Source organism: Marinobacter sp. (assembly GCF_048259445.1).
GTDB lineage: Bacteria > Pseudomonadota > Gammaproteobacteria > Pseudomonadales > Oleiphilaceae > Marinobacter.
This window is the reverse complement of the sequence record NZ_JBLXHQ010000019.1, coordinates 1-56,434: the sequence shown is the minus strand read 5'-3', so window position 1 is coordinate 56,434 and position 56,434 is coordinate 1. Positions and strand designations below refer to the sequence as shown.

The 56,434-nt window shown below is 53.4% G+C and carries 54 protein-coding genes, 1 tRNA gene and 1 pseudogene; 37 read left to right on the top strand and 19 right to left on the bottom strand.

Annotated features, from left to right (window positions below; all coding sequences use genetic code 11):
* Window positions 1-123: 123 nt before the first annotated feature.
* Genes ACN0RL_RS14000 through ACN0RL_RS13990 form a run of 3 tightly spaced genes read right to left on the bottom strand, consistent with a single transcriptional unit; the run spans window position 124 to window position 2,103 of the window.
* Window positions 124-996, bottom strand: a complete 873-nt coding sequence (locus ACN0RL_RS14000; protein WP_417517814.1) for a polyprenyl synthetase family protein — start codon at window positions 994-996, stop codon at window positions 124-126.
* Between the two features lie 23 nt (window positions 997-1,019).
* Window positions 1,020-1,274, bottom strand: coding sequence for an exodeoxyribonuclease VII small subunit (locus ACN0RL_RS13995; protein ID WP_417517812.1), 255 nt, complete (start codon window positions 1,272-1,274; stop codon window positions 1,020-1,022).
* Between the two features lie 55 nt (window positions 1,275-1,329).
* Window positions 1,330-2,103, bottom strand: coding sequence for an NRDE family protein (locus ACN0RL_RS13990; protein ID WP_417517810.1), 774 nt, complete (start codon window positions 2,101-2,103; stop codon window positions 1,330-1,332).
* Between the two features lie 104 nt (window positions 2,104-2,207).
* Here ACN0RL_RS13990 and ACN0RL_RS13985 point away from each other — a divergent pair, with 104 nt between their 5' ends.
* The 4 genes from ACN0RL_RS13985 (at window position 2,208) to ACN0RL_RS13970 (ending at window position 5,334) form a co-directional block, all read left to right on the top strand.
* Window positions 2,208-3,005 carry a sulfite exporter TauE/SafE family protein gene (locus ACN0RL_RS13985; RefSeq protein ID WP_417517808.1) on the top strand — a complete coding sequence of 266 codons (798 nt, stop codon included), beginning with the start codon at window positions 2,208-2,210 and terminating at the stop codon, window positions 3,003-3,005.
* Between the two features lie 10 nt (window positions 3,006-3,015).
* Window positions 3,016-3,804, top strand: coding sequence for a prolipoprotein diacylglyceryl transferase (gene lgt, locus ACN0RL_RS13980; RefSeq protein WP_417517806.1), 789 nt, complete (start codon window positions 3,016-3,018; stop codon window positions 3,802-3,804).
* On the top strand, window positions 3,801-4,640 hold the full coding sequence (locus ACN0RL_RS13975; RefSeq protein WP_417517804.1) for a thymidylate synthase: 840 nt from the start codon (window positions 3,801-3,803) through the stop codon (window positions 4,638-4,640). Before lgt ends, ACN0RL_RS13975 begins: the two co-directional genes overlap by 4 nt.
* 178 nt (window positions 4,641-4,818) lie before the next feature.
* Entirely contained in the window at window positions 4,819-5,334 is a 516-nt protein-coding gene (locus ACN0RL_RS13970; protein WP_417517802.1) for a dihydrofolate reductase, read from the top strand.
* Here ACN0RL_RS13970 and ACN0RL_RS13965 read toward each other — a convergent pair.
* A complete protein-coding gene (locus ACN0RL_RS13965; protein ID WP_417517800.1) occupies window positions 5,313-6,842 on the bottom strand; it encodes a DEAD/DEAH box helicase in 1,530 nt (509 codons plus the stop codon). The two genes, ACN0RL_RS13970 and ACN0RL_RS13965, sit on opposite strands and share 22 nt — an antisense overlap.
* A gap of 197 nt (window positions 6,843-7,039) precedes the next feature.
* Here ACN0RL_RS13965 and ACN0RL_RS13960 point away from each other — a divergent pair, with 197 nt between their 5' ends.
* Complete coding sequence (locus ACN0RL_RS13960) at window positions 7,040-7,828, top strand: acyl-CoA thioesterase (protein ID WP_417517798.1); 789 nt, start codon at window positions 7,040-7,042, stop codon at window positions 7,826-7,828.
* Between the two features lie 38 nt (window positions 7,829-7,866).
* Here the strand turns inward: ACN0RL_RS13960 and ACN0RL_RS13955 are convergent, their stop codons facing one another.
* Together ACN0RL_RS13955 and ACN0RL_RS13950 are read right to left on the bottom strand one after the other, a co-directional pair.
* Window positions 7,867-8,766: a haloalkane dehalogenase gene (locus ACN0RL_RS13955; RefSeq protein ID WP_417517796.1), complete on the bottom strand. Its 900-nt coding sequence runs from the start codon at window positions 8,764-8,766 to the stop codon at window positions 7,867-7,869.
* A gap of 97 nt (window positions 8,767-8,863) precedes the next feature.
* Window positions 8,864-9,217 carry a hypothetical protein gene (locus ACN0RL_RS13950; protein ID WP_417517794.1) on the bottom strand — a complete coding sequence of 118 codons (354 nt, stop codon included), beginning with the start codon at window positions 9,215-9,217 and terminating at the stop codon, window positions 8,864-8,866.
* A 114-nt stretch (window positions 9,218-9,331) separates the two neighbouring features.
* Between ACN0RL_RS13950 and ACN0RL_RS13945 the strand changes: the two genes are divergently transcribed.
* Window positions 9,332-10,411 (top strand): AI-2E family transporter, encoded by a 1,080-nt coding sequence (locus ACN0RL_RS13945; RefSeq protein ID WP_417517792.1) that lies wholly within the window; start codon window positions 9,332-9,334, stop codon window positions 10,409-10,411.
* Window positions 10,412-10,524: 113 nt separating this feature from the next.
* A complete protein-coding gene (locus tag ACN0RL_RS13940) occupies window positions 10,525-10,929 on the top strand; it encodes a peptidoglycan-binding domain-containing protein (RefSeq protein ID WP_417517790.1) in 405 nt (134 codons plus the stop codon).
* Between the two features lie 65 nt (window positions 10,930-10,994).
* Here ACN0RL_RS13940 and ilvD read toward each other — a convergent pair whose 3' ends face one another.
* A complete protein-coding gene (ilvD, locus tag ACN0RL_RS13935) occupies window positions 10,995-12,830 on the bottom strand; it encodes a dihydroxy-acid dehydratase (protein ID WP_417517788.1) in 1,836 nt (611 codons plus the stop codon).
* A 166-nt stretch (window positions 12,831-12,996) separates the two neighbouring features.
* On the opposite strand from ilvD, the gene ACN0RL_RS13930 reads away from it, so the two are divergent.
* Window positions 12,997-14,253 carry an HDOD domain-containing protein gene (locus tag ACN0RL_RS13930; RefSeq protein WP_417517786.1) on the top strand — a complete coding sequence of 419 codons (1,257 nt, stop codon included), beginning with the start codon at window positions 12,997-12,999 and terminating at the stop codon, window positions 14,251-14,253.
* The gene (locus ACN0RL_RS13925) at window positions 14,250-14,828 is read left to right on the top strand and encodes an LON peptidase substrate-binding domain-containing protein (protein ID WP_417517784.1); all 579 of its coding nucleotides are present in this window, start codon (window positions 14,250-14,252) and stop codon (window positions 14,826-14,828) included. Before ACN0RL_RS13930 ends, ACN0RL_RS13925 begins: the two co-directional genes overlap by 4 nt.
* 5 nt (window positions 14,829-14,833) lie before the next feature.
* Here the strand turns inward: ACN0RL_RS13925 and ACN0RL_RS13920 are convergent, their stop codons facing one another.
* The 3 genes from ACN0RL_RS13920 to ACN0RL_RS13910 are packed head-to-tail and all read right to left on the bottom strand — an operon-like array spanning window position 14,834 to window position 18,287.
* A complete protein-coding gene (locus ACN0RL_RS13920; protein WP_417517782.1) occupies window positions 14,834-16,285 on the bottom strand; it encodes a bifunctional DedA family/phosphatase PAP2 family protein in 1,452 nt (483 codons plus the stop codon).
* Window positions 16,282-17,280, bottom strand: a complete 999-nt coding sequence (locus ACN0RL_RS13915; RefSeq protein ID WP_417517780.1) for a GGDEF domain-containing protein — start codon at window positions 17,278-17,280, stop codon at window positions 16,282-16,284. The genes ACN0RL_RS13920 and ACN0RL_RS13915 overlap by 4 nt, the downstream gene beginning before the upstream one ends.
* Window positions 17,277-18,287 carry a GGDEF domain-containing protein gene (locus ACN0RL_RS13910; protein ID WP_417517778.1) on the bottom strand — a complete coding sequence of 337 codons (1,011 nt, stop codon included), beginning with the start codon at window positions 18,285-18,287 and terminating at the stop codon, window positions 17,277-17,279. The genes ACN0RL_RS13915 and ACN0RL_RS13910 overlap by 4 nt, the downstream gene beginning before the upstream one ends.
* Window positions 18,288-18,420: 133 nt before the next feature.
* On the opposite strand from ACN0RL_RS13910, the gene ACN0RL_RS13905 reads away from it, so the two are divergent.
* The 11 genes from ACN0RL_RS13905 to ACN0RL_RS13855 all read left to right on the top strand — a co-directional run bounded on the left by ACN0RL_RS13905 (window position 18,421) and on the right by ACN0RL_RS13855 (window position 29,107).
* Window positions 18,421-19,677, top strand: coding sequence for a glutamate-5-semialdehyde dehydrogenase (locus ACN0RL_RS13905; protein WP_417517776.1), 1,257 nt, complete (start codon window positions 18,421-18,423; stop codon window positions 19,675-19,677).
* Window positions 19,678-19,682: 5 nt separating this feature from the next.
* On the top strand, window positions 19,683-20,345 hold the full coding sequence (gene nadD, locus ACN0RL_RS13900; RefSeq protein WP_417517774.1) for a nicotinate-nucleotide adenylyltransferase: 663 nt from the start codon (window positions 19,683-19,685) through the stop codon (window positions 20,343-20,345).
* Window positions 20,346-20,415: 70 nt separating this feature from the next.
* Window positions 20,416-20,766 (top strand): ribosome silencing factor, encoded by a 351-nt coding sequence (rsfS, locus tag ACN0RL_RS13895; RefSeq protein ID WP_417517772.1) that lies wholly within the window; start codon window positions 20,416-20,418, stop codon window positions 20,764-20,766.
* Between the two features lie 2 nt (window positions 20,767-20,768).
* Window positions 20,769-21,239 (top strand): 23S rRNA (pseudouridine(1915)-N(3))-methyltransferase RlmH, encoded by a 471-nt coding sequence (gene rlmH, locus ACN0RL_RS13890; RefSeq protein ID WP_417517770.1) that lies wholly within the window; start codon window positions 20,769-20,771, stop codon window positions 21,237-21,239.
* Between the two features lie 9 nt (window positions 21,240-21,248).
* The gene (gene mrdA / locus ACN0RL_RS13885; RefSeq protein WP_417517768.1) at window positions 21,249-23,147 is read left to right on the top strand and encodes a penicillin-binding protein 2; all 1,899 of its coding nucleotides are present in this window, start codon (window positions 21,249-21,251) and stop codon (window positions 23,145-23,147) included.
* Window positions 23,147-24,289 carry a rod shape-determining protein RodA gene (gene rodA / locus ACN0RL_RS13880; RefSeq protein ID WP_417517766.1) on the top strand — a complete coding sequence of 381 codons (1,143 nt, stop codon included), beginning with the start codon at window positions 23,147-23,149 and terminating at the stop codon, window positions 24,287-24,289. Before mrdA ends, rodA begins: the two co-directional genes overlap by 1 nt.
* A 106-nt stretch (window positions 24,290-24,395) precedes the next feature.
* The gene (locus tag ACN0RL_RS13875; protein WP_417517870.1) at window positions 24,396-25,307 is read left to right on the top strand and encodes a septal ring lytic transglycosylase RlpA family protein; all 912 of its coding nucleotides are present in this window, start codon (window positions 24,396-24,398) and stop codon (window positions 25,305-25,307) included.
* Window positions 25,308-25,354: 47 nt separating this feature from the next.
* The gene (locus tag ACN0RL_RS13870; protein WP_417517764.1) at window positions 25,355-26,533 is read left to right on the top strand and encodes a D-alanyl-D-alanine carboxypeptidase family protein; all 1,179 of its coding nucleotides are present in this window, start codon (window positions 25,355-25,357) and stop codon (window positions 26,531-26,533) included.
* A gap of 32 nt (window positions 26,534-26,565) precedes the next feature.
* Window positions 26,566-26,835 (top strand): YbeD family protein, encoded by a 270-nt coding sequence (locus tag ACN0RL_RS13865; RefSeq protein WP_417517762.1) that lies wholly within the window; start codon window positions 26,566-26,568, stop codon window positions 26,833-26,835.
* 5 nt (window positions 26,836-26,840) lie between these two features.
* Complete coding sequence (gene lipB, locus ACN0RL_RS13860) at window positions 26,841-27,497, top strand: lipoyl(octanoyl) transferase LipB (protein WP_417517760.1); 657 nt, start codon at window positions 26,841-26,843, stop codon at window positions 27,495-27,497.
* A gap of 164 nt (window positions 27,498-27,661) precedes the next feature.
* A complete protein-coding gene (locus ACN0RL_RS13855) occupies window positions 27,662-29,107 on the top strand; it encodes an ABC1 kinase family protein (RefSeq protein WP_417517758.1) in 1,446 nt (481 codons plus the stop codon).
* Here the strand turns inward: ACN0RL_RS13855 and ACN0RL_RS13850 are convergent.
* A complete protein-coding gene (locus ACN0RL_RS13850) occupies window positions 29,047-29,490 on the bottom strand; it encodes a YqaA family protein (protein ID WP_417517756.1) in 444 nt (147 codons plus the stop codon). The genes ACN0RL_RS13855 and ACN0RL_RS13850 overlap by 61 nt on opposite strands.
* A gap of 198 nt (window positions 29,491-29,688) precedes the next feature.
* Between ACN0RL_RS13850 and ACN0RL_RS13845 the strand changes: the two genes are divergently transcribed.
* Window positions 29,689-29,943 carry a GrxA family glutaredoxin gene (locus ACN0RL_RS13845; RefSeq protein ID WP_417517754.1) on the top strand — a complete coding sequence of 85 codons (255 nt, stop codon included), beginning with the start codon at window positions 29,689-29,691 and terminating at the stop codon, window positions 29,941-29,943.
* A 90-nt stretch (window positions 29,944-30,033) separates the two neighbouring features.
* On the opposite strand, the gene ACN0RL_RS13840 is transcribed toward ACN0RL_RS13845, so the two are convergent.
* The gene (locus ACN0RL_RS13840) at window positions 30,034-31,296 is read right to left on the bottom strand and encodes a 6-phosphofructokinase (protein WP_417517752.1); all 1,263 of its coding nucleotides are present in this window, start codon (window positions 31,294-31,296) and stop codon (window positions 30,034-30,036) included.
* A gap of 155 nt (window positions 31,297-31,451) precedes the next feature.
* Here ACN0RL_RS13840 and mpl point away from each other — a divergent pair, with 155 nt between their 5' ends.
* The 9 genes from mpl (at window position 31,452) to ACN0RL_RS13795 (ending at window position 42,064) form a co-directional block, all read left to right on the top strand.
* Window positions 31,452-32,846, top strand: coding sequence for a UDP-N-acetylmuramate:L-alanyl-gamma-D-glutamyl-meso-diaminopimelate ligase (gene mpl / locus ACN0RL_RS13835; protein ID WP_417517750.1), 1,395 nt, complete (start codon window positions 31,452-31,454; stop codon window positions 32,844-32,846).
* Window positions 32,847-32,882: 36 nt separating this feature from the next.
* Entirely contained in the window at window positions 32,883-33,554 is a 672-nt protein-coding gene (locus ACN0RL_RS13830; protein WP_417517748.1) for a flavin prenyltransferase UbiX, read from the top strand.
* A gap of 85 nt (window positions 33,555-33,639) precedes the next feature.
* The gene (locus ACN0RL_RS13825; RefSeq protein ID WP_417517746.1) at window positions 33,640-34,779 is read left to right on the top strand and encodes an acyl-CoA dehydrogenase family protein; all 1,140 of its coding nucleotides are present in this window, start codon (window positions 33,640-33,642) and stop codon (window positions 34,777-34,779) included.
* 142 nt (window positions 34,780-34,921) lie between these two features.
* Window positions 34,922-36,787: a hypothetical protein gene (locus tag ACN0RL_RS13820; RefSeq protein ID WP_417517744.1), complete on the top strand. Its 1,866-nt coding sequence runs from the start codon at window positions 34,922-34,924 to the stop codon at window positions 36,785-36,787.
* 168 nt (window positions 36,788-36,955) lie between these two features.
* Window positions 36,956-37,642, top strand: coding sequence for a hypothetical protein (locus tag ACN0RL_RS13815; protein WP_417517742.1), 687 nt, complete (start codon window positions 36,956-36,958; stop codon window positions 37,640-37,642).
* Window positions 37,643-38,035: 393 nt separating this feature from the next.
* On the top strand, window positions 38,036-38,401 hold the full coding sequence (locus tag ACN0RL_RS13810) for a hypothetical protein (RefSeq protein WP_417517740.1): 366 nt from the start codon (window positions 38,036-38,038) through the stop codon (window positions 38,399-38,401).
* Between the two features lie 26 nt (window positions 38,402-38,427).
* A complete protein-coding gene (locus ACN0RL_RS13805; protein WP_417517738.1) occupies window positions 38,428-39,894 on the top strand; it encodes a hypothetical protein in 1,467 nt (488 codons plus the stop codon).
* A 127-nt stretch (window positions 39,895-40,021) separates the two neighbouring features.
* The gene (locus tag ACN0RL_RS13800) at window positions 40,022-41,239 is read left to right on the top strand and encodes a tetratricopeptide repeat protein (RefSeq protein WP_417517736.1); all 1,218 of its coding nucleotides are present in this window, start codon (window positions 40,022-40,024) and stop codon (window positions 41,237-41,239) included.
* Between the two features lie 450 nt (window positions 41,240-41,689).
* Window positions 41,690-42,064 carry a hypothetical protein gene (locus ACN0RL_RS13795; protein ID WP_417517734.1) on the top strand — a complete coding sequence of 125 codons (375 nt, stop codon included), beginning with the start codon at window positions 41,690-41,692 and terminating at the stop codon, window positions 42,062-42,064.
* A 204-nt stretch (window positions 42,065-42,268) separates the two neighbouring features.
* On the opposite strand, the gene ACN0RL_RS13790 is transcribed toward ACN0RL_RS13795, so the two are convergent.
* Together ACN0RL_RS13790 and ACN0RL_RS13785 are read right to left on the bottom strand one after the other, a co-directional pair.
* Window positions 42,269-42,553, bottom strand: a complete 285-nt coding sequence (locus tag ACN0RL_RS13790) for a hypothetical protein (protein WP_417517732.1) — start codon at window positions 42,551-42,553, stop codon at window positions 42,269-42,271.
* A gap of 286 nt (window positions 42,554-42,839) precedes the next feature.
* The gene (locus ACN0RL_RS13785) at window positions 42,840-43,685 is read right to left on the bottom strand and encodes a hypothetical protein (protein WP_417517730.1); all 846 of its coding nucleotides are present in this window, start codon (window positions 43,683-43,685) and stop codon (window positions 42,840-42,842) included.
* On the opposite strand from ACN0RL_RS13785, the gene ACN0RL_RS13780 reads away from it, so the two are divergent.
* On the top strand, window positions 43,673-44,389 hold the full coding sequence (locus tag ACN0RL_RS13780; RefSeq protein WP_417517728.1) for a response regulator transcription factor: 717 nt from the start codon (window positions 43,673-43,675) through the stop codon (window positions 44,387-44,389). The two genes, ACN0RL_RS13785 and ACN0RL_RS13780, sit on opposite strands and share 13 nt — an antisense overlap.
* Before the next feature lie 57 nt (window positions 44,390-44,446).
* Window positions 44,447-45,772 (top strand): sensor histidine kinase, encoded by a 1,326-nt coding sequence (locus ACN0RL_RS13775; protein ID WP_417517726.1) that lies wholly within the window; start codon window positions 44,447-44,449, stop codon window positions 45,770-45,772.
* On the opposite strand, the gene ACN0RL_RS13770 is transcribed toward ACN0RL_RS13775, so the two are convergent.
* From ACN0RL_RS13770 to ACN0RL_RS13755, 4 genes are read right to left on the bottom strand one after another with little or no spacing between them, the layout of a single operon-like run.
* Complete coding sequence (locus ACN0RL_RS13770; RefSeq protein WP_417517724.1) at window positions 45,728-47,035, bottom strand: WD40 repeat domain-containing protein; 1,308 nt, start codon at window positions 47,033-47,035, stop codon at window positions 45,728-45,730. The genes ACN0RL_RS13775 and ACN0RL_RS13770 overlap by 45 nt on opposite strands.
* A 30-nt stretch (window positions 47,036-47,065) precedes the next feature.
* The gene (locus ACN0RL_RS13765; protein WP_417517722.1) at window positions 47,066-47,461 is read right to left on the bottom strand and encodes a hypothetical protein; all 396 of its coding nucleotides are present in this window, start codon (window positions 47,459-47,461) and stop codon (window positions 47,066-47,068) included.
* Window positions 47,462-47,480: 19 nt separating this feature from the next.
* Complete coding sequence (locus ACN0RL_RS13760) at window positions 47,481-48,341, bottom strand: HD domain-containing protein (protein ID WP_417517720.1); 861 nt, start codon at window positions 48,339-48,341, stop codon at window positions 47,481-47,483.
* Between the two features lie 3 nt (window positions 48,342-48,344).
* The gene (locus tag ACN0RL_RS13755) at window positions 48,345-49,901 is read right to left on the bottom strand and encodes a hypothetical protein (RefSeq protein ID WP_417517718.1); all 1,557 of its coding nucleotides are present in this window, start codon (window positions 49,899-49,901) and stop codon (window positions 48,345-48,347) included.
* 375 nt (window positions 49,902-50,276) lie between these two features.
* Between ACN0RL_RS13755 and ACN0RL_RS13750 the strand changes: the two genes are divergently transcribed.
* Complete coding sequence (locus ACN0RL_RS13750) at window positions 50,277-51,770, top strand: hypothetical protein (RefSeq protein ID WP_417517716.1); 1,494 nt, start codon at window positions 50,277-50,279, stop codon at window positions 51,768-51,770.
* A gap of 265 nt (window positions 51,771-52,035) precedes the next feature.
* Here ACN0RL_RS13750 and ACN0RL_RS13745 read toward each other — a convergent pair.
* Window positions 52,036-52,122: transfer RNA gene (locus ACN0RL_RS13745), tRNA-Leu, on the bottom strand.
* A 256-nt stretch (window positions 52,123-52,378) separates the two neighbouring features.
* On the opposite strand from ACN0RL_RS13745, the gene rnr reads away from it, so the two are divergent.
* The 4 genes and pseudogenes from rnr to rpsR form a co-directional block, all read left to right on the top strand.
* Window positions 52,379-54,910 carry a ribonuclease R gene (gene rnr / locus ACN0RL_RS13740; protein WP_417517714.1) on the top strand — a complete coding sequence of 844 codons (2,532 nt, stop codon included), beginning with the start codon at window positions 52,379-52,381 and terminating at the stop codon, window positions 54,908-54,910.
* A gap of 15 nt (window positions 54,911-54,925) precedes the next feature.
* Window positions 54,926-55,663, top strand: coding sequence for a 23S rRNA (guanosine(2251)-2'-O)-methyltransferase RlmB (gene rlmB / locus ACN0RL_RS13735; protein WP_417517712.1), 738 nt, complete (start codon window positions 54,926-54,928; stop codon window positions 55,661-55,663).
* 228 nt (window positions 55,664-55,891) lie between these two features.
* A complete protein-coding gene (gene rpsF, locus ACN0RL_RS13730) occupies window positions 55,892-56,323 on the top strand; it encodes a 30S ribosomal protein S6 (RefSeq protein ID WP_417517710.1) in 432 nt (143 codons plus the stop codon).
* A 25-nt stretch (window positions 56,324-56,348) separates the two neighbouring features.
* A pseudogene (gene rpsR, locus ACN0RL_RS13725) lies at window positions 56,349-56,434 on the top strand (30S ribosomal protein S18); the annotation flags it as partial.

The following is a 56,434-nucleotide window of genomic DNA, read 5'->3' as shown; positions in this document are numbered from 1 at the left end:
GTTCGGTAACTGGCTACCATTATAGGGGAACAGGGGTACCTGTTTCACACATGTCGGGCCATATGTTACGAAATTGTACTTGCTCAGTGTGCGCTTTTGCGGCGCCTGATTTCAATGAAAGGCTCAATGAGTTCTTGCCACTACATAATCTGCCATGGCTCTCAGCGGGTCGGCTTCCGGGCCGAAATCCTGCAGGCTCTCAAGAGCCTTGCTGAGCAGCGAGGCGAGATGCTCCCGCGCTCCGGTAAGCCCCAGCAGGGCAGGGTAAGTTGGCTTGGCGCGGGCAATATCGGAGCCCTGGGGCTTGCCGATGATTTCTGTGTCCCCCTCAATGTCGAGGAGATCATCCTGAACCTGAAATGCCAGCCCGAGCGCTTTGGCGTAGCGCGTCAGATTATTCAGTGAGTGTTCGCGGATGCCTGGTACAGTCAATGCCCCGATTCGCACGCTGGCTTCAATCAGCGCCCCGGTTTTATGCCGGTGCATGGTTTCGAGCTGTGCCAGTGTCAGGTTTTTGCCCACAGATTCCAGATCAATCGCCTGGCCGCCTACCATGCCGCTATGCCCGCTTGCGCGAGCCAGTTCCTGGATCATGGCGAGCCGTGCTGATATCTCAATGCCAGGAGCGTCTGCCAGCCACTCAAATGCCAGCGCCTGAAGGGCGTCGCCAGCCAGGATTGCCGTAGCTTCATCAAAGGCAATGTGTGCGGTCGGCCGGCCACGGCGCAGCTCATCGTTGTCCATCGCCGGGAGATCGTCGTGTACAAGCGAATAGGCATGGACCAGTTCTACCGCACAGGCTGGAACCAGCGCTGCATCAAGGCCCTGGCCGAGGGCACTCGCGGCCGCAATGGTCAATGCCGGGCGGATGCGTTTACCCCCGCCAAGCACACTGTAACGCATCGCTGCCTGCAACTGCTCAGAGACAGAGCCCGCTGTGATGCGGCGATCGAGTTCTGCGTCCACGCGGCCTCGGCAGGTTTCCAGAAAATCCATGATCGACGAGCTCCCGTTGTGCATCAGTCTGCATCATCCGGCGAAAACGGGCGGGTTTCCAGAGTGCCATCGCCGTTTTGCACCAGTTGCTCAACCCGTTGTTCCGCGCTTTTGAGCGCCTGCTGGCAGGCGCGGGTCAGCTTTACGCCCCGCTCAAAGGCTGAAAGCGATTGCTCGAGGGACAGCTCTCCCTGTTCCAGATTACGTACCAGCGTTTCCAGCTCATCAAGAGACTTCTCAAAGTCGGCAATAGATGTGGCGTCTTGTTGGCCGGCCATCGGCGGTCCTCCGATCGGGTGAACAAATTTCGCGGATTATATCAGAGGCTGAGCGCTATCGCTGCCAGTGGAACTCCCGGTATTCTTCCGGACGACCTGCAGGTCCCCAGCTCTGCTCGGTAACGCAGACTTCACCGGTATGGGAGATGCTGACCACGGTGGTGGCCCGGGTGCCGTATTCAGCACCGGTTATAAAGGGCGATGAAAGAAAGCGTTCGGTATCAAGATTTATGCCGGTATCAGGCAGCATGTTATCCGGCGCTGGCGTTGTGTCCTGCAATAGCCGGGCAAGATCTTTGTGCAGGTCCCCGGCATGGATCCCTGCCGACTTCACAGTTCGGCCTACGGCTTCTCTGAGGCGTAGTAGCTTCGGCCAGGGTGTTTGCAGCAGGTGATTGCTCAGACCATAGATTCCGCGGTGAATGGTACGACCAGGGTGCGCATCACGATTGCTGAAATACCAGCCGCTTGTATCACCGAGACTTACAAGGTTGAATCCGGCGTACCGGGCAGCCGTTTTCTCCAGACTTTCCTGCAATTGTGATTCGGATTCAGCGAGAGCCCGCAGAGGCAATTCGCCACGGCTTGCCTGGCCGGCCTCTGGCGTGCCTTCGCGAACGTTGGTTACTGCGGCCACTCGGCCTTCCGGAGAAACTGCCAACCATGTTCCACCAGACTGGAGGTCCTTGCCGGAGAGCACCCGGTCGCCGGATTCGGTTACCCACCAGTCGAGCGGCGCTGTAGGTCTGCGGAAAAATTCATCCCGGTTGGCGGCAACCACCAGGGGGAAACGGGCGCTTTGGCCAAGGGAAAAGGCGATCAGGCACATGCGACTTTATTCTCCGGGGCTGATGGGGCGTATTCCTGAGTGGTGAAGTTGCCACTGCCGGTGTGTATCATACCAGCCTTGTTTTCCCGGATGTGTGAGCAACTATGTCCCTGTTGTCCGTATTTGCCATTTATATGGTGCTTGGAGCCTTTGCTGGCACTCTTGCTGGCCTGTTTGGCATTGGTGGCGGCCTCATTATTGTACCGGTACTGATTTTCAGTTTCGGGGCGCAGGGCTTCGGCCCTGAGATTGCGGCCCATATGGCCGTGGGTACCTCACTGGCAACCATCGTATTTACGTCCATCAGCTCTATCCGCTCGCACCAGAAACACAGTGCAATCCGTTGGGACATCTTTCGCCCGATGACCTTCGGTATAGTGCTTGGCGCCCTAGTGGGAGCCTGGACAGCCTCACTACTGAGCGGCCCAGCTCTGGAACTGATCATCGGCGTGTTTGTCATTCTTGTGGGCTGCAAAATGCTGCTCGACGTAAATCCCGCTCCGGGCAGAGACGTGCCGGGGAGTCCGGGCCTTGGCGCCGCCGGTGCGGGAATCGGCTGGGCCTCCGCTATTTTCGGAATAGGCGGCGGCACACTGACCGTTCCCTACCTGAGCTGGTGCAATGTTCGGATGCAGCACGCTGTGGGCACCTCAGCCGCGTGCGGGTTGCCGATTGCAATTGCCGGTGCTCTCGGGAATGCCTGGACAGGGTGGAGTGAGCCTGCGATCCCGGAATACAGCCTGGGTTTTATCTATTTGCCGGCCCTGATCGGTATTATTCTTACCAGCGTTCTGTTCGCGCGTGTCGGGGCAAATCTGGCACATCGACTGAATGCCAAAGTGCTGAAGCGGGTGTTTGCCATCATGCTTTTGCTGGTTGGCCTACGTTTTCTTCTGAGCTGAGAGGTTATTGATGCTTCAGCATCCACAGATAGACCCGGTAGCTATCGCTATCGGGCCATTAAAGATTCACTGGTACGGACTGACTTACCTGGTGGGTTTTGTCGCCGGTTGGTGGTTAGGCCGCCTGCGCGCCCGCAAACCCGGCTCCCCGATTACAGAAGAACAAATGGGTGACCTCCTGTTCTATCTGGCGCTCGGCGTTATTCTGGGCGGGCGTTTCGGCTACGTCATCTTCTACAATTTTGATGTTTTTCTGGCGGACCCGCTGTGGCTCTTGCGGGTATGGGAAGGCGGGATGTCCTTCCATGGCGGGCTGCTGGGTGTCATGTTTGCGATGTGGTGGTATGGACGCAAGATCGGAACTGGATTCTGGCGCCTTGCGGATTTCGTCGCACCTCTGGTGCCGGTAGGTCTGGGGGCCGGGCGGATTGGTAACTTTATCAACGGAGAACTCTGGGGCAAGCCTACGGACCTGCCCTGGGGCATGGTGTTCCGCCAGGCACCGGATGCGCTGGCGCGACACCCATCCCAGCTTTACCAGTTTGCCCTGGAGGGTGTGTTGTTCTTTATCATTCTCTGGTGGTTCTCTGCCAAACCACGCCCGAGAATGGCCGTGTCCGGGCTGTTCCTGGTTTGCTACGGGATCTTCCGCTTTCTGGTGGAATTCGTTCGCCAGCCGGACGCACAACTGGGTTATCTGGCTTTCGACTGGCTCACCATGGGGCAGGTACTTTCCTTCCCGATGATTCTCGCAGGGGTGATTTTAATGTCTATTGCATACCGGAGAAACGCAGAATGAAAGCCTATCTAGATCTGATGCGGGACGTAGTCGATAACGGATTCGACAAAGGCGATCGCACCGGCGTTGGCACTCGCTCTGTCTTCGGACGCCAGATTCGCTTTGACCTCCAGAAGGGGTTCCCCCTGGTCACCACCAAAAAAGTACACCTGCGCAGCATTATCTATGAGCTGCTCTGGTTCCTGAAAGGCTCTACAGATAACAACTGGCTGAAAGAGCGCAAAGTCTCCATCTGGAACGAATGGGCGCTGGAAAACGGCGACCTCGGGCCGATTTACGGCAAGCAATGGCGAAGCTGGGAGTGCCCGGACGGGCGCGTAGTCGACCAAATCAGCGAAGTGATCGAGCAGATCCGCAACAAGCCAGACTCCCGCCGCCTGATCGTCTCCGCCTGGAACCCTGCGGAACTCCCTGATGAATCCGTTGGCCCCCAGGAGAACGCCCGGGAAGGTCGCATGGCGCTGGCTCCTTGCCATTGCCTGTTCCAGTTCTACGTGCTTGACGGCAAGCTCTCATGCCAGTTGTACCAGCGCAGCGCTGACTTGTTTCTGGGTGTGCCGTTCAACATTGCATCCTATGCGTTACTAACTCACATGATCGCCCAGCAGTGTGACTTGGAAGTTGGTGAGTTTGTGCATACATTTGGTGATTGTCATCTGTATCAAAACCACCTGACAGACGAAATTGTATTTGAGCAGTTGAAGCGTGAGCCAAAAGCGCTCCCTGAACTGGTTATCAAGCGTAAACCAGACTCAATATTTGACTACGAATTGGAAGATTTCGAGTTCGAGGGCTACGACCCTTACCCTGGTATCAAAGCACCAATCGCCATCTAGAATGGGCGGGCAAACACCTTGATTTGACCGTAAGGGTGCGGAAACGGCTCTCCAAAAATGTGCGGAGCCATGGATGGCGGAGCCAAGCGTACACGGACGTATTCACAGCGGTTTTTGGAGAGTCGTTTTCGCATCCTTGCAGCCCCTCAGCCCGAAGCCCCGAATCAGAGGAAAAAACATGCGCAAGGCACTCATAGTAGCCATGTCCCGAAACCGGGTAATCGGCAAAAATAACAACCTGCCCTGGTACTTGCCGGGCGACCTGAAGTACTTCAAACAAGCCACCATGGGCAAGCCCATCATCATGGGCCGTAAAACCTGGGACTCCATTGGCAGACCCCTGCCGGGGCGGATGAACGTTGTCATCTCTCGTAATGCAGACCGGGAGGCTCCCGCAGGAACCGTGAGCGCAAAATCACTGAATGAAGCCCTGATAAAAGCGGAAGCACAGTCTGAGCTGGATGGTGGTGACGAAGTGATGATTATCGGGGGAGGGCAAATCTATACGGAAGCGCTACCTATGGTAGACCGTATTTATATCACGCAGGTGCACGCCGAAGTGGATGGCGACGCGTATTTTCCGGAAGTTAACTGGGATGAGTGGGAAGAAATCGGACGGGAGGATTTCTCCGCGTCCGATAACAATCCATACGACTACAGCTTCGTCGTCTATCAGCGCTTGGCGTCTGACTGACGAGGAGGGCGTTTACCGGCCGGTTTGCCACCTTTTCCAGGTGGTTTGCCGCGAGCACCAGCACCGCCAGGGCCGCCACGTCCTTTATAGCCGCCTTTCGGTGGCCCCTTGCGGAACTCGCCCGGGCGGCCGCCGCCTTTACGGTCACGGCGCGGAGGTGGAGCTGAGGACACTACTGGCAGGGCTTCCGGCTGCTCCAGAGGCAGTGAGCCGGGTTGCATGGCTTCCATCCAGCAAGCGAGAGCACCAGCAACCATGGCAATGTCCATTTCGTTGCGTTCGGCGATCTCATCCAGTAATGCCATGGACTTCGCAAGTTTTTTATCTTCCGCAAAGCCCATAAGCTGGGTTTCAAACTGCTCTTCGCGCATTTTCTTCAGTTCAACCGGCGAAGGCAGCTCGTAGGCTCCCATTGGCGAGTTGGTGGCGCGCTCAAGCGTGCGCAGCCAGCTCCGCTCACGGGGTGTTACCAGAAGAATGGCTTTCCCTTCGCGCCCTGCGCGGCCAGTACGTCCAATCCGGTGGATGTAGGCTTCAGTATCGTAGGGCACATCATAGTTGATGACGTGGGTAATCCTCGGCACGTCCAGGCCGCGGGCAGCAACGTCGGTCGCAACGATAATGTCTTTCTTGCCACGCTTGAGGTCCTCAACGGTCTGTTCGCGCTGGCGCTGGTTCAGATCCCCGTTCAGAGGTGCCACCGCGTGTCCGCGGGCGCTGAGCTTCTCGGCAAGCAACGTGGTCTCTGCCTTGGTGCGCACAAAGATAATCGCGCCTTCGATAGGCTCTACTTCCAGGATGCGGGTGAGGGCATCCAGTTTGCGTTCTGCATAAACTGGCAGAACAAACTGGGCAATGCGTTCAACCGTGCGGGTTTCGCTCTCGATTTTCACTTCGACAGCATCTCGCAGATAGGTTTGAGCTACCTTCTTGATCTGCGGCGGCATAGTGGCCGAGAACAACGCGCGCTGACAGTTTTCCGGCGTTTTGGCGAGTATGGCCTCTACGTCGTCAATAAAGCCCATACGCAGCATTTCGTCAGCTTCGTCCAGTACCAGGGCTTTCAGGTTGTCAAGTCTGAGCGTGCCTTTGCGAAGGTGGTCAAGCATTCGGCCGGGAGTGCCAACAATAACCTGAGCGCCGCGCCTGAGGCCTTTGATTTGAGGGTAAAAATCCTGACCGCCGTAGATTGGCAACACGTGAAAGTTGCGGAATTTTGCGGCATAGGAAGTAAAGGCTTCAGCTACCTGAATGGCCAGTTCCCGCGTAGGTGCCAGAACCAGAATCTGGGGCTCGGTTACAGATGCATCAATCCGGCTTAACAGCGGCAGTGCAAAGGCGGCAGTTTTACCCGTGCCGGTCTGGGCAACGCCCAGTAGGTGTTTGCCAGCGAGCAGTGCAGGTATGCACTGAGCCTGGATGGGCGTCGGGGTTTCATAGCCAATAGCGGATACAGCTTCAAGTACGGCTGGATCAAGCCCCAGTTCAGCAAAAGACAATTCAGACATTGATTTACTCGGAATTCGGGAGGTAGAGCATTGCTGGGCAATGCATTATGTGGCGATATTATAACCGCTTTTTGTCCGCTTTAATACGTAAAATCGTTTGCGGTCCGTAGGTAGTTGCCGGGGCGGCGGCATTGCGTTGCACTCGTATTTTGGGCAATCTCCTGTTTCTGCTGATAGGTTGCTAACAGGATAGCATTATGACCTTTGATGAATTGATTGCAGCTGGCCGCGCCAGCAAAGAGCTGGTAATGCCTGCGACCTGGTCTCAGGGGCGCGCAACGTTTGGCGGCCTGGTGACCGGCCTGCTGTTCGATCGTATGGAACACGCGGTTGCGGATAACCGGCCGGTACGATCCATGCACGTATCGTTTGTAGGTCCGGTGGAGGCAGATGTTCCCGCGGTTTTTGACGCACAGATTCTGCGCGAGGGCGGGTCGGTTAGTCAGGTAGAAGGGCGAATTATCCAGAACGGAGAACCGCGGGTAATCTGCATCGGCGCTTTCGCGGGCGACCGGGACTCGGCTGTGCGCATAGATGGAGTGCCGGCTCCCGACGCAAAACCAGTGGATCAGTGCCAGGGACTGCCATTCATTGAAGGTGTCACCCCGGGATTTATCGGCCACATAGATATGCGCTGGGCATACGGCAGTATGCCGTTCACGGGTGGAAGCGGGCGTGAAATGGGTGGCTGGATGCGGTTCAGGGAAGTGCCCGACGTTTTGACAGATGCCCACATTGTCGCGCTCATCGATGCCTGGCCGGCGCCGGTTCTCCAGCACTTCAAATCCCGGGTTCCAGCCAGTTCACTGTCCTGGGCGTTCGATATTATCCATCCAAGGCCGGCCCTAGAGCCTGACGACTGGCTGCTTTACAAAGCGACGATTGAGCAGGCAGGAGACGGCTATTGTCATTTCAGTGCCGGAGTCTGGACGCCGCGCGGCGATTTGTTGGCCATCAGTCGCCAGACGGCGACGGTCTTTGGTTAAAGGCTTCAGATTCAGAGGTTTTGTGAAGGAATGGCGGCTCAGGCCGCCATTTCAGCTTTTAACGCATCAATAATAATGCGCGCAAAGTCCTCTGGGGAATCTTCCTGCAGGAAGTGCCCGCCGCGCAGGGTGATGTGCGGCTGTCCGAGGGCGCCCGGAACGCGGCGCTGCATGTAGCGATCGCCTCCACGGGTGATCGGGTCGCCGCTGCTGAAGCAGGTAATGAAGGGCTTTCGCCAGGTTTCGAGGACTCGCCACGCAGCTTTGTTGGCGTTACTTGCCGGGTCGTCCGGCGACATGGGCACAAGTTTAGGGAAGGCTCGTGCCCCCGCTTTGTACTCTGTTGACGGGAAGGGCGCCTCATAGGCTGCCAGTTCATGCTTGCTCAGTGTCCGCTCGGTACCAAACTGCACAATGCGGCTGACCGGAAACCAGGGGCTGTGGGTAGCGAAAGCCTTCCACATGCTGAACGCTGCCGGTGCCCGGGTCTCGCCGGTTGGCAGCATGCCGTTGCCGACAATGATCCGTTGAAAACGATGTGGAAGTTCCGCAGCAAGTCGTAAACCCAGAAGTGACCCCCAGTTTTGGCAAACCAGAGTTATGTTCTTGAGGTCCAGTGCTTCAAGCCAGTTTGTCAGCCATATCATATGGCGATCGTAACTGTAGTCTTCTATGGATGCCGGTTTGTCAGACTTGCCAAAGCCTATGAGATCCGGTGCCAGTACCCGATGCCCTGCACCAGCTACCACAGGAATCATATGGCGGTACAGGTATGACCAGGAAGGCTCTCCATGGAGCATCAGAACGGGCGATGCTCCGGCTGGGCCTTCGTCGACATAGTGCATCCTGAGGCCTGGCTCGACATCCAGGTAATGAGGGAGAAAAGGGTAGTCCGGAAGACCTGAAAAACGGCCTTCGTCGGTTCTCAGAATACGCATGCCATCGACTGTCCTGACTGATTGGTTGCAGACTCAGGATAAATCAGTTGGCGGTTTCATGTGTTTGAGTTGCGTAACAGAGCGTTGCGGCTTTGAATCAGGCACTGCCCGGGTCGACTTTTGGTCGCCGGTTTGAGCGCTTGTCTTCCCAGTCAAGATTTTTCGGGTCGTACCAGCCAATAGCCCTGAGAACCTTTTCGCGGGTAGATGCAGAAAGGGTCGGCCATAGCTCCTGAAAGTCGTCCAGGCCCTGATCGCGAAAGCGCTGTTGTTTGCTTTGGAGCCGGTTAAGAATTCGCGGCAGTTGCAATGCCTCGCCGAGCTGCCCCGGTACCAGAACTTCCTGGCCCATTACCTTTCGGCGATGAGTTCTGGCAGCAAGCACCCGCCGTAATTCCGCCGCAGCGTCCAGGGCTGTTTCCGTAGTAAAGGTTTCCTGTTCCAATACCATGACCTGTTTAATAGCTGATCAACAACCTTGCACTATAACCTGAAGCATGCGCCAGTGGCCATTTGGTCGTGATAGGCTAGCGCGTGTCTGAACTTCACTGGGATAAACGGAATTATGTACGCAAAACTTGAGACACGAACCTTTCTTGCCATGCTGGTCGGCGTATCTCTGGCTTTCGTGTTTCTTATGAAGCCTTTTTTCGGGCCGATCTTCTGGGCGGTTGCTATTGCACTGATTTTTCATCCATTCCAGATGCTTTTGGTGCGCCGGCTTGGAGAACGGCCAAACGTGAACGCGTTGATCACGTTGACGGTTTGTATGTTGATCGTGGTCATTCCTGTATTGGTACTGATCACATCCCTGGCGGCCGAGGGGGTGGGAATCTATCAACAGATCCAGGAAGGCGAGATAAAACCTGGCGAGTATATTGATCAGGTAAACAAGTCTTTCCCGGCTATCCAGTCACTTCTGGCGCAGTTTGATATCAGCTTCAGTGAAATCCGCGACCGGGTCGTCAGCCTTTTTGTGGGCGGTAGTCAGTTTCTTGCCAAACAGGCCCTGGGCGTAGGCCAGAATACATTCCAGTTTTTCCTCGGGCTGGCTCTTATGGTGTACCTGTCGTTCTTCCTGCTGCGTGATGGCAGTTCACTGGTTGATTTGTTGATCCGCGCGCTCCCCTTGGGGGATGAGCGTGAGCGCCTGTTGTTTGCCAAGTTTGCTGAAGTAACCCGTGCAACGGTCAAAGGTAACCTCCTTATAGCCATTATTCAGGGCGCACTGGGCGGCATTATTTTCTGGATTCTGGGTATTGGCGGGGCCTTGCTGTGGGGCGTAGTAATGGCCATCTTTTCATTACTACCGGCCGTGGGCGCTGCACTGGTCTGGGTACCTGCTGCAATTTATCTGGCCGCCGTGGGCGATATTGTTCAGGCCGTGGTGCTCACGATATTCGGAGTCGTAGTGATAGGGCTTGCGGATAACGTTTTGCGTCCGATTCTGGTTGGGCGTGATACAAAACTCCCCGATTATATAGTGCTGCTTTCCACTCTGGGCGGCCTTGCGATGTTCGGTATTAACGGTTTTGTGATGGGCCCGCTGGTCGCTGCATTGTTTATGGCCTTCTGGGGGATCTTTATCCGTGAGTTCAGCGAAGAGTCCCAGAGAACTGCGGCTCATGACCGTGATGTAGATTAAAGCGACAGGATACAAAAGTATGTTAGTCTTTTCCGGTTCGCCCCAGCCTGTGGAGATGGGCACCACATAACAAGAAAGAAACGGATATCGCTGAGATATCAGGAGTAAAGCAGGTGAGTATCATAAAAAACGCGACCATCCGTATGGGCCGCCTTGGGCTCGCAGCCGTCACAGCAGCAGCCATGATGGGTTTCACACCCGCAGCCTTCGCCGACGAGACGGTTTCGCTCAAAAATGCCTTGTACGGTGCCGGATACGATATCACGAACGTGAATTCCCGGATGGACGACGCCACCCGGTCTGAATTGTCCCGCTTTCAGAAGGATAATGGACTTCAGGCAAACGGGATTCTGGACGAGGCAACCAAGAAGGCGCTGGGAATGATCAGTGTTCAGGTTGCGGCAGCTGCGAACACTTCCAGCCCGGCCAAATCCAGGCCAGCGGCGGTCAGCAAGCCTGAGCCTGTTGAAGAAGATGCCATTGAGGAAGAAGAGGACGGTGGCTGGTCCCTGTTCTGAGCCAGGTAATAGTAAAAAGCCCGCACAGGTCGTCTGCGCGGGCTTTTTTGTGCAAGAGCCAGAACTTAGCCGAGCTTTTCCAGATCTCTTACTGCGCCTTTGTCAGCGCTGGTTGCAAGCAGAGCGTAGGCTTTCAGAGCCGCTGACACTGCGCGCTCTCTGGGCAGCTCCGGCTTCCAGCCTTTGGCATCTCGCGCTTCACGGCGACGGTCCAGTTCCTGCTGATCCAGCAGGACATTGATGGAGCGCTGAGGAATGTCGATAAGGATAGGATCGCCGGTTTCGATAAGCCCTATCGCGCCGCCGGCCGCAGCCTCCGGCGACGCGTGGCCGATGGAAAGCCCCGAGGTGCCGCCAGAGAAGCGCCCGTCAGTCAGAAGTGCGCATTCTTTACCCAACCCTTTGGATTTAAGGTAGCTGGTGGGGTAGAGCATTTCCTGCATGCCGGGGCCGCCTTTGGGTCCCTCGTAGCGGATAATAACCACTTCGCCGGGTTTGACTTCGTCAGCCAGAATGCCGGCAACTGCAGAGTCCTGGCTTTCAAAAACCCGGGCTTTGCCTTCGAACACATAGATGCTTTCATCCACGCCGGCAGTTTTGACCACGCAGCCGTCAACGGCAATGTTGCCGTAAAGAACGGCGAGACCACCTTCAGAGCTATAGGCGTGCTCAACCGAACGAATACAGCCTGTCTCGCGGTCGCCATCGAGGCTGGGCCAGCGGGTACTCTGGCTGAAGGCGGTCTGTGTCGGGATGCCGGCTGGGCCAGCTTTGTAGAACTCGACAACCTCAGGAGGCGGGGAGCGCATGATGTCCCAGGTTTCCAGCGCCTCTTTCATGGTTTTGCTGTGAACGGTGGGCAGGTTTGTATTGATCAGGCCTCCACGTTCCAATTCACCCAGAATTCCCATGATGCCGCCGGCACGATGCACGTCTTCCATATGGTATTTGGGCGAGTTTGGTGCCACTTTGCAAAGCTGCGGAACCCTGCGGGAAAGCTGGTCAATCTCGCTCAGAGTGAACGGAACACCGCCTTCCTGCGCAGCTGCCAGAAGGTGAAGTATGGTGTTGGTGGATCCGCCCATGGCGATATCCATAATCATGGCGTTTTCGAAGGCTGCCATAGAGGCAATGCTCCGCGGCAGAACGCTGGCGTCGTCCTGCTCGTAATAGCGCTTGGTATTCTCCACAATCTGACGTCCGGCTTTGAGGAACAGCTGCTCCCGATCGGCATGGGTCGCGAGCACGGAACCATTGCCGGGCAGTGCCAGGCCTATGGCTTCAGCCAGGCAGTTCATGGAATTTGCGGTAAACATGCCGGAGCAGGAGCCACATGTGGGGCAGGCGCTGCGCTCGTATTCCGCGACCATTTCATCATCGGCAGTCGGATCTGCGGCTATGACCATGGCATCCACCAGGTCCAGTTTGTGCTCTGACAATTTGGTCTTGCCGGCTTCCATGGGGCCGCCTGATACGAAAATCGCGGGGATGTTCAGGCGCATGGCAGCCATTAACATGCCTGGTGTGATTTTGTCGCAGTTGGAAATGCATACCAGCGCGTCAGCGCAGTGGGCATTCGCCATGTATTCAACGGAGTCCGCGATAATTTCGCGCGAAGGCAGTGAGTAAAGCATGCCGTCATGGCCCATGGCGATGCCATCGTCCACTGCGATGGTATTGAACTCCTTGGCTACACCACCTGCAGCCTCAATTTCACGGCAAACAAGTTGCCCCAGATCTTTGAGGTGAACGTGACCGGGTACAAACTGGGTAAAGGAATTGACAACGGCGATTATCGGCTTGCCGAAATCATTGTCTTTCATGCCGGTGGCGCGCCAGAGGGCGCGGGCGCCGGCCATATTACGGCCTGCGGTAGAAGTCCGCGAACGATACTGAGGCATGGTGCTCTGTTCTCTCTTGATGGATGCTTGGTGATGGCTTCAATGAAGAGATAAAGGATACCAGATTAGACTCCCTGCGCATGGTTGTTTTGCTGCGCGGTGGTTACAATAGCTTACAGATATCATGAATCAACTCCACGCCTTGAGCCTACGAAGGAGATTGCCTATGGCTAGCCAGGACAGCTTGCCGCTACGTCGTCTGAAAGAGTTTCAGCCGTTGAACCGGTTGACCGATGACCAGTTGGTATTGTTGGCCAGCCGAGCCGAGCGCAGATCTCATGGCCCGGGCCAGCGAGTATTGGAGCGCGGTGTGCGGGATGGCCTGGATTATTTTTTGGTCACAGGGAAAGTTGAGCTCGAGTCGGTTGATGGCCGCAAAACGGTTGTTGAAGCCGAAACCGAAAAGGCGCTGAATCCCATTGCCAGGCTGCAGCCAAGAATGTATGAGGTGACCGCGGTAAAGCCCTGTGAGTTTCTGGTAGTGGAGCAGGATGTTCTCAACCAGCTGCTGCGGGCTGCTCCGGTTGCTCAGGTTGAGATGGACTCAGGGGAGAGCGGTGATAGCGGGGAGAGTGAAGAACATCATCTACTGATGGAATTCTACGCCGAGCTCCGCTCGAACCAGCTGAAGCTGCCCAGCGTCCCCGATGTCGCCTGGAAAGTACGGCGCACAGTGGATAAAGAAGATTCAACCGCAGACCAGGTTGCCATCGCTGTGTCAGCTGATCCCGCCATAGCGGCGAAACTGGTTAGGGCCTGTAACAGCCCTCTTTATAGAGGGTTCAGCGATGTACGCAATGTCCGCGAGGCGGTTATACGCCTGGGCATGAGAACAACGCGGCAGCTTGTTACGGTATTCTCCATGCGGGAGGTCTTCAAAAGCCGCCAGCCATCACTGCAGAACGAGATGGAAAAGCTGTGGCGACATTCCCGCGAAGTCGCAGCGCTGTGTTGGGTACTGGCAGATCATGCTACCCGGCTTAACCCGGAAGAGGCGCTGCTGGCAGGTCTGCTTCACGATATAGGTGTGGTTCCGATTCTGGTGCAGGCAGAGCACCATGTGAACCTGTTTGCCGACGACGCTAATTTACAGAATGCCGTTAGCGAACTCAGGGCGGATGTAGGTACAGCGATTCTCGAAAGCTGGTCTTTCCCGCCCGCGTTTGTCGATGCCGTCCGGCACGCAGAAGACTGGGATTACGAGAGCCGGGAGGAAGAGCCGCAACTGGTAGACGTCGTGATCGTGGCGCAGCTTCACGCCATGATAGGTTCGAGTCAGAACGAAGGTTTACCACCGTTCGACCAGGTGCCCGCATATCGCAGGTTGGGCGACCTCGAACTGAACGCATCCCGCAGCCTTGAGCTTCTGACTGAGGCGCGCGCGCGGGTCGACGAAGTTCAACAATTGCTGTCCATTCGATGAAAGTTCCAATTTTCCCTCTCAGCTCAGTGGTGCTGCCTGGTGGCAGGATTCCGCTGCAGCTGTTCGAACCTCGCTATATCGACATGCTGACCCGCTGCCTGAAGGATGATCAGGGATTTGTTATAACCCTGCTGCGTGATGGCGCAGAAACCGGGCGCGTGGCGTCTTTTTATGAAACCGGTACCTATGTACGCATTATCGATTTTCAGCAACTGGAGAACGGGTTGTTGGGGATCACGGTAGAAGGCGAAGCCAAGGTCTCTATCACGCAAAGCTGGCGCCAGGATGACGGGTTAAATCTTGGTGAATCGGAGTTTCTGCCGGTCGAGCCTGCGGAAAAGATCCCCACCGTTTTTCATGAGCTGCCATCCGTTTTGCGTGCGCTTTTCCGGCATCCGGTCATCCAGGAGCTGGGTATGAATGTGGATTACGAGGATGCCCGGGATGTTAGCTGGCGGCTGACTGAGCTGTTACCCCTGGACAAGCAGGAAAAACAGCATCTTCTGGAGATGCAGGATCCTCTGGCGCGTTTGAGTCGGCTGCAGGAATTGCTGGAAGCGCTCGAAGAGGGCTGAGGGCATCACGAAGCTGGCGCGTAATGCTGTATGGCATCGGGCCACATGAGCCAGATGTAGCTGCTACTGAATGCTAGCCAGGTTATGGCCGCCATGGCTGTCACAATATCCGGAGCGATAGGAACCCGGTCAAACCTGCTGAAACTGGCTCTTGTTGCGCCGGTGATTGCCAGCCCCAGCAACAGCCCCCCTACGATATCACTGAACCAGTGCACCCCTAGATAAAGCCTGCTGAAGGCCACCGGAATCAGCGGTAATGACAGCGTTATGTACGTCTGCCAGCGATTTCGGTTGCGGGCTTCGGCAGCCACAAAACTGGCCAGCAAGGTAACAAGCACCGTGATGCCTGTGGTGTGGCCGCTGGGAAAAGAGCCGGATGAGGGTGGGTTTACAACCTGGTCCGGACGCACAATGCCAATTGCGGATTTCAGGCCCCACACCAGCACAATGGTCGTAACGGCAGCCAGAAGTATATGAACGGCGGCAGCGTAGTGCCCGCGAAACGCCAATGCCAGGCCAGCCAGCACGGCTGCCGCGGTAAGAACGGGTGGATCGCCCATCAGGGTTGCAACGATTGCCGGGGCATCAAGTAATGGTCGGCGTAAATCGCTGAACCATTGCAGTGCCAGCTGATCGAACGGCGCAATCAACTGTGTCATGGTTACAATCTGCCCCCAGAAAACCAGCAGCGCAATAGAGCCGAGCGCCAGCATCAAAGAGGCTAACGGAAACTCACCTTCATGTGCCGGGCGCTCATTTGTGTAAAGGCGCCAGAAGCGATGGGTTGCCTCGTACTGCGCCATCTGCCGCTGCAGCCAGTGATAAAACCGGCTGTCTTCGCCGAGGCCGAGCTGGAAGCGGAACAGAACGACGTAGATCGCCGCCAGGGTCGCGAGACTGATGCCGGTAACCAGGTAAAAATGAGCGGGTGGCGGTGCCTCGCTTGCCAATGCGCTACCCACCAGAAACCCCGGCAAAATATAAACCGGTGCCCAGCCCATGGCCGACCCGATGTTGAATGCCAGAAAACGGCGCCAGGGCATCAGAAGCGCACCGGCTACCAGTGGAATAACTGGACGGACGGGCCCGATAAAGCGCCCGATAATGACGCTCTTGCCGCCGTGACTTCGGAAGAAGCGCTCACCTTTTTTGATAAGCTCGGGATGACGGCTCAACGGCCACACGCTGGTCAGCCGGCCCTGAAAAAGCCTGCCGATCGCAAAGCTTGTTGTATCCCCTGCGACTGCACCCAGCCAGGCCCATACCAGCGCGGTCATCAGGGGCATGCCGATCTGCGCCGCCAGTGCGGCGATGGCGAACAGAAATGCAACACCGGGCACAATGATGCCTGCAACTGCCAGCGACTCAACAAACGCGGTGCTGAAGAGCGCCAGCGACAACCATCCCGGATTAGCGCTCAGCCATGCGGTCAGATCCGTAAGCCAGACGCTGTTCATGTACGAAGCGCTTCTCCCGGGCTGAACCAGGCCGAATCAGCCCCGCGCCTGCGGGCTTCAAGCATGGCTTGATGTGCACGGTTGCGCAGCGTATCGGTGCGGGTGTCACTACTGCCGCGGGTTGTACAACCCAGGCTGACCGTGGCTTTACCGATCACAGGCCAGTGATTTTCAGAGATCGTGCGCCTGATGCGCTCTGAAATAACCCGAACGCCTTCTTCGGGCGTGAATGGCAGAATCAGAAAGAACTCTGAATCATTCAGCGTATACAGTGTGTCGCCAGCCCGGATCACGCCGAACAGGTGCTGAGTCATGTTATAAAACAGTCCCTGCATACCAGGTTGTCCGTGAAGGTCGGCAGCTTCGTCGGCGTAATCTATGGTCAGGTTGATCACTGAGAGGCTGTGGCCGGTCGCAATGGCCCGGCTGATTTCTTTCTGTAGCGTCTCATCAAGAAAGCGAGCGTTGTGGGCGCCCGTAACCGGGTCGGTAATAGCGAGATCTTCAGCCGACTGTGCCATGTGGTCGTAATGCCATATATAAAGTGCTGCGACCGTCAGGACAATGAGCAGGCCGCTTACCGCAGTCAAAGCGTCTGCGGAAGGCTGCTTCACAAAGAGCAGAATGGCCATTGGGGTGAGCAGAAGCAGAGACAGCATAAGCGCCTGACGGAGCGGCAGTATCAGCAGGTTGAGTACAAGCAGTGGCATGGCCCAATGGGAAATGCCCGGGCTGTTCATGGTTAACATGGCCGCCAGAAGCCCGCTGTTAAGGCCTGAGAGAATAACCAGATGGCCTGGCGCAGAGAGCTGGTGTCGGCGGCTCAGAAAGGTGTAGGCAAGGCCCGCAAGCGTCAGAGCTGTCATGCCCGTTGCCAGATAGAACAGCTCGTAAAAGCCATAGCGAAGGTTCTGCAGTGCCAGAGTAAAAATGAACAGGCTGGCAAGGCCATAGCCAACGCTGTGTGTCCAGGTTCTCAGCCGGGTTTCTGTCATGGCGCAGATCCTTCCGCTCTTGGCTGGGTGTTGTTGGGTGTCCAGGTGCTGTAGGCCTGAGTCCGGTTTCCGCCCTGTTGCTGTGCTCGACGCAGTGCGTTGGCTGCGCTCTGGTGCAGGCTGTTTGCATCGTCGCCGATATTGAGTCCGGCGATGCCGGTGCTGACGGTCAGATTCATGCCATGGGCTTCGAGCAGCGTACCAAGCCCTTTGCGGATTGTTTCTGCCTGGGTGATGGCTTCATGGGTAGCGACGCCCGGTAATATCACCAGAAATTGCAGGTCTGCCGCTCGATAGTAGGTGTCGAAATCCCGTATCTGAGAGTGCAGGAAGCGGCCTATTCGCGGAAGAATCGAGCGGATATCCTCATCCGGATCGTTGTCGCTGGTGTGGGCGTCGAGACCAATCATAACAATTGACATGTCGGTTCCTTCGCGCTCGCTGCGCTGGATTTCCTTGTGCAGGTCTGCAGAAAGGTATTCGCGGCTGGCGGCCTGAGTGAGTTCGTCGGTTCTCCTCAGAGGTGCCAGTTGGCGGGTTTTGTATTCGCGCAAAAATATAAGAAGAGCAGAAAGGAGAATGGTCAGCAGAAAAGCGCTGATCATCTGGTGGCGATCAGCGATGCCCTCGGCCCAGTGGGCCGCGGCCATTGCAAGAACGACCATAATCACTGTTATCAGGGTCGCTATGCCTCGCGGAACCAGAGCAAATGCAACCAGCACAAGGCCGTAAAGCCAATGACTGAGCGCCCAGGGGCCTGTCCAGAAGCTCGTCATCAGCAGTAGTATCAACGTCGCGAAAAACAGTTTCTGCACGGTGGGCCAGGGGCGGGTTGCGCGCCCGGGATGAAAGCTGCGCCCGCTGATAATAATGCCCGCGGTGGCTGCGGCGCTTGCCGCGGTGAGCGGCTCTCCCAGTATGGCGCACAAAACGGCCACGGCCACAAAAAATACAAGGCTGGCGCGTGATAACCGGTTGAGCAAAAACTTCTCGGCCGTCTGGGCCATGGTATTCGTCCTTTTCCGGAGTTCCCGTTGTACCGCAGCGGTATAATATCTGTTTGAGGTGCGTACTTGAAACGGGAAAGGTAAAGTTAGCCTCTTATTCCTGAATTCTGACTGAAAATACAAAGGTAAAGGGATGGATATTGCAGCTTATATGGCCGAACTTGGTCAGCAAGCCCGTGCAGCGGCAACACTTGTAGCCCGCTCTACGACCGAGACACGCAACCGCGCGTTGTTGGCAACCGCCGAAGCGCTCGATGCTGCTCGCAGTGAACTCGCCGAGGCCAACGCCCTTGATCTTGCCAGCGGCAAGGAAAATGGTCTGGACGACGCCATGCTGGACCGGCTTGAGCTCACGCCTGAACGCATCGACGCTATGATTGAAGGGCTTCGCCAAGTAGCTTCCTTGCCAGACCCCATTGGTGCAATTACCGACATGACTTATCGCCCCTCTGGCATTCAGGTCGGCAAAATGCGTGTGCCCCTGGGTGTTATCGGCATTATCTATGAGTCCCGTCCCAATGTAACCGTTGAGGCTGCAAGCCTGTGCCTTAAATCCGGCAATGCCACTATTTTGCGCGGCGGTTCCGAATCCATTCATTCCAATCAGGCTATTGCCTTGTGCCTGGCGCAAGGTCTTGCAGAGGTCGGGTTGCCGGAATCGTCGGTGCAGGTTGTCAAAACCACCGATCGCGCAGCTGTCGGCGAATTGATCACCATGCCCGAATATGTGGATGTCATTGTGCCCAGAGGCGGAAAGGGATTGATCGAGCGAATCAGTCGAGACGCGCGAGTGCCGGTTATCAAGCACCTTGATGGCGTGTGTCACGTTTACATCGACAGTCATGCCGATCCGGAAAAGGCGCTGAGAGTTGCCGTTAATGCCAAAACTCACCGGTACGGCACCTGCAACACCATGGAAACCCTGTTGTTAGACAAGGAAATTGCTGCCGACATGCTGCCGCTGCTGGGGCCGGCTTTTATCGAAAAGGGCGTTGAGCTGCGTGGGTGCGAGCAGACCCGGGAAATTCTTACGAATATTAAAGCGGCCACGGAAGCAGACTGGAGGGAAGAATACCTGGCGCCAGTGCTGGCTATTCGCGTGGTAGAAGGTCTGGAGGGAGCCATCGCGCACATCAATCGGTACAGTTCTCAGCATACCGATAGCATCATCACGGAGAACTACACCCGTGCCAGGCGTTTTATCACAGAAGTTGATTCAAGCTCGGTAATGGTTAATGCCTCGACCCGCTTTGCAGACGGTTTCGAGTATGGCCTCGGCGCCGAGATCGGTATCTCCACAGACAAGATACACGCCCGTGGCCCGGTCGGGCTTGAAGGCCTGACTTCGCAGAAGTACGTTGTCTTTGGCGATGGCCATATCCGGGCCTGATGCCGATGCATGTGATTTACGGCGGTACCTTCGACCCGGTGCACCATGGCCATCTGCGCCTTGCGCTTGAGGTCAGTGAACGGCTCGGGAATGTGCCGGTCAGCCTTGTACCCTGTCATATTCCACCGCACCGGGGTCAGACCGGCGCCACGGCTGCGCAACGGCTGCGCTTGCTGGAGCTGGCGATAGCAGGCGAGCCCCGCCTGTGTATTGATGACCGCGAACTGCGCCGTGAAGGTGCATCCTACACGGCAGATACGCTGCGCCAGTTGCGCAGCGAACTGGGTGCAGATGTTCCCCTGGTGATGATTGTGGGCACGGATGCATTTGCCGGCTTTGACAGATGGAAAGAGTGGCGGCAGATTTCAGGCCTCGCCCACATCATTGTTGTGCGGCGCCCGGGTTCTGAGCTGGATCCTGCAGGCGAGCCTGCCCGATTGCTTGCAGAGCGTGGGGTTTATAGCGAAGCTGACGGTGTCAAAGCCCTTGGTGGCAAGGTGTCGGGCCGCATTCTGGAGCTGGATCCGCCCTGGCTGGACATCTCCGCAACCGGTATTCGTGAGCGGATTGGCAGCGGGCGGTCCCCCCGTTACCTCATGCCCGATGTGGTTTGGGCGGAGATTCAGCGTATGGGGCTTTACGGGGCATGCCCAGTGAAGAACTTTTAGTGTTACAATCGCGTTCGAATATGACTTTTCGGGTGGCCATTCCGGCCGGCACCCGGACAACAGGGTGATTATGCAGGCAGAGCAACTCAAAGATCTGATAGTGAACGCACTTGAAGACGTAAAAGCAAAGGACATCAGCGTTATTGATGTACGGGACCGCACCAGCGTTACCGATTTCATGGTTCTGGCATCCGGTACATCCAACCGCCACGTAAAATCCCTTGCGGATTCCGTTGTCGTTGACGCCAAAGAAAAGGGTGTCCGTGTCGGCAGTGTGGAAGGTGGTGGCGGCAGCGACTGGATCCTGGTGGACATGGGAGACGTCGTTGTTCACGTAATGTTGCCTGCTACCCGCGAGTTTTACGATCTGGAGCGCTTCTGGCGCGATGCACCTGATGTTGGTGCTGCGGGCAGCGAGTAACCGTGCGGTTGCGCCTGATCTGTGTAGGGCAAAAAATGCCCGACTGGGTCAGTAAGGGCTACGACGATTACGCGCGTCGTATGCCTCCGGAAATGCCTCTTGAACTGGTAGAAATTGCCATGCCCCATCGTGGTAAAAATCCTGATATCGCGAGGCTCATGCAGCGTGAAAGCGAGGCAGTGCTGGCCGCTGCCGGCTCCAAGGACAGGGTTGTCGCACTGGAGGTTGGTGGTCGTCCCTGGTCTACTGAAAAACTGGCCAGCCAGCTCGAAAGCTGGCAGCAGGACGGTCGTGACGTGAGCTTTCTCGTCGGCGGGCCAGACGGCCTGGCCGAACCCTGCCGCCAGCGTGCAGACCAGCAATGGTCGCTCTCTCCTCTTACCTTGCCCCATCCTCTGGTGCGTATCCTGTTGGCGGAACAGCTTTACAGAGCCTGGTCGATTACACGCAACCACCCGTACCACCGGGCCTAGGAAGCAACCATGCCATGGGGTGAATTCAAGGACACTGCCGCCGAGCGCAGGCTTTTCCAGCGTCGTGCCATGGTTATGCTGGTGGTCGTGTTTTTGCTCCTGGCAACGCTCATAGCGAGAATGTATCAGCTCCAGGTAGTGGAGCATGATATTTACACCACTCTCTCCGATAAAAACCGTGTTCAGGTCCAGTCTGTGCCGCCTCCCCGAGGGCTGGTTTACGACCGGAATCAGGTATTGCTGGCGGAAAATCGCCCGGTGTTCAGTGTAACTGTCGTGCCGGAGCGGGTCGGCGGTATGGAAGCGACGCTGGAGCAGCTGGTCAGGATTCTCGATGTTTCTGAAGAAGATATGGAGCGGTTTCAGCGCCGCCTGCGGGAGCCCCGGCGTCCCTTTCAGGAAATTCCGCTGCGTTATGATCTGACCGAAGACGAAATTGCCCGCCTGGCGGTGCATCGGCACGAACTGCCCGGTGTGGAGGTTGAGGCAGAACTGGTCCGGTATTACCCCCACAGTGAATTGACGGCCCATGCCTTGGGCTTTGTTGGTCGTATTAACCGTGATGAGTTGCAGCGTATTGATCCGGTCAACTACGCAGGCACCAACTACATCGGAAAATCCGGTGTCGAACGGTTTTACGAAGAAATGCTGCACGGAAAGGTTGGCTACCAGCATGTAGAAACCAATGCGCGGGGCCGAACTCTGAGAGTTCTCGAGCGGGAAAACCCTGTACCGGGTGAAGATCTGCAGCTGCACATTGATCTGCGGTTGCAGAACCGGGCGCATGAGCTTCTCGATGGCCGTCGGGGAGCTATCGTCGCCATTGAGCCCGCAACAGGCGGAATTCTGGCGCTTGCCAGCGTGCCAGGCTTTGACGCCAATAAATTTGTTACCGGTATCAGCGTATCGGATTACCGCGAGTTAAGTGACAGCAAAGATAAACCGCTTTTCAATCGCGCCCTGCGGGGGCAATACCCTCCCGGTTCCACGCTCAAGCCAATGCTGGCAATTGCGGCACTCGATAGCGGTGCAGTAACGCGGGATTACACCATTTGGGATCCGGGACATTTCCAGATCAACTCCTCTGGCCGTCGTTGGCGCGACTGGAAGCGAGGAGGGCACGGTTGGGTTGATCTGACTTATGCAATGGCTCAGTCCTGTGACGTTTATTTTTATGAAGCCGCTGTGGAAATGGGCGTCGATACCATGGTCAGCTATTTGTCCCGCTTCGGTTTTGGCGAAGATGCAACTCTGGATGTGTCCGGGGCTTTGAGTGGCCTTCTGCCGTCTCCGGACTGGAAGAGGGCAACGCGCAATGAGCCCTGGTATCCCGGTGACACGGTTAATCTCGGGATCGGCCAGGGTTTTATGCTTTCTACACCACTGCAGCTCGCTACGGCGACCTCGCTGATTGCCAACCGTGGGGTGTGGGTTGAGCCGCGGCTACTCAAGGATATTCAGGGTGACCGATCGGTGGATGAGTTTTTGCCGGATGAAACCCATGAACCGCTGACTCTCAAAGACCCGAGTGACTGGGAGTTTATTACAGATACCATGGCCGAAGTGATGCATGGCGTGAAGGGTACTGCGCGTTCCGCTGGCCAGGGAGCGCCTTACCGAATGGCCGGAAAAACCGGCACCGCCCAGGTGTTCAGTCTTGCCGAAGATGAAGAATACGATGCAGAAGAGGTTCGGGAGCGGTTGCGCGATCACGCCCTTTTTGTCGGCTTCGCACCATTGAAAAATCCGCAGATTGCCGTGGCGGTGATTGTTGAAAACGGCGGCGGTGGCAGCAGTACCGCAGCCCCTGTTGCCCGGGCCCTGTTCGACGCCTGGATACTGGAGTTTTCTGAATCTGGTGACGGCGCGCTGGTCAGCAAAACCGATATTGAAAACGAGGTGCGTTAGTGGCCACCCGGGAAGTGTTCAGTTCAACAGCGAGCAACCCTCTCGGACGTCCGAGGGGGTTGTGGTCAGCTCTGCATGTGGATCCGATACTGCTTTTTCTGCTTTTGATCCTGGTTTCTGGCGGGCTGTTTGTGCTTTATAGCGGTGCAGACCGCAATATTGATGTTGTCAAAGCGCAAGGCGTGCGCTTTGGCGTTGCCTTTATTGTGATGCTGGTATTTGCCCAGCTCGACCCCTCTGTATTTCGGCGCTGGGCTCCCTGGCTGTATGGTCTGGGTCTGGTTGGTCTGATCGCTGTATTGGTTGTTGGTGTCGGAGCGAAAGGTGCACAGCGCTGGCTGGCACTGCCAGGGTTGCCCAGGTTTCAGCCATCAGAACTGATGAAGCTGGTCGTGCCCATGATGGCTGCCTGGTACCTGTCGCGGCATTTTTTGCCGCCAAGGCTGTCCCGTATCGGTGTGGGTCTCGCGATCGTGCTGCTCCCCATGGTACTGATCGTGAAACAGCCGGACCTTGGAACGTCGCTTCTGGTGGGTATGGCGGGATTATTTGTTGTATTTTTTGCCGGCATGAGCTGGAAACTGATCAGCGCATTTTTTGTTATGGTTTCTGTTGCCGCGCCTGTGATGTGGTTTTTCGGCATGCGCGACTATCAGAAGCAGCGAGTGCTGACACTACTGGATCCCCAGAGCGATCCTCTGGGCGCTGGCTGGAATATTATCCAGTCCAAAACGGCGATTGGCTCCGGTGGTTTTGACGGCAAAGGGTGGCTTCAGGGTACCCAGTCGCACCTCGAATTTCTCCCGGAGAGTCACACGGACTTTATTGTGGCTGTGCTGGCGGAGGAGTTCGGCTTTATCGGAATTCTGGTGCTGCTCAGCGTGTATTTCCTGATTATTCTGAGGTGTCTTTTCATATCAGTTACTGCCCAGGATTCGTTCAGCCGGCTGGTAGCAGGCGCGCTGACGATGACCTTTTTCATCTATATATTCGTGAATGTTGGCATGGTGAGTGGTTTGCTACCTGTGGTCGGGGTGCCCTTGCCGTTGGTTTCCTATGGAGGCACCTCAACTGTCACGTTGATGGCCGCGTTTGGAATTCTGATGTCCATACACACTCATCGCAGGATGATCACGGCCTGATGTCAGGCTGGTAATGGTGATACGTGCAGAGAACCCGTTACAATAGTATGCGCCGCGGTGTTTTATTCATTTTCCGGCGAGTATTTCAGGGGGCGTCTGGACAGTGATATCAAATTTTATTCGTGCATGGCTGGCAGTATGGGCAGCTCTGATACTGGCTGGTTGCGCCTCATCTCCGTCACCGGCCGGCGCTGATCATTCTTCGCGCTATACCATAAGTCAGGACAGAGCTCCTTCCGGAAACTTTGATGCCTCCGGGTTGTCAGATGCAGTGCCTGCTTATCATGAGCCCGCCAGAGCAGGAAACATGTCGTCGTATACGGTCTGGGGCAAGCAATACTCTGTCATGGACAGTAATGACGGTTATGTTGCCCGTGGTACAGCGAGTTGGTACGGCGAGAAGTTTCACGGACACAAAACATCCAACGGTGAAACGTTCGATATGTATAAAATGTCGGCGGCCCATAAATCACTGCGGATTCCCGGATATGCAAGGGTGACCAACCTGGATAATGGTCGTACAGTTATCGTTCGGGTCAATGATCGCGGGCCATTTCATGGTGACCGCCTGATCGATTTGTCTTACGCTGCGGCCAAGAAACTGGGTTATCAGTCACGCGGAACTGCCCGGGTAGAAGTTGAAGCGATTACGGTCGAGCCGGATGGTCGGATGTTTATCGCAGGTCAGCCTTTTGCCCCAGGCGGAGAGCCGGTGGTGAAGCAGGCTACACCCGCAACGGAAAGTACTGTGGCCGTAAACTATGGCGAGGGTGCCAGCGGCGGACTGTTTGTTCAGCTCGGATCTTTCAGCAGTCGTGACCCCGCAGAACAGCTGCAGGTGCGCGCGAAGAGCGTGCTCAGTAATCCCGTACGGGTGCGCTCTGTAGACACTGATTCCGGGCGATTTCATCGGGTACAGGTTGGGCCTTTCCAGGATGAAAGCAGTGCGAGAAGGACCCAAAGCCTGCTGGAGGCAAGAGGATTTTCTCAGTCAATTGTGCTGACCGATTCGCATTAGGCGTCAGACCAAACTTAAAACACACTTAACGACGAATGAATGGACCCATGGCATTAAAATCAGTTTTTCGCTCGATTTCTTTTATTTTTGCGTCTCTCGCCTTGGTGTTGATGCTTTCTGTATCAACTAAAGCCATGTCCCAGACTGTGCTGATCCCGTCTCCGCCACAGATTGCTGGCAGCTCTTACGTGCTGATGGATCCGACAAGTGGTCGCATTATCATGGAGGAGAACAGTAACGAGCGGCTGCCGCCGGCCAGCCTGACGAAAATGATGACGGCCTACATTGTTGAACGTGAGCTGGACGAGGGTCGGATCAACATGTCCGACATGGTTCCAATCAGCGTAAAAGCATGGAAAACAGAAGGTTCACGTACATTTGTCAAAGAAGGTACCAGTGTATCCGTAGAGGATCTCCTCAAAGGCGTCATCATCCAGTCCGGTAACGACGCGTCTGTTGCGCTGGCGGAGTTTGTTGCGGGCAGTGAAGGAGCATTCGTGGATATCATGAACCAGCAGGCCCAGCTGCTGGGTATGAAAGACACCAACTTCGAGAATGCAACGGGTCTGCCTTCCCCGGATCATTTTTCCACGGCCTATGATCTGGCCGTTCTCGCGCGTGCGATTATCAATGATTATCCGGAAAACTATCCGATCTACGCGGAGAAGCATTTTACTTATAACAACATCCGGCAGCCTAACCGCAACAGCCTGTTATGGCGTGATGATAGTGTTGACGGCCTGAAAACCGGTCATACAGAAGAAGCCGGGTACTGCCTGGTGGCTTCGGCAAAACGCAACGATACCCGCTTCATTGCGACGGTAATGGGTACCAGTAGCTCCCAGGCCCGTTCCCAGGAAATTCAGAAAATGCTGAACTACGGCTTCCGCTACTATGAGAGCGAGCTGTTGTTCCGGGCTGGCCAGGAGCTTATTGAAGCCAAGGTATGGGGTGGCCAGTCGGATAAACTCTCTGTTGGTATGCTTGAAGACGCTTATGTGACCATTGCCCGCGGATCCCGGGACAGCCTCGAGTCCAGCGTCGATCTCGATTCGGTAATCAAGGCGCCGGTTCAGGCTGGTGACGAGCTGGGGCGAGTAAAGGTGTCGTTCAACGGAGAGGTGCTGATCGACCAGCCCGTACTCGCCCTGACGGACATTCCCGAGGGTGGTCTGTTCAAACGTATCTGGGATGCCATCAAGCTGTTTTTTGTTCAGTTATTCTAGTAAGGGCGATTTGAGCCCGGGAGTAAAGCGGCATGAGTGAGCCAAAAGCACCAAAAATTGAGTTTCCTTGTGACTATGCCATCAAGGTGATCGGCGATTCTGCCCCGGATTTCACAGAGTTTGTGATCGGGGTTGTTGAGCAGCATGCACCGGGAATCAGTGAGTCGGATGTTTCCGTCAAGGACAGCAGTAAAGGGCGCTTCTGCTCGGTTCAGCTGACGATCATTGCGACAGGCGAGTCCCAATTAACAGCCTTGTTCGTAGATCTTAAGGCCAGCGGCCGCGTGCACATGGTGCTTTAAGCCCGATGCCTGAGCTGATTGTCAGATCATTGGGGTGCCAGCCCTATCTGGAAACCTGGGAGGCCATGAAAAGCTTCACAGCAGACAGAGACGATGACACAAAGGATGAACTCTGGTGTCTTGAGCATCCCAGGGTCTATACCCAGGGGCAGGCCGGAAAAGCCGAGCATATTCTTGCGCCCGGTGATATTCCGGTTATTCCGGTCGATCGGGGTGGGCAAGTGACCTACCACGGGCCGGGGCAGCTGGTGGTTTATCTGATGATCAATCTGTCTCGCCGCAAGATGGGTGTCAGAGCGCTGGTTGATGTCATTGAGCAGGCTGTTGTGCGCACACTCGCAGGTCTGAACATTACCGCGGAGCCCCGGCCAGATGCCCCGGGCGTGTATGTTGAAGCCGCAAAGATTGCGTCCCTCGGTTTGCGGGTGCGCCGCGGATGTTCTTTTCACGGTCTGGCACTGAATGTCGCTATGGACATGGAGCCATTTCAGAGAATTAATCCTTGTGGTTATGCCGGACTGGCCATGTGCCAGGTCAGTGATTTTGTTGCCTCTGCATCCATCGATGATATTGAAGAGCGCCTGATAAGCCAGCTGGTCGCCGGCCTGGGCGATTCCAGTGTGAGCTATCGCCGGGGCTGGGAAAACCAGGCCAGCATCTAGCTAGGTGTGTTGGAGGGCTGGCTGGAAATTACAGGTCGAATCGGGTGGGTCAGGTGGTTAGAGTGTCCGTATAATGATTTAAATGATCCGGTACTGTTACGCTGAATAGATCAAATCAGAGTTTAAATCAGGGTGCTTAAATTCTCCGATTCGGACAGGTATACATGTCATCCAGACACTCAGGTAAATCAGTCTCACGCATCAAGACAGGCAGCTTTGAACGTCGGCTGAGCCTGACTCGCGCAGGGCTCTTTGCCGGAACACGTGTGGCGTCGCACATGGCGACCAACTGGTTCAGCAGTAAGGAGCGGCGGGATGAGCGCCATCGAGCCATGCTCTCCAAGCAGGCTCGCTTGCTGGTAGATGAGCTCGGCAAGCTGAAAGGCAGCGTGGTTAAAATCGGCCAGGTGATGGCGCTTTACGGCGAGCATTTCTTGCCCGAAGAGGTCACCGAAGCGCTGCATACCCTGGAAGATCAGACGACGTCCCTGGAGTGGCCCGCGATAGAGCGAGTGCTCAAGGCGGAGCTGGGCAGCGAACAGCTTGCAGAGCTGGATATAGACCCGGAGCCTATAGGTGCGGCTTCTTTAGGGCAGGTCCACCGGGCGCTGCGGCGCAGAGACGGTCTTGAGCTTGTGTTAAAGGTTCAGTATCCGGGTGTTGCGGACGCTGTAGACAGCGATCTGAATGCTGTGGCTCAGCTGCTCCGAGTAGCTCGTTTGGTGAGTTTTGGGCCAGAGTTTGAAGACTGGCTGGAAGAAGTCCGTCAAATGATGCATCGGGAAGTCGATTACCGTCTGGAGGCACGTACCACGGAGAAGTTTCGCCAGATGCTGGCAGAGGATCCGCGTTTCGTGGTGCCCAGAGTGCTGCCGGAGTATTCCAGCGCACACGTTATCGCTTCAACCTATGAGCATGGTCATTCTGTCAGCTCCGGTGCCGTTCGTGAGCTTTCACTCCAGCGCCGCAGCACGTTAGGGGAAGCAGCCCTTGAGCTTTTCTTCCGGGAACTGTTCGTTTGGGGCGAAATCCAGACAGATCCTAACTTCGGGAACTATCGTATTCGCATTGCCGGAGAAGACGGCGAAGGTGTTGAGTATGACCGCATTGTGCTGCTGGATTTCGGGGCAGTGCAGTCGTACTCCAAAGAGTTTCTTGATCCGGTTATCCAGATGATCCAGGCGTCATACGAAAATGATCTCGATGCTGTGATCGATGGAGGCGTAAAGCTCCGCTTCATGAATACAGACTGGCCGAAAGAGGTCCTGGAGACATTTGGCCAGGTTTGTATGTCGGTTCTGGAACCGTTGTCCAGTGATCACGAAAGTTGGCCGGATGAAGCCGTAAACAGCAAAGGTCAGTACCGTTGGAAGCAAAGCGACTTGCCATCACGGGTTGCCCGGCAGGCGGCGCGGTCGGCGATAAGCCGTTACTTCCGCGTGCCGCCCAGAGAATTCGTATTCCTTAATCGCAAGCTGATCGGGGTATATACCTTCATTGCGGTGCTGCATTCTGAATTTAACGGTGAGACGCTGTTGCGCAAATACCTCTACGGCGAAGGCAATGACACGCCGGATGCTTCGGCGACCAGCCAGATCACAAAGGCGTAACGCAGACCTTTACCGATACCCACGAGCACAACAAAGTTGAGCCAGGGCACACGCATGATTCCGCCGACCAGGGTCAGAGCGTCGCCGCCCAGTGGTAACCAGCCCAGCAATAAAGACCACTGACCATAGCGGTTGAAGCTGTTCCTGGCCTTGTGCAGCTGCGTCTCACTTATGGGAAACCAGCGCTTGTGTTTGAAGCGGTCTATCTGCCTGCCAATGGCGCCATTAACCACTGACCCCAGGGTGTTGCCGAGCGTGGCCCAGAACCACAGCCACCATACAGAGTATCCCTGTGCAACCAGCGTGCCTGCCAGTATCTCTGAATAGGCCGGCAGCAGCGTAGCTGCGGCGAAAGAGGTCAGAAACAGTGTCAGGTAGACCACAGAGTTCTCCTTGCCGTGATGAGTAATTGCTCCTTTCAATCAATGAAAATGCTCTACGTATGATCCGGTACTATGACGGCCATTCAAAGCATCAATTTTTAATTTTCCACAATCATGTCATCATGTTTTCAGGATTTTTAACACCCTTTTCAAATATCACCCCGGAATTGTGCCGGGGTAACCATTCCGGAGGTTTTTATGGAGCAGGTGACGATTTACGGCCGTTCAAGTTGCGGATTCTGTGTGCGCGCAAAGAGCCTGTGTGAGTCTCGTAACATGCCATATACCTGGATCGATATGATCGAACACGATATGACAAAGGCAGATATTGCTGAAAAAATTGGCCGTGCTGTCCATACCGTTCCCCAGATACTTGTGGGCAGCAGATACATTGGCGGTTACGACGAGTTTGCGGCTTATGTGCGGGAACTGGAAGCGGGCAAAGTACACTAAGCCATGTTTTTGAGATTCTTAAAAGGCCCTGCAGCAAGCTGCAGGGCCTTTTTTCGACTGCTCGAAAAAACTGGGCGATCAAGCTGTCATTCAGAGCTGAAAGTCGGTTTTCAGTTTCTTTTGTGCAAGCGTGTTTTTCAGCTTCGCAACCCGGGGTAAGCCGTTGTCGAAAGGAGGAAAACTCTCGCCGGCAATCAGCGGCTCGAGATAGTCCCGGCAGTCCTTTGTAATACCGAAGCCATCATCAGTAATGTAATGGATCGGCATTTTCTTTTCCTGGTTTGCTACCTCACTGAGCGGTGCTTCACCAATCTTCCAGACGTAGGGTTTTGCCTGTTCGCGCACGATGGTCGGCATCACGGCCTGCTTGCCATCCAGAGCCATTTCTACTGCCGCTTTGCCTACCGCGTAAGCCTGCTCAACGTCGGTTGCGGAAGCGATATGGCGTGCACTGCGCTGCAGGTAATCCGCAACCGCCCAGTGGTATTTGTGCCCCAGCGCCTGTTTGACCATATTGGCCAATGCCGGCGCTACACCGCCAAGTTGTGTGTGGCCAAAGGCATCCTTGGCGCCGGCGTCTGCCAGAAAACGGCCGTGCTCGTACTGGGCGCCTTCAGAGGCAACCACCACACAGTAGCCATACTCCTTCACACAAAAGTCTACCCGTTCCAGAAACGCATCGCGGTTAAACGGTATTTCCGGGAACAGAATAATGTGGGGTGGCTCGCCTTCGCCCTGGCCTGCAAGGCCCCCGGAAGCGGCAATCCAGCCGGCGTGACGACCCATTACCTCAAGAATGAAGACCTTGGTGGAGGTTTCGCACATGGATTTGATATCCAGGCTGGCTTCCAGGGTAGAGGTAGCAATGTACTTGGCGACAGAGCCAAAGCCCGGGCAGCAGTCTGTGAAGGGCAGATCATTGTCCACCGTTTTGGGGATGCCGATGCAGGTAATGGGGTAGCCCATCTTCTCGGCGATCTGCGAGACCTTGTAGGCGGTATCCTGGGAGTCGCCGCCACCGTTATAAAAGAAGTAACCGATATCGTGGGCGCGGAACACTTCAATAAGACGCTCGTATTCCCGGCGATTCTCAGAGATGTTTTTCAGCTTGTGACGACAGGATCCGAAGGCACCGCCGGGGGTGTGAATCAGCTCCTGAATCGCTTCATCACTTTCGAGACTGGTATCAATCAGTTCTTCGTTCAGCGCACCCAGAATGCCGTTGCGCCCCGCAAAAACTTTGCCGATTTTGTCAGGGTGCTTGCGGGCAGTCTGAATGACCCCGCAGGCACTGGCATTTATGACAGCGGTAACACCGCCAGACTGAGCGTAGAATGCGTTCTTGATGGCCATCTCGGGGTTGAGCCTCCTGCAGTTTCAATAATGGCCCAGATGATACGCCAAACGCACAGGATTTTCATGGCAAGAAGTGCGGATGGTAGCGCTCTTGACGGAGTCGGGCGGATACGGGAGGCTTGTCGGGTTTAAACCAAGAGGACAGTCGGCGAATGCACATTCATATCCTGGGAATCTGTGGCACGTTTATGGGCAGCCTGGCTGTTCTGGCAAGGGAGCTTGGCCACACCGTTACCGGTTCTGATCAGGGCGTTTACCCGCCCATGAGTACCCAGTTAGAGGCTCAGGGCATCAGCCTGATGGACGGCTTCAAAGCGGAGCACCTTGAGCCAAAGCCCGATCTGGTGCTGATCGGCAATGCCATGTCCCGGGGTAATCCAGAAGTTGAGGCGGTGCTGAATCGCAACATTGATTACATGTCGGGCCCAGAGTGGCTGTCCCGCGAAGTGCTGCGGCACCGCTGGGTTATGGCTGTTGCCGGCACCCATGGCAAAACCACCACCACCGCCATGTTGCTCTGGATTCTTGAGCAGGCAGGACTCGCGCCCGGTTACCTGGTCGGAGGTGTGCCCAAAGATTTTCCGGTTTCTGCCCGCCTTGGGAGCAGCGATTTTTTTGTTATTGAAGCCGACGAGTACGACAGTGCCTTCTTCGACAAACGCTCCAAGTTCATTCATTACCGTCCCCACACCCTGATCCTGAACAACCTCGAGTTTGATCATGCGGACATTTTTGAAAATGTAGAAGCGATTGAGCGCCAGTTCCACCATCTGGTTCGCACGGTTCCCTCTCAGGGCTTGATTGTTCGCCCGAGCCTGGACCCTCATCTGGATAAGGCGCTGGCTATGGGTTGCTGGAGCCCTGTGCAGGACGCGGCCATTGGGAGTGAAGTAGCGGGTACGGCCGATTGGCGAGCCGAATTGTTATCCGAGGATGGTAGCCGGTTTATGGTTGTGCACCATGAGCAACCGGTTGCCGTTGTGAAGTGGAGCCAGACCGGCATGCATAATGTGCGCAACGCCTTGTCAGCGATTGCCGCAGCCAGACATGTGGGCGTGACGCCGGATTACGCGGTAGCCGCGTTGTGCAGGTTCTCCGGTGTAAAGCGACGCATGGAATTGCTGGCGGATATAGGTGGGGTAAAGATCTATGATGACTTTGCTCACCATCCGACTGCGATAGCAACCACGCTGGACGGCTTGCGCAATCAGGTGGGAGAGGAGCCGATTATTGCTCTTATCGAACCTCGCTCCAACACCATGAAACAAGGTGTTCATCAGCACACGTTATTGCCCAGCGCGGCCTTGGCCGACATAGTGCTCTGGGCCAACCTCAACAGTATGGAGTGGCTGCCGGAACTGGTAGCGGCGTGGCAGTCTGGGAATCCGGGTTCGAGGCAACATCAAGTGCACTCGACTGTAGATGCCCTTGTAGCGCAGGTGCTTACAGATCTGCCCAGCCCCTGCCACATTGTAGTGATGAGCAACGGCGGTTTTGGCGGTATTCACGGTAAGCTCATTGCAGAACTCGAACGTATTCATGGCTGATCCGGTACTCAGGGAACCATAAAGATGACGGAAACCATGACTGATAATCTGTCAAGAACACGAACGATCAATCTCGCATTCACCGGCGCCTCCGGTGCCCAGTACGGCCTGCGCCTTTTGCAGTGTCTGGTGGCCGCAGGTTGTCGGGTCAACGTGATGGTCAGTAAGGCCGCGCAGATTGTCATTGCAACAGAAACCGACCTTAAGCTGCCGGGAACCCCGCCGGCCATGCAGAGAGCCTTGTCTGAATATGCCTCTGCAGAGCCCGGGCAGGTACTGGTGTTTGGTCGCGAAGACTGGTTTTCGCCGCCCGCTTCGGGGTCTGGTGAGAAGGCGCCTCTGGTCGTTTGCCCTTGCAGCACCGGCACCCTTTCTGCACTGGCCACCGGTGCCAGTAACAATCTGATTGAGCGCGCCGGCGATGTGGCCCTTAAAGAACGGCGCCAGCTGATTCTGGTTCCCCGCGAAGCACCTTATTCAGAAGTGCACCTGGAGAATATGCTGAAGCTTACCCGAATGGGTGCAGTGATTATGCCAGCCAGCCCCGGGTTTTATCATCAGCCGGGATCGGTACAGGACCTTGTGGACTTTATTGTGGCCCGTATTCTCGACCATCTGGACCTGCCTCAGGATCTGATGCCCCGTTGGGGCGAGGCACGGGTCAGAGCCAAAGAGAGGCGTGACGATGGTTTTGGCCAGCACGATTGATGGTTTTCATCATTGAGCGAACTGGCCTGCCGGCAGAGACTTGGTGAACGTTAATTACCACATTGTTCACTGACTGAGGTTCACCATGATTCCACGCACGCTCTTTGACGCCGACCTTGATGGCTTTCGGGATTCCGTTCGGAAATTCCTGGAGCAGGAAGCCGCGCCTTACCATGAACAGTGGGAGAAAGACGGACAGGTCAGCCGCGAATTGTGGCAGAAAGCCGGCGAGCTGGGCTTTTTGTGCCCGACCATGCCTGAAGAGTACGGCGGCGTTGGCGCTGACTTCCGTTACAGCGCAGTTGTGATGGAGGAGATTTCACGGGCCGGGCTTTCCGGTATCGGTTGGACTCTGCACTCCGACATCGTTGCTCCCTACATATTGAACTATGGCTCCGAAGAGCAGAAGCAGAAGTATCTGCCGAAAATGGCCTCCGGTGAAATCATCACCGCGATCGCCATGAGTGAGCCGGGAGCAGGCTCCGATCTTCAGGGCGTTAAAACCAGCGCCATCAAGAATGGCGATCAGTATGTATTGAACGGCTCCAAAACGTTTATCACCAACGGCCAGTTGGCAGATCTGGTGATAGTTGTTGCCAAAACTGATCCGAAAGAAGGTGCGAAAGGCATCAGCCTGTTGCTGGTTGAAACCGCCTGGGAAGGTTTTGAAAAAGGCCAGAACCTGAACAAGGTTGGCATGAAGGCTCAGGATACCTCCGAGCTGTTCTTCCAGGATGTCAAAGTACCGGCGGAAAACCTGCTCGGCCCCATGGAAGGCCAGGGCTTTTTCCAGCTGATGTCCGAGTTGCCCGCCGAGCGTTTGCAGATTGGCCTGACCGCCATTGCCTCTGCAGAGGCAGCCTGGCAGTGGACACTGGACTACGTGAAAGATCGCAAAGCCTTTGGCAAGCCGGTTATCAAATTCCAGAATACCCGCTTCAAAATGGCCGAGATGAAGGCGGATATCACCGCAGCCAGGGTGTTCACCGATCGCTGCCTGGAACTCCATCTTGAGAAGAAGCTGGATATTCCGACTGCTGCAATGCTGAAACAATACACAACGGACCTGCAATGTCGGGTAATGGATGAGTGTGTTCAGCTGCACGGTGGCTACGGTTACATGTGGGAATACCCGATTGCCCGCGCCTGGGCTGATTCGCGGGTTCAGCGTATATACGGCGGAACCAACGAAATCATGAAAGAGATCGTTGCCCGCGCATTTTAAGCCGTATTTTGCCAGCGCCCCGGGGTCAGCTCCCGGGGCTTGCTTGTTACCAAACTTTACAAATTGCCAAACCTATCAAGGTCTCCGGCAGTCACTTCCCTTAAAGTAGCGGCACAACCCCTAATAAGGATAAATGGTTGCCGTGAAGAAACGCCTGATTTGCCTGCCTGTTTCCATTCTTTTCCTTACGATTGCCGGTTGCGGTAAGGAATCCGATCAGTTGCCTGTGGATGGGCGCAACTTTGATGGTGTGCAATACAGCGAGCCTGCTCCTTACTCGGGCAGGGTGATAGACGGCTACCTGAAAAATGCCCGGGTCTGGCTCGATATGGATGGCGACAGCCAGTATACGCCCGGGCCATTTGTATACGAGTTGGCTTCTGGCCGGAAGGTTACGCTGCCATCCGGTGAGCCTACAGCCATGAGTGAAGAGGGTGGGCGGTTCTCGCTGGATATCTCTGAACTCCTCGTAGATCCGGAAGTTGGCCCTGATATCGATCCCCGTAAATTCCCTTTACACGCTCTGGCACTGCCCGGAAAAACGCTGGAGCAGGTGCGCGGCGGAGATGTGCCGGTTTCACGTGCCTTTTTACTGTCGGCACAACCCGGTGTAAGAAACGTTACGCCTCTAACCACCCTGGCTCGTTATCGCGGGCTCGCGGCCTTGGCCCCCACCAGCAGGTCCCTGTCTGCTCTGGCCGGAATTAACCTGCTGACAGATTATGTACTCGCTGAAGATGATCGTGCCCATGCCTATGCACGAGCCATGGCGCGCTTCATGGCCAGTCAGTTTCCCGACGCTTATAACGAATCACTGGCGAGGCCTGAGAGTGATGGCACCGAACGCTTACCTAGCCCCCAGGCAGCCTTTCTTCTCGGGGTTTCCCTTTTGCAGAATGCAGGCGATGTGATTGCCGCTGTCGATTCTGCGGCCCAGGGCAGCTATGGAAGCTTGGATGTTGATCTGATCGAACTGCCCCAGGTGTCGCTGGAATTGAGTGATCCTGTACTGCTCACCCGTCAGCGTATTTATGCACAGTCCAAACAGGCAGATCAGCTTCCTGCCAGCCGTTCGAACTTATTGATTTCGGCAGAGCTGATGTTTGATTACAGTGAGGATGGCCGCCTGAAGTCCATTAGTGCCAACGGCTGTCTTGTTCCTTCAATGCAAGAAATTGCAAGGTTGATCAGCGTGAACGGCTACATGGCAAAACTCAGTACCCAGTGGTTGCCCTTAGCATCACTATCAACCCAGAGCGCAATTGCGTATTCCGATCCAGCCGTTGATGAACGCGTGGTGTTTGACTGGGCTGCACGCACGGCCAGGTTTGAAACCGTTACCACCTGCCATCAGCAGGAGGGTATAGAGCCAGGTTCGACGGAGCTTGGAGGAACCCCTGAGATAACCTATAGCTGGAGCTTGAGTGACAGGAAACTGGCAGAGCTGGTTGCCAGCATTCCCCAAACAAATAGCACCATTACCCGAACCTTGGTTCCGAAATTTATTAATGCCCCGGATGGTTTCCCCGGCTATGAGTTAACGCGAGACGGTGTTGCGTTGGAATCCCTGATCTACAGCAGCGGCTTCCAGAGTTGCACCCTCAAAGATAGCGCCAAGCAGGCAGATCAAGCCGTAACAGGATTTTATAACTATACGTTCGCGGGTTATGAGCCCCAGCCAGCGGGCTTTACCGGACTTGCTCTGGAGTTTGATACCAGAGATGGCCTCAAACGGCCGCTGCGTTACGGCTTTCTGGCACCCGAGATGGCAGGGCTCAGCAACGTCGATGCTGAAAACAGCTTCGAGTGGGTGCTGTTTTATAGTGCCAGAAGTCCGGGGGCACCTCTTGACGAGACCTCGAACCTTATCCGTGAGGCCTACCTCAAAAGCTACGCCGGCAGTCGCGACTGCGGCCGCGAGTTTGAGGGTGTTCCGTCCAGTGTGTATGCGAGGGTGGATTACCAATACCAAAACCTTTCGGGGTATCTTGTTGGGTTACTGGATTGATCAGCGGCCAATGATTTGATCCTCTCGATCTTCTCGCTACATTGCCTGCTGGGCCTGTTGCGGTGCTTCAGTGCTCAGGAATTGAAACTTTCCGGTTGTGTAAGGGTCATGTCTGGGAGTGGTAGTTGCGTCTGTTGTTAGGCGAAATATGCGCTTTCAGGAGGCCTGATGAATTTGACACCCCGGAGCCGTTCCATTTCTTTGTGGTGGTTGGCAATCGCAGCTGCGCTGATTCCGCTGGTAACCATTCATGCTACTTTTGCCATTGCGGTTCTCGAAGGTTACATCTCCTGGTGCATACCTTACTGGGATAGTTGTACCAGCATCAGTCGAACAGGCCGCCATGGCACTGCCTATTTCATATTCAAGGGCGCCATGTTGCCTGCGGCCTTGCTTGGTATTCTGTTCTGGTGGTTCAATCGCCTCTGGTTGTTGCAATTGGGCGCCTCAGGCCGTGGCCAGCTCTGGATACCTTGGCTTGGGCTGGTGGCCTGTGTGGCCTTGGCCGCTTACACATTAGCACTTGGCCATGAAGGCGAGGGCTTTAACCTCATCCGCCGTATTGGAGTGGTGCTCTATTTCTCGCTTACGTATATTGCGCAGCTATTGATCAGCTCGGCCCTGAAAGATCACCCGCGCTGGCACCAAAGTGGAAAGCGCCTGTTGTGGCTCAGCCAGGTGACGTTGGTGGTGGGCTTCTTATCCGTCATTCTTACCGCAGCAGTGCCTGATCTATACAGCCAGATAGACAACGCTTTTGAGTGGGTGCTGGCGCTACTGATAAACCTGCACGCGCTCCGGGTTGCGTTGCTCTGGCGTCAAAGCTCGTTCCGGGCAAGTTTGTGGGTGGAATGACGGTAGCGTTCTCGGGCTAAACATAACGGAGAGTCAAAACAGAGCAGCCGTGTACCAGCTATGCGTACCAGTTGGGGTCTATAAGGTATTGAGGTAAAAGTAGAGTGTTGATTGTCTTTTTACCCATAAATTTTCCAAAGTCCGGAACCATAAAATCGTCACAAATCTGTGATCATGCCGCCGTATCACCCATTGAGTAGTCTAGCCTGTTGGGGCCTATCCGGAGGATAGGCTTCGTCAATTAAGCATCAAGGCCATTGCGCAGCATCTCGGGAAAACTGTTCATATGAACAGGTCCTGCTTACACTAACCGTAACTGTTAGCGCAACTCCTCAGTTAACCGTAGTAGCATTCGTTTATCGACGGTGAAAATGCCCTGATGAAGAATTCGCTATGAATACCAAGGCATCTCCAATTCTGTACAAGGCGAGTATCGCCTTATGCCTGCTATTGGTTTGGCCGCTGGCTTCAATGGCCGATAGTTCCTTTACGGCAGCTCGGTGGTCGGCAGAATCTGCGCAACGTAACGCGGCCGTCGCTTTTCGCAGGGGTGAGCCCTACCTATACAGTTCCGGTGGCTTCGTGTGCTCGCCAAAATACCGGGCAGAATATAAGGCAATTGCCAAGGGGTTGGCGGTGAAATCGTTTGCCTGTGGCTGCGTTATTGATGTGTTTAATGCAGAGGGCTTCAGCCAGGCACGATACGCCGAACACTTTAATAACCGGATTCTGGCGTTGATGGCCGAACGTGAAGAGTAACAGTAGGACAATTAGGGGCGTGAACAATGAAAAATAAAAAAGGAAAATTTTATACCAACCCCCGTCAGCTTATTTCGAAGAACTTTATAACATTAAAGAACTTTTTAAAATTATTATTGATCCTAATAACCGTAGGGGCTTCTGGCTGCCTCACTGTTGCTGACAATGCAGTAATATTCAAAAATCATTTGTTAACTGAAAAGGAAATGCACGAGTTATCAGGGCACTATACCGGTAAAACATCCAATGGCACCATCTGGTTTTTGTCAATCTCGGATTCAACCAAAACTTGGGCTTCGCCATCTGCACTCTCTCAAACCGGTCAAAAAGTAGCTGGTAAATTAGCCGTGCCTTTAGACGCTATTGGTTTCACGCTTCAGTTTGGTACCCAGGTAAGATCTGACCGTTATCATGGTATCGCTTTTTTGTCTAAAATACCTGGTGCCCAGCGTATACTGGCATCAGCCCCCCGACAAAATCTGATGGGCTTAGATGATTATGGAGATATAAAGCTCGCCATAATAAACAAAGAAAATAAAAATGATCATTTTATTTTTACCCTCGAGCGAACGCCTGCAGGGCTAAATATGGGTTATTTCGGTGTGGAAGGAGTGTTTTCGTCGATAAGAACAGTGGCAGTGCCATCAGTTCTAGAGAACATTTCTGATATGATAGAATCCCCAGAATATAAATCTATCCCATTGAAAAATACATCCCTACTAGAAGCTATGTCTGCGCGTTGGATTCTTTCCCAAGGCGAGTTTAATCGGACAAATAAATCGGCCGCTCAAGCTCAGGCGCAAAAGCCAAAGAAGCCGGCAATATCACCGCCCGTTTCCACCAAGCCCGCTAAACTCCCAATCGAAAAATTAGGTAACCCTCATGGCTGGTATGAAATCGGGAACTGGGGAATTGCTCAGGTGATTGTCACGAAAGAAATACCACACACCGGATATGATTTTATCAGTGTCGTTCATACTACAGCAGACCCTAGGATCGTACGCCCCAACCAAAAATTGAATAAAGGAACCTGGCGAACGTTTGTAGATAACTGGGTATGGAACGAGTACTTGTTGCGTGTAAGCCAAGCATGTGGAAAGCAGACATACGGGCCACTTAGGCAAAGTTACCTCGAACCTGTATTAAACAAAAGCGGCATTCAAAGAAAAGGACTCTATCGGTTCAAGTCTTCAAATAACGAAAGGTTTTGTAGGGTTGGAAGTTACAATGCAAGAACCTGCAAGTTTATTTCCTGTGACAAATGGTCTGATCATCCGGACTATCGCGACCAATCCCCCTCTTTTTTGGTGCGTGATCTGAACCAGGCAAAAAAAATATTTGCAAGCATGGAACATTGGACCTACGACAAGCACGGCGTCGGATCGGTCTCAAAAGGCTCATCACGACAACGCGGAAATAGCGGTTATAACGCGTCTGAAGATGCCAGACAGTCGAGCTATGATGCGGCGGTTGATTTGTGGCTTGATAACTAGTGTTTATCGAAAATTTTTCATAAAACGCTAAATTTTTTACTTATTGAATGCTGTGACAATAAGGTAAATCGTTTTAATGTAAATTGAATGCTTAGTATCTGAACGTAGCATAGAAGGAAATAGTCACATGCTAAAAATAATTGCCTTCGTTGTAAAAATAGTTTTTTGCTTAACGCCCGCTTTACATACCCAAGCTGCTTCTTCTAAGCCAGCAAGCGCCTTTTCAGCGGCCAATCATTTCGGTGGAGAGATAAGTTACGGGGCGAACCAGACACCTGATTCAGTCGGGAAAAAATTAGCCAAAGATGGCTTGGTTGTTGTAATAACGCATATTAACGGTAAGCCTGAAGACCCAACAGAGTTAGGTATTAGTTTTAAAGAACTAGGCGACGTAAAACTAGACGCAAGTAAGCAGGTTTCAAACCGATTTGATGTCAATTTAAATCATTTTTTGTTTTACACGCAAGATGGTAATGGCGCCACCAATTACCTTTTACCATTAAAAATCACTTTAGGCAGGTATAATGAAAATAGAAAAAGACCGTTATTAATAGATGATATTTACGCGGTATCTTCTGTCTACTATCGTGGCGAGATGATGAGTGACGTTGTAACATTAAAAAGCCAGCTAACTGGTGCAACAAGTGAACAGTATTTGCGATACTTACTCACGTCGTGGGTAACAAACAGCATGATGCAGATGGCAAAATCTGCGATTAAATCCAATGATAATGATCTCGCAATACGTTTACTCAAACCGGCATCCAAGACCGTTGAAGACGCCCAGTTTTTCTTAGGCGTAGCCTATCATCAGAAGAAAGATTATAAAAATAGTGCTTTTTGGCTAAAAAAAGCGAGTGATAACGAATATATAATTGCAAGTTATTTATTGGGCGACATGTATCGACGTGGCCAAGGGCTTGAAAAAAATGTATCCGAATATTTGCGTCTAACCCAAAAAGCCGCAGAAGCTGGAGACGCGCGGGCAGCCTATAGCCTTGGTCAATATTATCACTATGAGTATCAGTCTGAAGCAGCAATAAAATGGTTAAATATTGCGGCACAAGCAGGAGTAGCTGGTGCTGAAAGTTTAAAGCAGGACAGCATTGAATATAGAAAATTACAGCAAAGCCTTTTACAGTCGAGAAAAGAAGTAGCGAAAATAAATAGCACGCTGGCATTAATTGATCTTGGCGGCGGGCATCCTCTTAACAAGCTTTCGGAATCCCAATGGTTTCTGCTGACACAGAAGATGGATGAAAATGCAGAGTTTTATGAAAATGATAACGGCGATTTTAATTGGGTAAGAGTGTCTGATTTAGCGAGACGGATGAAGTTATTTTAAATCTCGAAAATATTATAATAGGAAAGTTTTATGTAGCAGGCTGAAACTAACACCTCTATTGATTGATTCGACAAGCTTTTATGGGGCATATTAGTTATCAACTTAAGCTGCAGAGGTTTAGCGCGAGCTGCTGAACCAGAGTAGATGGCCGGCGGTGAGGCGGCCAGGGTAATCAGCAGGGTGTGCAGAGTCTGCTCGGACAGCAGATCCTGTAGAGTGCGATTAAGGGCTTCAAAGACCGAAACGCTGAGCTTGCGGCGGATTTTGCTGAAGGCCTGAGCAATGAAATTGGGGCAACCGAGTAAATTAAATTAGTTGTACTTCGCTCTGCTTTCACGCCATCCTATTTTAAAAATATTAAATTTTCTTTTGCTTATTTACATCTGCAAATATTAAAGCCTCTAATTTAAGATTAAAAATAATTCGGGCGATTTGGAAGGCCAATTTAGTATGCAATCGATTAACTTGAAGGGTGGTACTATTACATTAGAGACGTCTCATAAAGAGTTGGAGATGCTTGAAGTTATTATTCGCGCTGGACACAACACAGATCCTGTTTTTAGGCATGCCAGTGACGAAGAAAACAAAAATCTTCATTTAATGGTGTCTTCCTTATTGGATAGGGTGAAAGAGGACACTATTACTTTCTCTATGTCCCAGCAAGAGCTTATGAGCATGTCATCTATAATAGAAGCAGTTAACACAATGGATTCTGAGATATATTATCCAGATATGATTGATGAATTTCCTTCTGATGATGATTTGGATCGTTTTACACAACATGTCAGCGATATTTACGATCAGGCTTTTAGCACTAATGAGTAGGTGAAATGACATTGACATCAGAAGAACTGGATGCGGCGTTAGATAGGCTATTGGAGCACTCTGAAGAGCGCGGTCATTTGACGAGCTATAATAAGAAAAATGTGGCGAACTATAAAATATTAAATAGCTTGAGGAAGTATAAACTCACATTCGTGAAACACTTCAAAAAAGTGCCGCAGATCGACTGTAGGCAGGTGGGTCAACTTAGCGGCGCGCACAATGGAACTTGTTCCAGAGGTTTTTTTCTTCAGCATACTCAGCGGTCTTGAGCATCAGCGTTTTATGGCTAATGAGCTCACTAATAACGCTTGCTACGTGAATCAAAACGCGATCATCCGGAGCGTAAGCAACGAAAACATCACCTTCTGGCTCTATATACAAGCTAGAGATATCCAGACCTTTTTGCTCTGATGCTGCGTAAATTAGCACGTGCCATAAATGACCTTGCGACCCTTCATATTTTGTTTCTATCCATTCTATGAGCCCCATTGTTCAGGTAGCCACAGTTCAAAATTCCCGTTGATCCACGATCGTTCGATGATACAAGGTTGGTATTCATTCACGATCGTGCATCTCCGGCTAGATTCTTCGATGATAAAAATTCATGAAGGGTTATGAAGCATCATCTCGTTGAAGGGTAGACTGGCTCAAGATATCAGGAAATATAGGTCATTAATGTTCAGAAATCTCTACTTACGATGTTTGATTTTCAACTTTAATTGGCTTGTTTGCTGCAGTCAAAAAACCATTGCGGTCAGTTGTGATCATATAACGCTTATTGATTCCGAATAAATAGGACACTGGTCGACATAGACCCAAGATTGGTGACTGTTGCAGTGAGTTTTTCAGCCACTTTTTGCTTGTGACGACAGATCAGGTGGCCGCGCGGATTTTGTTGGGAGCAGAGGTGGATACCCTGCTGATTTACCAAGCGGAGTAGGATCTTTTCATTCAATTGATGCTCAACGTAGACAATGGTTCCCGGGGCAGCGCCTGATTCCAGCTCAATCGTGAAGGTAGCGTTGCCCTGAAGGTTAATTGTGCGAACAAAGCTCTCATCTTGATTCGGTTTTTTTATGCCGAATAGGCCACCGGTAAGCAGGCGTGGGCTGTTTTTGGCCGTGCTGAGTCGGTCAAGCTCTCTGTCGATGCGGTCAGACAACAACTGATTATCCACGGTAAACGATCGAGCCTGGTTGAGCATGCTGATTGTGGTGGCACGAATAGCGGCTTTGGCTTCCAGGCTTGCAAGTGCAGAAAAGGGAAGATTGTTTCTTGCGGTAGCAGCGTCGACCATACCTTGTGCACTCTGGTCTTCTAATGCGGCGTAGTAAGTTTCTTGTGTCTGAAGCAACGCGGTTGCCACCTCTGTGGCTGTTTGTGATCTTTCCAGTTGAACGACAGGCTCGGCTGAACCGGGCGACGATGTGGCACAGGCTGTCAGGGCAAGTGCCATAAATGCTAATGCGAGGCTATAGAACCCTGAGTGCAGCGACAATGAGAAGTGTGCCAAGATAAACCGCCCTAACTGAAATGGTTTGTCTGAGCCTAGCAGGCTTTGCGTTAACATAAGATCTAAATAACAAGTTTCCGGGAAGTGCCATACCCATGACAGCTTCACAGCCTTTGAACATCCTGATAGTGGAAGATGATTTTGCCGATGCAACCATTGTAATCACTCAGGTGAAGGCATTGGGTTGGTCTTACAGGGTGGTCAATACGGTACAGGCAGCACGGGCTGCCTGTTCGAATACGGCTTATGACCTGGTTGTGCTTGATCGTATGTTAGAAGATGCCGAAGAGGGTTTAGCGCTGCTGAATTGGTTCAAGGCGCTTGAGTCAGCAGCACCCGGTGTGCTGGTTGCCAGTCGTCTGGGTAGTTCGAGCGATCATGTTGAGGCGCTTGATCTGGGCGCAGACGATTACATTAACAAACCCTACGATGGCGAAGTTTTGCATGCGCGTTTACGGGCGCTTGCCCGCCGCCTGTCCGGAATCCGAGTGCCCGAGTCAGTCGATGTGTGGGAGGATCTTGAAGTTCGCTTCATGAATCGCAGCGCTTTATGGCGGGGGCAGCAGATCGCACTTCGTCCGCAGTCGTTTGATGTGTTGGCGGTACTGGTGGCGGCTAAAGGTGAATACGTCAGCCGTGAAGCCTTATGGCACCAGGTCTGGGCCAGTTATAAGAATCTGCCGCCGCAGGACACGGTGCTCAATACCGCTATAAGTCGCCTGCGGCGGGGGTTTGCCGATGTGGCAGAGGCGCCCAGGGTCGAGAGTGATCGGCTCGGTTATCGGCTGAAGCTCAGTTCACCATCAGAGTAACTAAGGCGTATGTTTTCCTCTTCAAGCCGGACAGCGCAACGATCTCTTTTTCACCGCATGCATGTATTATTGATTGTATCGATACTGATTGTTGCCGGTATCGTAATCACCGGTGCACTGTATGTTGTTGATCGGGCTGTTGTTCAGGTTGCTCGCGCGGATATCGAGGCTGAATATCAGGAGCTGATACGCTATCAATCTGAATACAAAGTGGTCAGCATTGCGGATGCCATAGATTTCCGGATCTCGATGGGGGCAGCGCACCCAACGATTTATGTGCTGGCTCGAAACGATGGCAGTGTGGTTGTGGGCAGTTATGCGCGCTGGCCTGTCGACGTGCCCAGGCAGCCAGGCTGGTATCGGTTTGAAACAGAGTTGGGTGCTACGGGGCCGGCGGAAGCACTGGCCAAGGTAGAACTTTTTGATAATGAGTTCCCGGTTCTGGTGGCCCGTAAGCTTTCCGTTTACAGCAGCTTGCGCCATGAATTTCTGCCTTACATGATTAGCAGCATTGCATTATTTGCGGTGATTTTATTAGTCGTGGTGTTTCGTTCAAACCGACGTTTTCAGCAGCGGATTGATGCCATCAATGCGGTGCTGATAGATGCGGGCAGGGGCAACCTGGATGCTCGAGTTGACCTATCCGCAACATTGCCGGCTGATGAAATCCGTTTTCTGGCGAGTCAGATCAATGAGACTCTGGACGAAAACTCACGCTTGATTATCGGCCTGGAAACAGTAAGCCAGACGGCTGCACATGAGATCAACAAAGAGCTAAGCCATCTACGGGATCTCGCGGCGTCCAGCGGCCAACCGGAATTGACCGCTTCCGCCGACGAGTTACTCAAGCTGTTGCGGGAGATATTGGAACTGTCAAAAATCCAATCCAGTAGCCATTCGCTCATGGGCCACTTGGATCTGGCAACAGCGGCGAATGCAGCAGTAGAACTGTATCGCGATGCGTTTGAAGAAGCTGATGTCGCGCTTGACGTATCCGTCGAGTCAGCGACAGTGCTCGGCCAATCACATCTATTGATCAATGCGATGGCCAACCTGTTAAGCAACGCATTGCGCCACTCTCCCGCGGGCGGTTGCGTTGTGCTGCGGGTAGCCCGCCATGGCGACAGCGCAACAGTGAGTGTTGCAGACGAAGGCCCCGGTACCCTAAGCGATGATCTGCGAGAAGTGCTCGCTCAGGCGCGTACAGGCAAGGTTGCCGGATACGGTTTCGGGTTAAGATTTGTTCAGGCTGTAGCCCTTCGGCACGGCGCCAGGCTGCGACTGGCAAACCTTAGGCCCGGGTTTGAAGTCCGCTTATCGTTTGCTGTTGTGGGTTATTTAAACAATAATCTGCGCGCCGTTAACAGCGCCAGTATTCGGTAGATGCCATAGAACAGCCATTGCCTGGTAGTGAGCGGTTAGAAAAAAGACGCGTCCATCTATTAATTTCATATCTACGTCGATTACTTCAGTTCCTCCAACATCACACCGAGCAATCTGACAGTTTGCCGCAACGTCCCAGACCCGGGCAAAGGTTTCATCTGTGCTGGTGCTGATTAGGTAAGTTCCGTCCAGATCAGCAGCAATACGATCGACATGGTTACCATGGCCGTCTTTATTCGCGGGGTGCTCAAAAACCGCAATTTCCTCACCGGTGTTTGTGTCGAGTACTTTGATAATTCGATCATTGGGTTCATCCTTTTCTGCGTCACCTCGGATGAGTGCGATCCAGCGACCGTGATTCAGAAGGGCATGGTCGTGAATGTTTTCGATATCCCAATGTCGGTTTCCTGTCCAGCAGAATAGCGGCACCTTGGCTATTCCCGTGATGGCATCCCAGATAATGCCAGCTACATTGTCGGTGCCTGTCGCGGCACCCCAGGCTGAAGAGTAGCTGATGGTGAGCACCGTGTGATGCCGATTCGCCAGGAATCTTGCGCTCTTGATTGTATTTAAATGGCCGGAGTTCGCTGTGTTTTTTTCTGGTTGCAGGGTTGCCACACAACACTGACCTGCAATATCCCAAACGCTGATAACGTTGCCCCACCCATCTCTCCATGGCTGTGCTGCGAGCAGGCGTTGCCCGTCTGCACTTATATCAAGAACGCTGAGATTTTTGGGTAAAAATTCGATTGATTTAATGGTGTCTGATAACAGCGTATCTTCCTCGTTAGTCTGGCAATCCTGCCAGAGGTAGCAGTTGAACAGATAGTGACGCGAGCCAGAATTTTCTCCGCGATGAGCACATTTGCGTTCATCAATCACTGCCCATTCAGAATTACTCAATGGAAAGCGAACGCTACCTTGAAAGTCGTAATACCCCTCGTCGAAGGGATGCGCTTGAATGTGTCCAAACGGCTCCGATTGATGAACAAAGTTATAAGCAGAGAAATCCATTTCTGGAGACATATGCGGGTCGTACAATTCCAAGAGCTTTCCGGTGTCTGTTTCCCAGACGGCGCCGCCGTAAGGCCAGCGTCCGGTTTCCGAAGAATTATCCAAATAACCCCAACCGGCAAGGCGCCGACCTGATAACGAGAAGCGGGCGCGAAACAGAACAGGTTCGCCTAATAGGAAACGCCGAACTTCCTGGCATTCACGAGAGCATTGGCTTTCATTGTTTCCGGGTTTCATGCCGTTAGTCATGGTCTGCCATCTTGGCGTGCCTTCTGCTCTTCAGGTGTTGCGCTTTTTGTTGCTGTGATATTCTTTTATAAGCTCCATTTCTTCTCTAATATCACAAATATCATCATGAAGTGATTCAAGCTCGGGAATGTCATCACCAAAGTTTACGCCGTACCATATTATATTATTGAATAGTCGATATTGTTCCAAATCGAGGCTTAAAGAAACAGTATCGTCTTCATTTGTCGTACTATTTTTTGCGTTCTGTATATAACGACGAACGCTCGAGAAGTCTTCATGCACAACATTTCCAAGGGTAAAAAAATCACTCTCCATAAAGTTATTATCAATGTAAGCAGTAATTTTTAAAACAATATCAAGTGCATCAGGACCCATCTCCAGATTTATTGGATTTCCTTGCGCAACGATTTTAAATATGTTTTTCATTATATTATTTATAGCTCATTTAAAGACGGCCTGAATGTATTTGAGCAATGGCCTTGATTCGTAATTGCCGATGCTGATCTGCCAGTTTTTGCCCCTCGTAACCCGCATTCAATAGCGGCTGAATATCAACGGCCTCTGCCGCCTTGGCGCAGGCAATTAGCAGATCACCGTTGGGATACTCGCGATCTTCCAGGCCCAACCGGCCACGGGCATCGGCCTCACATGCCTGGGCAAATTGCTTTACACGCTCTGGTTTTTGAAAAGCGTCCAGTGCTTCCAGCAAACGCATAATAGAACGCGGCCGCATTTCCAGAAGTTTGTGACACCGAAGATGATGCTCAGACACCAGCATACCCAGCTCACAAAAATCTCGCGGTACGTTAAATCGTTCAGCAACAGCGCGGGCTACAGGAACGCCTCTTATTTCATGCCCGATATGCTTTGGCCATTCTTCGCGGGGCGTTAAGCCTTTGCCCAGGTCGTGGACCAATACCGCCCAGGTAACAATAGGTGAATCGAACCGCCGCCGGGCCACATCGATGCACAGCATCACATGGTCGCCAGTATCCACTTCAGGATGGTGCAATGGCGGTTGAGGGATACCAAACAGCAGGTCAACCTCGGGCAGAATAATTTTCAAGGCGCCACAGGCTCGCAACACACGAAAAAACCCACTTGGCTTGCATTCGGATAGCGCCTCGAGCATCTCTTCCCAGATTTGATCTGGCGTTAACGATAACAATGCACCCGCCTCTACAAGCTGGTACATTGAGTCTATTGTTTGTTGTTGGACGGTAAATCCAGGCGCCCCAGAGCGTGCCGCCAAGCGAGCCACACGCAGAACACTCCTGGGATCGTCTGAACAAACTCCAAGCTCCATTATTCAATACTCCCATTCCAAAAATACAACAGCCTTTGTTGCGCTTGCAGGGTTGAGTTGTTTGACTCCAATACTCGCTCCGTCGTTAGCCAAGACGAAGGTTTCTCCTGCCGGGATGATCAAGTCGTCACTTTGAATTTCAGTTCTATCCACGCCTAAAGCATCGTGTAGATATACAAATCCTGAGCTGACAAAAAAGCCTTCGTTGTCGAAATATCTCACTTTCATACTGTCAGGCTGCAGCGTGACTCCGCGGCCAAGCGTGATACTGCGATCAAGCGTGTTGGTAAACGATACTTCTATATCATTAATTTGCGTACCGACACCGTTGTTTCTCCACTTGAAATAATTCGCCTGCAATGACGGCTTTGGGGTCAGTGTCTGCGTATGTACTCGAAAATCAGCGCGAAGCGTAATGGGGCCCAGATTACTCAATGCACCTGGCACGCGAAGAGGATCGTCAGAAGCTACCCCTCTGATATAATCTCCGTAGACAGGAAGCGTTTGGCCCGGGGAGATGCAGTCTCCGTAAGGGTTATTAAAGAAGGTAACGTCGAAGTAGTTGCCGTCGACTCGCGCCTCGAAAAAGTTCACCGGAGAGCTGTCCTGGGCTGCTGCGGCGCTCTGCAGATTGCGGAAGTAACCACAAAACAGATTACTGCTTGTATTGGTTACGTTGAATGTGAAATACCAACGAATTATCGTGTTTCCGCTGATGCTGGAATCAAACTGTTTGGCTACTTTTATCTGGTTATCGAAAATCAGCCCCTCCAGACTTCGATTGCCCGTAGTGATAATCAGCGGCAACTCAGCTTTTTCGAGATCGTATGCCACAAGCCCTAAACATTCTCCGTTATCGACGGTAAAGGCGTAGGCATTATTTCCCTGTAAGCTCAAGTCAGTTGCGGTATTGTCGGCGCAAATCTCACCGTCACCAGTTGATCCGCCGCCATCGTTCATAGCGGCCAGTGTGGCGTCGAGGTGGGTTTGGGCAGCAGCTGCAGTAACCAGCATTCGCGCGCCGGCAGTGGTTACCGCTGTAAGCGTGCTAACAACTGTCTGTACGTTCCCGTCATCCTCAAATTCGGTAACGGGTTGATTGAACTCAATGGCTTCATTCGCAGCCAAAGCTCGCACGGATTCAAGTAGGGTAATGCCATTGTCTGGGTCGCCATCGTCATCCAGGGTTTGCAGGAAGCGGGCGATATTGATCACCACTGAGTTGCTGGTGTCGCTGGCGGCGGCAACAAGATCAAGCGGCGTAATAGTTTCAGCTCCAGTGGCGGTGCCGATCACAATATCTCCAACAGAGAAAGTCACCGGCTGCCCGACTTCGTATCTAAATATGCCGGCACTGTCAGTTAAACCGGATAGCCTACCGGAGGTATAGTTAAGGCCTTCAACTTCGCTGTCTAGAAATACGCCTTGGGCCGTCTCTGGTGGTTCAAGTGGTTTTACCGGCGCTTTCGTGTCTGAAGATGAACCACCGCCGCCACAGGCAGCGAGGGCAAATAAGGAGCTAGCTAATAGTGCTTTGGAAATAGTCAGTGTGTGCTTCATGGCAGTGTCCTTCGGGGTGATCAAACTCCACAGCAACGCCTTACTGAGTTCAAATAAAAAATGCGCAAATATGAATTAACGTTGATGTGAGATAATTTTTCGTTCGACACTATTATTAAAGCCGTTCGATAATATGCCAGTAACAATTTCGGTTAGTGGAGAGTTACATGCCCGGCTTGGGGCGCCTCAATGCTTATCCAGAATCATCTTCTCATCGCTGCCAATCACGACACCCGCCGCGTCAGTATCGCGAACAACTTCGCAGGCTTGTAGTATTTTGACCACTTACTAGGCTAATATTTATTCATTCTCACGGCACTATAGCCGCAATCACCTTTATGTAAGATGTAAGGTAAAAACGAGAAGGATGACACCATGCATCGAATTGTCTCTATCGTCGTTTTTACCATCGTGCTCGGCCAAGCGTTGGTTGCACACGCCGCGATAAGCCCGCTGGAACGCAATAATTTGCGTTATGCGTGTGAAGCGAGTGGGCAGATTTCGGGGGCAGAGGTCGACGGCAGGTGGTGCCAATGTATGAACGATTATTATCTCGATACGATGACCACCGCTGACTGGACGAAATACAGCCAGGATTACTATGCCCTTCAGGCGCTACAAAATGTGCAATCAGAAGCCAACAGCTACACACGGATTCTGCAAGTCGGACAGGGCCACTGCATCAAATGCAAGAACAGGAACTATCAGGGATGTCTCAAAGGCGATGAACAGATCGCGCAATACAACGATATCCTTGAAAACCTGACGGCAGGGCAATTCCAGTCCGTTGAAAAAGACATGACCTACAAGCTGTTCTACACCGACTTTATTCGCACCTATTCTAAACACTGTTCCGCTCTCATCCGCGACGGTGTGGTCGATACCTTTGTTTATGACGACCCGGTCTTAGGCTCAGGTGGCTCAATAACCCGAATCGAAGAGAAGTTTCTTAACAGTTACGACCGCTACGTTAAAGACGTGAATCTGAACTTCTTGGTGGAGTTCGGGCGTAAAACTGGGGAAGCAATAACGACACGTAACCCTCTGGTGTTGATGGAAATAGGGTTTGATGTGGTGTCGCGAAATACGTTTATGAACCGGCGGTTTGCAAACAAATGCACAACGCCGGAAGTACGTGCCTTGCATGCCAATATCGAACGTTTTGATAAGGGTATGTCTTCGGTAGATCCTCAGATATCCAGAAGCTCAACGGCTTCTTCAATAGACCGCAAACGTACAGAAATCTTCGCTTACACCCAAGCATCCTACAATAAAGCGGTTGCGGCCTATACCAAGGCCAATCAGAAGTACGACGGCCTGAACTGCCCAAGACGTCAGAAGGAAGCAACAACGGTAACAGCGCCACGCAGCCCCAGCGGCGATGATTTGAAGGATCTGGAAGGAGCCTGGTCCGGCAGTTTCTACGGCGAGCCTGTCGAGCTGGCAATGTGGCACGTTCAGCGTACGCCTGAAATGAACCCCTGGGTAGGAGGTATTCTCTATTTTTCGGAGCGTAAATGTACCATATTCATGAATCTCCAGGTTTACGGACAGCCCGCCCGCGCGGTGGTGGAGGCGAGACCCAGGCCTCATCCCACCGATTGCATGTCCGTAACCAATGCAGAACCGGGCAAAGGCGGTTACGGCTTCGATGGAGATTACGCCTTAAAGGACGGTAAGCCGACACTGTTGCTGACTCGTATTCAGTACCTTCTGAGTTCAAACGCAACGTGCAGTGCAAACGCCCCCTCCTTCACTCGCGCTAACGCATCGCCTGCATTTATTGACGCTATAAAAGGTATTCAAGCTGCTCGTGATCCAAACATGTCAAAGCCGACACCACAGCAATTGAGCAAAATGATTCGCTAGAACTCTATCCGTAATGATCGCGGTTACCGCTAAGAGACCACGAGCTCCGCAAATAGCAGTTTTGGGCAGAAGCTCAGGAACCATAACTTTCCCGACTGCTATGCGAAGTCTATAAGGTACTGAAATTACTGGCTATAAAGCTGGAGGGTAGAGTTAAGGCGTGCGTGGGGGTAGTAAAAACGCATGAAACACGGGAGAAGAATTTTCCGCTAAGTAAAAATTATGGGTAAATCGACAGACTCTGCCATTCAAAAGGGGATATGAATGGTGCCGAGGAGAGGACTTGAACCTCCACGCCCTTGCGAGCACTAGCACCTGAAGCTAGCGTGTCTACCAATTTCACCACCTCGGCAGGTGATTTGCAGATTTGACGTTAGTTTGTTGAAAACTGGACGTTTCTGCCAAAGATGAAGCCACGCCTCATCTGATGGCGCGTACTGTAATAATTCCCGCGGAAGCTGTCAAATACTTTTTCTGTAAAAGGGCGGCAAGTAATTGTGCCTATAAATGGTGGGTTGTTAGGCAGTCTATCCGTACCAACGTATACTGTTATCCAAATGAATATAAACAGTGCCGTTGTGGCGCCGCATTGAAGAGCAAGGATTTGAATGGTTTCCAGAAATAAAAAACACAAAGACCCCCACGCTGGCCGTGAGGCTCAAAATTACGATAACCCGATTCAAAGCCGGGAATTTATCCTCGCGCATCTGAAAGAACGGGGAGCGCCGGCAACACATGAGACATTATGTTCCGAGCTCGATCAGACATCCCCGGAAGGTATCGAAGCGCTCAGGCGCCGACTGATTGCGATGTGCCGGGATGGTCAGCTTATCTGTAATCGCCGCGATGCCTATCTTCCGATTGAAGAGGCTGATCTGGTCAGCGGCCGGGTGATTGGCCATAGGGATGGCTTCGGCTTTCTGGTGCCGGACGATGGCGGGTCTGACCTGTTTCTGACCGCACGTCAGATGCGCATGGTGTTTCACGGTGACAGGGTGGTTGCCCGGGTAGACAAGGTCGATGATCGTGGTCGACGTGAAGGCGTTATAGTTGAGGTTATAGAGCACCATACGCAGCAGACAGTAGGCCGCTTTTTCAATGAAAGCGGAATAGCTTATGTGGTGCCCGAGAACGCCCGGATCAACCACGAAATACTGGTACCCGAAGAACATGTGGGTGAGGCCTACCATGGGCAGTATGTTGTTGTGGATCTTTTACGCCAGCCCACCATGCGCTCCAAGCCAACCGGGAAAATAGTCGAGATTCTGGGGGAACATATGGCCCCTGGAATGGAGATTGATGTGGCTATCCGCTCCTATGACATTCCACACAGCTGGCCCACGGAAGTTGGTGAGCAGGCAGCGTCCATTCCGGGCGAAGTGGCAGAAAAGGATAAAGCCAATCGGGTAGATATCCGTAATATGCGGCTGGTTACCATCGATGACGAGACCGCTCGGGACTTTGATGATGCGATCTACTGTGAGCCCCGGGGCCGGGGTGCTTATCGTCTCGTGGTGGCAATAGCCGACGTATCGCATTACGTGCGCGCCGGATCACCTCTTGATGAGGAGGCTTTACGCAGGGGCAACTCGGTGTATTTCCCGGATCACGTGGTGCCCATGCTGCCAGAGAAACTTTCCAACGGCCTGTGCTCTCTGAACCCGGAGGTTGATCGCTTGTGCATGGTGGCAGATATGACCATCAGCGCAGCAGGCAACATCAGCGGGTACACCTTCTATCAGGCGGTCATGCGCAGCCATGCCCGGCTGACCTACAACAAAGTCAGCGACATGCTGGAGCGGCCTGATTCAGAGCCCGGTTACCGGCTGTCGGCACAGTATGCGGATGTACTGCCGCACCTGCACAACCTGTACGACCTCTACAAGCTGCTGCGCAGGGCGCGGACAGAGCGCGGTGCTATTGATTTCGAGACCACTGAAACCCGAATTGTTTTCGATGCCGGGCGTAAAATTGAAGAAATTGTTCCGGTGCACCGCAACGATGCTCACAAGATCGTGGAAGAGTGCATGCTGTGTGCCAACGTTGCTGCTGCGCGCTTCCTCAAGAAGCACAAGATGCCAGCGCTCTACCGTGTGCATGATGGTCCCTCCGAGGAGCGGCTCAACTCAGTGCGCCTGTTCCTGAGTGAGCTTGGCTTGCAGCTGGGTGGCGGCGACGAGCCGACTTCGGCTGATTATCAGGCGTTGTTATCCCAGATCACAGACCGGCCGGATGCCAATGTTATCCAGACAGTCATGCTTCGCTCGTTGAGCCAGGCGGTGTACAGCCCGGATGAAAGTGGTCACTTTGGCCTTGGTTTTCCGAGCTACGCCCACTTTACCTCGCCGATTCGTCGCTACCCGGATCTCGTTGTGCACCGGGCTATCAAGTCCAGGATTCACAATCCTGAGGTAACGAAGGATGTTGTGTCCCCGCGGGTCTTCGATCCTGAGCTGGTGGAGTACCCCTACGATTATGCCCGTATGGCGAAGCTGGGCGAACATGTGTCGATGACCGAGAGGCGTGCCGATGACGCCACGCGTGATGTTATGGCGTGGCTCAAGTGCGAGTTTCTCAGTGATCATGTCGGAGAAGAGTTTGACGGGGTTATTGCTGCCGTTGTGCCCTTCGGGTTCTTTGTTGAACTGTCCGGTGTGTATATCGAAGGTCTTGTGCACGTATCTACCCTTAGCGGTGATTATTTCCATCACGATTCGGCCAAGCATCGCCTGATTGGCGAGCGCACAGCGGTAAGCTTCCGTCTTGGTGACGAGCTGCGCGTGCGTGTGATGCGGGTTGGTATGGAAGATCGCAAAATCGATCTGGAGTTGGTCAGCGAGCCCAGGCGTCGAAAGGCGGATCGTGATGCTCTTGGTGTGGCCAAGCGGGATACCCGAGGCAAGGATGGCAAGCGAGCGGATAAAGGCCGTGGTCGGAGCGGCGCGTCTTCGGGGGCAAAGTCCGGCAAAGGCAAAAAGCCTGAGAAAGCTGGTAAGTCTGGGAGTACAAGCAAGCCGGGCAGTGCAAAAGCTAAGCTGGTAGCAGATGCGGCCAGTGAAGCCGGTAAAAAATCGAAGAAAGTCCCGGGTAAGCCCACGGGGGCCAGTAAACCGCGGAAGCCACGCAAGACAGATAAATAACAGGAAGCCGAACCAGTGTCCGAGGAATTTGTATTTGGCTGGCACGCGGTTGAGGCTGTTCTCAAGCGCGAGCCGGGAAGGTTGCAGCAGGTCTGGATTCAGACTGGCCGGCAGGACAAACGAGTAAAAACCATTACCGATACCCTGGATGAGCTGGGGGTCAAGTGGGGCGTTGTCCATCGTCGGGAGTTGGATGAACGGGTTGGTGGTGTTCATCAGGGCGTTGTTGCGGCAGTCAGTGAAAGCCGCGAGTGGACAGAGGATGATCTTCTGGCAAGGCTTGCCGTGAGCGATAGGCCTCCGTTTCTGTTGGTACTGGACGGCGTAACCGATCCCCACAACCTGGGTGCGTGTATGCGCACCTGTGATGCAGCGGGTGTGCAGGCTGTGATTGTGCCTAAAGATAAATCAGCTTCGCTGACAGCTGTGGCGCGGAAGGTTGCGTGCGGCGCTGCGGAGACTGTGCCTTTTGTTCGCGTGACGAATCTGGCGCGTTTTCTTCGCACTCTGAAAGACCAGGGGGTATGGCTGATCGGCACCGCAGGCGAAGCAGAAGCCACGTTGTTTCAGGCTGACTTCAAAGGCCCGGTTGCGCTGGTAATGGGCGCGGAAGGCAAGGGCATGCGCCGGCTAACGCGGGAGCACTGTGATCAGCTTATCAATATTCCCATGCTCGGCCATGTAGACAGTCTTAATGTTTCGGTTGCGACCGGTGTCTGTCTTTACGAAGCCTTGCGTCAGCGTCTTGGTTAACTCTTGCACAGAAGGCTGTGTACGCCTAGAATACGTCACCCCTTTTGTAGGGGGAGGTTTTGTATTGTCTGTAGTCAGGTAGGCAACGCCTCGCTTTTGATTGAGCCTTTCTTGTAAAGCCTTGTCGATAAAGCAAAAAAACCGGCGGCTTCGGCTGCCACCTCCTTGCTTTCATGCCTCGCGGCCAGTTCGCGAAAAAGAAAGCTGTTTAAACCGTAGGGAGAACTCATGCGTCACTACGAAATCGTGTTTATGGTACACCCGGATCAGAGCGAGCAGGTGCCCGCTATGATCGAGCGTTATACCGGCGTCATCACTGAAGATGGCGGCAAGGTACATCGCCTGGAAGATTGGGGCCGTCGTCACATGGCTTACCCGATCAACAAGATTCACAAGGCTCACTATGTGCTGATGAACGTAGAATGTTCACAGGCAGCAATGGACGAGCTGACTCACAACTTCCGGTTCAACGATGCCATCATCCGTGACCTGATTCTGCGTCGCGATGAAGCCGTTGCTGATATCTCTCCGATGAAAGCCGCTGAGTCCCGTGAGGACCGTCGTTCAGGCGGAGATGATCGCCCGCGTCGTTCAGCTGAATCTTCTGATGACCGTCAAGACGACAGTCAGAAAGCTGAATCCCAGGACGAAGAAGAGTAATTAACCGGAGTTGAGGAGTTACGTTATGGCTCGTTTTTTCAGACGTCGCAAGTTCTGCCGGTTCACGGCAGAAGGTGTTAAAGAGATCGATTACAAGGATCTGGACACCCT

Bases quoted from the DNA above. Each gene is read 5' to 3' on its own strand.
- ACN0RL_RS13870 (WP_417517764.1), top strand. From the start codon at position 25,355: ATGGCATTAAAATCAGTTTTTCGCTCGATTTCTTTTATTTTTGCGTCT.
- ACN0RL_RS13790 (WP_417517732.1), bottom strand. From the start codon at position 42,553: ATGGGGCTCATAGAATGGATAGAAACAAAATATGAAGGGTCGCAAGGT.
- ACN0RL_RS13930 (WP_417517786.1), top strand. From the start codon at position 12,997: ATGGCTAGCCAGGACAGCTTGCCGCTACGTCGTCTGAAAGAGTTTCAG.
- ACN0RL_RS13990 (WP_417517810.1), bottom strand. From the start codon at position 2,103: ATGTGCCTGATCGCCTTTTCCCTTGGCCAAAGCGCCCGTTTCCCCCTG.
- ACN0RL_RS13955 (WP_417517796.1), bottom strand. From the start codon at position 8,766: ATGCGTATTCTGAGAACCGACGAAGGCCGTTTTTCAGGTCTTCCGGAC.
- rpsF (WP_417517710.1), top strand. From the start codon at position 55,892: ATGCGTCACTACGAAATCGTGTTTATGGTACACCCGGATCAGAGCGAG.
- ACN0RL_RS13965 (WP_417517800.1), bottom strand. From the start codon at position 6,842: ATGTCTGAATTGTCTTTTGCTGAACTGGGGCTTGATCCAGCCGTACTT.
- ACN0RL_RS13830 (WP_417517748.1), top strand. From the start codon at position 32,883: ATGACTGATAATCTGTCAAGAACACGAACGATCAATCTCGCATTCACC.
- rnr (WP_417517714.1), top strand. From the start codon at position 52,379: ATGGTTTCCAGAAATAAAAAACACAAAGACCCCCACGCTGGCCGTGAG.
- nadD (WP_417517774.1), top strand. From the start codon at position 19,683: ATGCATGTGATTTACGGCGGTACCTTCGACCCGGTGCACCATGGCCAT.
- ACN0RL_RS13780 (WP_417517728.1), top strand. From the start codon at position 43,673: ATGACAGCTTCACAGCCTTTGAACATCCTGATAGTGGAAGATGATTTT.
- ACN0RL_RS13945 (WP_417517792.1), top strand. From the start codon at position 9,332: ATGTACGCAAAACTTGAGACACGAACCTTTCTTGCCATGCTGGTCGGC.
- ACN0RL_RS13825 (WP_417517746.1), top strand. From the start codon at position 33,640: ATGATTCCACGCACGCTCTTTGACGCCGACCTTGATGGCTTTCGGGAT.
- ACN0RL_RS13755 (WP_417517718.1), bottom strand. From the start codon at position 49,901: ATGAAGCACACACTGACTATTTCCAAAGCACTATTAGCTAGCTCCTTA.
- ACN0RL_RS13985 (WP_417517808.1), top strand. From the start codon at position 2,208: ATGTCCCTGTTGTCCGTATTTGCCATTTATATGGTGCTTGGAGCCTTT.
- ACN0RL_RS13865 (WP_417517762.1), top strand. From the start codon at position 26,566: ATGAGTGAGCCAAAAGCACCAAAAATTGAGTTTCCTTGTGACTATGCC.
- ACN0RL_RS13915 (WP_417517780.1), bottom strand. From the start codon at position 17,280: ATGACAGAAACCCGGCTGAGAACCTGGACACACAGCGTTGGCTATGGC.
- ACN0RL_RS13970 (WP_417517802.1), top strand. From the start codon at position 4,819: ATGCGCAAGGCACTCATAGTAGCCATGTCCCGAAACCGGGTAATCGGC.
- ACN0RL_RS13910 (WP_417517778.1), bottom strand. From the start codon at position 18,287: ATGGCCCAGACGGCCGAGAAGTTTTTGCTCAACCGGTTATCACGCGCC.
- ACN0RL_RS13995 (WP_417517812.1), bottom strand. From the start codon at position 1,274: ATGGCCGGCCAACAAGACGCCACATCTATTGCCGACTTTGAGAAGTCT.
- mrdA (WP_417517768.1), top strand. From the start codon at position 21,249: ATGCCATGGGGTGAATTCAAGGACACTGCCGCCGAGCGCAGGCTTTTC.
- rsfS (WP_417517772.1), top strand. From the start codon at position 20,416: ATGCAGGCAGAGCAACTCAAAGATCTGATAGTGAACGCACTTGAAGAC.
- lipB (WP_417517760.1), top strand. From the start codon at position 26,841: ATGCCTGAGCTGATTGTCAGATCATTGGGGTGCCAGCCCTATCTGGAA.
- ACN0RL_RS13925 (WP_417517784.1), top strand. From the start codon at position 14,250: ATGAAAGTTCCAATTTTCCCTCTCAGCTCAGTGGTGCTGCCTGGTGGC.
- ACN0RL_RS13960 (WP_417517798.1), top strand. From the start codon at position 7,040: ATGACCTTTGATGAATTGATTGCAGCTGGCCGCGCCAGCAAAGAGCTG.
- ACN0RL_RS13805 (WP_417517738.1), top strand. From the start codon at position 38,428: ATGAAAAATAAAAAAGGAAAATTTTATACCAACCCCCGTCAGCTTATT.
- ACN0RL_RS13975 (WP_417517804.1), top strand. From the start codon at position 3,801: ATGAAAGCCTATCTAGATCTGATGCGGGACGTAGTCGATAACGGATTC.
- ACN0RL_RS13800 (WP_417517736.1), top strand. From the start codon at position 40,022: ATGCTAAAAATAATTGCCTTCGTTGTAAAAATAGTTTTTTGCTTAACG.
- ACN0RL_RS13795 (WP_417517734.1), top strand. From the start codon at position 41,690: ATGCAATCGATTAACTTGAAGGGTGGTACTATTACATTAGAGACGTCT.
- ACN0RL_RS13815 (WP_417517742.1), top strand. From the start codon at position 36,956: ATGAATTTGACACCCCGGAGCCGTTCCATTTCTTTGTGGTGGTTGGCA.
- ACN0RL_RS13920 (WP_417517782.1), bottom strand. From the start codon at position 16,285: ATGAACAGCGTCTGGCTTACGGATCTGACCGCATGGCTGAGCGCTAAT.
- ACN0RL_RS13765 (WP_417517722.1), bottom strand. From the start codon at position 47,461: ATGAAAAACATATTTAAAATCGTTGCGCAAGGAAATCCAATAAATCTG.
- ACN0RL_RS13845 (WP_417517754.1), top strand. From the start codon at position 29,689: ATGGAGCAGGTGACGATTTACGGCCGTTCAAGTTGCGGATTCTGTGTG.
- ACN0RL_RS13760 (WP_417517720.1), bottom strand. From the start codon at position 48,341: ATGGAGCTTGGAGTTTGTTCAGACGATCCCAGGAGTGTTCTGCGTGTG.
- ACN0RL_RS13770 (WP_417517724.1), bottom strand. From the start codon at position 47,035: ATGACTAACGGCATGAAACCCGGAAACAATGAAAGCCAATGCTCTCGT.
- lgt (WP_417517806.1), top strand. From the start codon at position 3,016: ATGCTTCAGCATCCACAGATAGACCCGGTAGCTATCGCTATCGGGCCA.
- ACN0RL_RS13855 (WP_417517758.1), top strand. From the start codon at position 27,662: ATGTCATCCAGACACTCAGGTAAATCAGTCTCACGCATCAAGACAGGC.
- mpl (WP_417517750.1), top strand. From the start codon at position 31,452: ATGCACATTCATATCCTGGGAATCTGTGGCACGTTTATGGGCAGCCTG.
- ACN0RL_RS13775 (WP_417517726.1), top strand. From the start codon at position 44,447: ATGCATGTATTATTGATTGTATCGATACTGATTGTTGCCGGTATCGTA.
- ACN0RL_RS13750 (WP_417517716.1), top strand. From the start codon at position 50,277: ATGCATCGAATTGTCTCTATCGTCGTTTTTACCATCGTGCTCGGCCAA.
- ACN0RL_RS13905 (WP_417517776.1), top strand. From the start codon at position 18,421: ATGGATATTGCAGCTTATATGGCCGAACTTGGTCAGCAAGCCCGTGCA.
- ACN0RL_RS13950 (WP_417517794.1), bottom strand. From the start codon at position 9,217: ATGGTATTGGAACAGGAAACCTTTACTACGGAAACAGCCCTGGACGCT.
- ilvD (WP_417517788.1), bottom strand. From the start codon at position 12,830: ATGCCTCAGTATCGTTCGCGGACTTCTACCGCAGGCCGTAATATGGCC.
- ACN0RL_RS14000 (WP_417517814.1), bottom strand. From the start codon at position 996: ATGGATTTTCTGGAAACCTGCCGAGGCCGCGTGGACGCAGAACTCGAT.
- ACN0RL_RS13840 (WP_417517752.1), bottom strand. From the start codon at position 31,296: ATGGCCATCAAGAACGCATTCTACGCTCAGTCTGGCGGTGTTACCGCT.
- ACN0RL_RS13810 (WP_417517740.1), top strand. From the start codon at position 38,036: ATGAATACCAAGGCATCTCCAATTCTGTACAAGGCGAGTATCGCCTTA.